Consider the following 45691-nt stretch of genomic DNA (forward strand, 5'->3'; position numbering starts at 1 on the left):
GTGCTGGTCTGCCACCCGGAACTGGTCGATGAAGCCCTGCACGCGGTGCAGGGACGCTCCCTCAATACCGCTGCGCTGCTGGGCCTGCTCGGCCGCGGCGCGCTTGGCTGGGATGGCCTGCTGGCCGATGCCCGCCATGGCGACACCCAATCCCGTCTGCTTCAAACCCTTGGAAGAACCGTCTGATGCCGAACCTCACCATTTCCCAGGCCCTGGCCCAAGCTGACCTGCTGGTCGACCGTCCCACCATCGACAAGGCCATTGCCGGCATCGCCGACGCCATCGCGCGCGATTACCAGGGCGAGGTGCCGCTGTTCCTGTCGATCATGCATGGTGCGCTGCCGTTCGCAGGCCAGCTGGCACTGGAACTGGGCGCACGTGGCCAGGACGTGCAGTTCGATTACCTGCACGCCACCCGTTACCGCGGCGAGACCACCGGCGGCGACCTGGTGTGGAAGCACAAGCCGGCCACCGCGCTGTTCGGCCGCCGCGTGCTGCTGGTCGATGACATCCTCGACGAGGGTTACACCCTGCAGGGCGTGCGCACCTGGTGCCTGGAGCAGGGCGCGACCGACGTGCGCATTGCCGCGATGACCGTGAAGAAGCACGACCGCGCACTGCCGGACGTCACCGCCGACTACGCAGGTATCGAACTGCCGGATCGCTACGTGTTCGGTTTCGGCATGGACGTCAACGAAACCCTGCGCTGCGTGCCGGCCATCTACGCGATGAAGGAATAACAACGCGGCCGCCTGCGGCCTGCGTTTCCTGCCGCCGGCATCCTCGGGTGCCGGCGTTCTTTTTTCTCTGGAGTGCTTTTCATGCAACAGATCGCCCTGGCCGTGATTGGCGGCACCGGTGTCTACAACCTGGCCAAGCTTGACGACGTGCAGACCCACGAAGTCTCGACCCGATTCGGGCAGCCGTCCGGCCCGGTGCGGGTCGGGACATTGCTCGGTCATCGCGTGGCTTTCCTGGCGCGCCACGGTGAAGGTCATTCGCTGCCGCCGCACAAGATCAACTACCGCGCCAACCTGGCCGCGCTGCAGCAGATCGGTGCACAACGGGTGCTGGCACTGAATACCGTGGGCGGTATCGGTGACGATTTCGGTCCGCGCGTGCTGGCCTGCCCGGATCAGGTAATCGATTACACCTGGGGCCGGATCAGCACGATCTGCGAAGAAGAAGGCACCGACGTGGTGCATGTGGACTTCGGCCATCCATATACGCCGATGCTGCGCAGCAAGATCCTGGCGGCAGCGAAGGTGACCGGAGTGAAGGTCCACGATGGCGGTTGCTACGGCGCAACGCAGGGCCCGCGGCTGGAAACCATCGCTGAAATCGCGCGTATGCGCCGCGATGGTTGCGACCTGGTAGGCATGACCGGCATGCCCGAAGCGGCGCTGGCACGCGAGCTGGGGCTGGATTATGCCTGCCTGGCGATCGTTGCCAACTGGGCCGCCGGGTGCGGTGACGGCGAGGAAATCACCATGGCCGAAGTACTGGCCAATGTGCAGGCCGCCAGCAACGGACTTCCGGAACTGGTCGGCGAATTGGCGCGGGGGTGATTGTCTTCGCGTAACAAGCTTTGCATACTCAGCTTGTGCGCGGGTTCAGCGTACACCACCCATTCATTGCATAAGGTCACGCATCACCATGCCGAACGGTACCGTCAAGTGGTTCAACGACGCCAAGGGATTTGGCTTCATCTCGCCGGAGGACGGCAGCGCCGACGTCTTCGCGCACTTCTCCGCGATCAACTCCAAGGGCTTCCGCAGTCTGCAGGAAGGCCAGAAGGTCACCTACGACGTGACCCAGGGCCCGAAGGGCGCCCAGGCCTCGAACATCGTTCCGGCCGAGTGATCCACTCGATAGTGCGTTGAAAACCCCGCTTCGGCGGGGTTTTTTTTTGCGGGCCGTGAAGATGCTCTTGCTGCGGGAGCGCCTGTCCTTGCGTGCGAATGTCCCCCGGCGCTGGCCTGCGGCCATCGCCTCCTCCTTTACTTCGCACGCAAGGACAGGCGCTCCCGTTGCGGAATCGCGCGCGCGCCAACATGGGCCATGAAAGCCGAGCGCCGCCACCACTGTCGGCTCTCCTGCGAAGTAAAGGGGGAGGCACCGCGTAGAGGCTGCCGGGGGACATTCGCAGGAGAGCCGGCAGTGGTGGCGGAGCCCGATGCACAGCTTCTGCTGGGAAGCCAGCTGATGTACCGCCCCTGCGCCGATGGCACAATGCGGGCATGACGGAACGACTGCGCATCGCCGTGATTGGATACGGCACCGCTGGCCAGGCATTGGCCATCCTGCTCACCCGCGATGGCCACGAGGTGGAGATCTTCGAACGCGTGCCGACGCCAGGGCCGGTGGGCGCAGGATTTCTGCTGCAGCCCAGCGGACTGCAGGTGTTGTGGCAGATGGGCCTGCTCGATGCCGTGCGTGGCTACGCGATGCCGGTGCGCCGCCTGTATGGCGATACTCCGTGCGAACGCGCGGTGATGGACATGGGCTATGACGGCCTGGACGCGCGCCTGCACGGCCTGGGCATGCAGCGCGGGGCGTTGTTCTCGGTGCTGGACAAAGCGCGTGAAGGCGCCGGCGAGCTGCACGTGGGCACGACCATCGTCGAGGTCGACCACCAGCAGGGGCGGCTGCGCGACAGCGACGGCCGCACGCACGGACCGTTCGATCTGGTAGTTGCCGCCGATGGCGCGGCATCCACGCTGCGCAACGGTATCGAGGGTGGCGCGGCGCTGGACCGGGTGTACCCGTGGGGCGCGCTGTGGTGCCTGTTGCCGGCCGAAGACTGGCCGCACATGCAGCAGCTGCGGCAGCGTTACGTCGCCGCGCGCAAGATGATCGGCCTGCTGCCGGTGGGTACCCGCCCGGGTGACGACACGCCTCGCCTGAGCTTCTTCTGGAGTCTGCCGCGTGCGGATTTCGAGCGCTGGCAGAGCGACGGCATGGCGCCCTGGCTGGAAGAACTGCATGCGCTGTGGCCACAGGCGACCGCGCGCTTCGCCCATCTGCAGGACGCAGGGCAACTGGCGCGCGCGGTGTACCGCGATGCCGTGATGAAGCGTTGGCATCAGGGCCGGCTGGTACTTGTCGGTGATGCAGCACACGCGATGAGCCCGCAGCTGGGGCAGGGCGTGAACATGGCGCTGCTGGATGCGCTGGCACTGCGCGACGCGTTGCGCACCCATGGTGGCGGTGAACCGGCATTGCAGGCCTATCAGGCGCAACGGCGTGCGCACGTGGCGGTCTATCAGCGCTGGAGCCGCTGGCTGACGCCGCTGTTCCAGTCCGACCGTGATGCGTGGGCGAAGGCGCGCGACGTGCTGCTGGGGCCGATGGGACGACTGCCTGGCGGGCGCGGGCACATGCTGCGCGTACTCAGCGGTACCCAGCACGGGTGGCTGGGCGCGTTGCCGCTCGATCCGGCATTCATCGAAGCGCTCGCCGCCGCGCCCTCGGCCGCACAGAGCGTGGCAATTCCGGCTGCCGCGTGAATCTTTCGTTACATCGATTAACGATTACCTCACCCCGTATATGCGACAAGAGATGAGCACGCGGCAGCCGCGTCGCCCGTTTTCCTTTTCGTGATCGTTCATCGCGTGGCCCGGGTGGCGCCGCCGTCGCTGCCTGCTGCGGCCCGGATGTGCCGCACGATGCACGAGGAGGACGCCATGTTGTTCGCGGTCGAGAAGCTGGAATCGGAAATCTGCAAGCTGCGCGGTCTGCTGCGGATGCTGCACGAGGACCAGCCCGACGTACTGGAAGATGTGTTCGAGTTCCATGTCGGCAGTTTGATCAGCCACGCATCACCGGAAAGCCACGACCATATCCGCGCCTGCGCCCATGAGATGCTGGCAGCGATACAGGCCCTGCCACGCCACGCTGACGAGGCGACGCCGGATTTCAGCCTGATGCCCGGGATCGTCGCGCGCCCCTCGTAATGCAGGGCAGGCCTCGACGAATCAGCGAACCGGAAGCGGCACCACGCTGTCTTCCACACAGGCGAGCAGCTGTTCGCCGGGTGCCAGTACAGGCACGACACCGGCGGTGAACGCCGAGAACGCTGGCAGGATGGTGATGCCCCGGCGCAGCCAGAACGCGGGGAAGCGTCGACGCAGTGCCGGCAACGCAACCTGCGGATGCACATGGCCCGCCAGCACGTGCGCGGAGGCATCAGCCAGCGGCTCGTGCCGCAGCAGGAACGGTCCCAAGCGCGCGTCGTCATGCATCTGCACCTGCAGCGCCGCCTTCGGCAGATCACGGTCGTGATTGCCGCGCACCACGTGGATGTCCAGCGCGGCGTGTTGTTCGCGCCAACCGAGCCATTGCTGATACCAGGCCGCGCGATGCGCCGGGCCATGCAGGACGTCGCCGAGGATCCATAGTTGCTGGCACTGGTGCATGGCCACCATGTCCTGCAGGCGCTGCAGGTCATTGCCGGTACCCCCGGCCGGCAAGGCGATTCCCGCACGGCGGAACACGTCCGCCTTGCCCAGGTGCAGGTCGGCGATCAACAACGCGCGACGCGCTGGCCACAGCAGCGCGCGTCCGCCCAGCAGCAGCATCGACTCACCGCCCAGCTGCAGCGGCAGATCAGCGGCCATGACGGCGCTCCAGCTGCTGCGCGGCACGCTGCACGCGCGTGCGCCAGTCTTCATTGCTGAACTGCCCACGCAGGCGTTCGGCCCACAGCGGAAACGCCAACGGGGTCAGCGACGATGGCTGCTGCAGCGACAACGAACGTGTGGCGATGCCTGCCAGCACCTGCTGCAGCCCGGGCAGATCCAGGCTGTCGTGCAGCACTTCATGCTCGGCCAGTGCCAGCAGCAGATGTTCCGGATCGTGCTCGCGCAGCACGTCATACAGCAAGCCGGCGGAAGCCTGCAGCTGGCGTAGCGAGCGCGGCATGCCGCCAGGCAGGCTGGGCACCAGCAGGCCCGCCACGCGCGCGATGCCGCGGAACTGACGGCGCGCCAGCTCGCCCAGGTTCACCGCTTCGCGCAGGTCCTGCAGCAGACCGTCAGCATCCAGCATCGCCCGCCAGTCCTGTTCCTGCAGTTCCACCGGTGTTGCCGGAGCGAGTACCAGGCCCTGGTCGTTCACCGCATAGCCGATGCTGTTGCGCTGCTGCCGCGTGCAGCGCAGCGCCAGCAGCGCGGCCAGCGCTTCATGTACATGGCGCCCAGCAAAGGGATAGACGAACAGGAACTGGCCCTCGCGCCGGCGCACGTCTTCCACCAGCAGGTGGTCGGGAGACGGCGGCGCAGACAGCTTCGACTGCAATGCCAGCAGCGGCGTGAGCCAGCGCGACTCCGGGCTCTGGTCGACGCCTGACAGCACCCTTTCCAGTTCGCGCCCCAGTGGCATCGACAATGGCAGCTGGCCGCCCTGCCAGCGCGGCACCACGCCATCACCACTGCCGCGCGCCACGCGCACGAAGGCGGTCATGTCGCGCAGCTGCACCAACTCCAGCAGACGCCCAGCAAACTGGAAGCGGTCGCCACGGCGCAGGCGGCTGGCGAACTGCTCTTCCACCGCGCCCAAGCTGCCGCCACGCAGGAACTGCACGCGCACGCTGCCGTCGCTGCTGATGGTGCCGATCGACAACCGATGGCGCAGCGCCTGGCGGCGATCGGGCATGCGGTAGATGCCCTCGGCATCGCGTACCACCTTGTGGAACTCCGGATACCGGGACAGTGCACGTCCGCCCTGCACGATGAAATCGATCACGGCATTCCATTGCGCGTCTTCCAGCGCGGCGAAGGCATGCGTGCCACGAACCTGCTGCAGCAGTGCATCGGCCTCGAAGCCGCCCGCCAGCGCGCGGCTGACCGCATGCTGGGCCAAGACATCCAGCGACAACGTGGGAGGACGACGCGCTTCGATCACCCCGTCATGCAACGCGCGTCGGGCCGCCGCGTATTCGGCCAGTTCCAGCGCATGGCTGGGAATGCACAGTATTTCGCCGCTGGCACCGGGCCGATGGCGCGCACGCCCGGCCCGCTGGCGCAGGCGGGCCACACCCTTTGGGCTGCCCAGTTGCAGCACCTGATCCACTTCCGGAAAGTCCACGCCCAGATCCAGGCTGGACGTGGCCACTACGCACCGCAGCGCTCCCGCACGTAGTCCGTCTTCAACCTGCTGTCGCAGCGTGGGATCCAATGAGCCGTGGTGCAGGGCGAGCGTGCCGGCATCCTCCGGCCACACCGCCGCGAGGGCCTGGTGCCACAGTTCCGCCTGCGCACGCGTATTGGTGAAGAGCAGGCTGCTGCGTGCGCGGAACAGTGCATCGAGCACGCGCGGAAGCTGCGCCAGGCCAAGATGACCGGCCCATGGAAAGCGTTCGCCGGGTTCGGGCAGCAGGCTGCGGATCGTCACCGGCCGCTGTCGTGCGCCCTCTACGATGGGTGCCTGTGGCCGGTGCGGCAGCAGTACATCGCGCGCCTGCGGCAGGTTGCCCAAGGTGGCCGACAGCCCCCACAGTTGCATCGCGGGCGCCGTCTCACGCAGCAGCGCCAGGTTCAACTGCAGCAGCACGCCGCGCTTGTTGCCCAGCAGTTCGTGCCATTCGTCCACCACCACGCAGCGCAGTTGGCGCATGCGCTCAAGGGTATCGGGATAACTGAGCAGCAGCGCCAGCGACTCCGGTGTGGTCACCAGCACGTCGATGCGACCTTCGCGGGCCAGACGCCTGTCGCGGTTGCTGGCATCGCCGCTGCGCAACCCCACCCGCCAACCCAGGCCAAGGCCGTCGATCGGTGCCTGCAACGCGCGCGCGGTATCGCTGGCCAGCGCCCGCAGCGGTGTCACCCACAGCACCTGCAGCGGGCGTACCGCGCTGGCGCGACGCGGGGTGGGGGGCGGGTCGAGCATAGCCTGCAGCAAGGGGCCACCGAACATGGCAAGGGTCTTGCCGCTGCCGGTGGGGGTGTGCAGCAGGCCCGATCCGCCGGCCAGGTAATGGCGCCACATCGCACGCTGGAAGGGCAGGGGGCGCCAACCGCGGCTGCCGAACCAGTCGTTCAGGCGCTGCAGCGCATCACTGCGCTTCATCGTGCCAGCGCCTGCAACTGGGCCAGATGGTCGGCTTCGGCAGCCGGCTTGTCATGGCGCCAGCGCAGGATGCGTGGAAAGCGCACGGCGATGCCGGACTTGTGGCGCGCGCTGCGGTTGACTGCTTCGAAACCGAGTTCGAACACCTGCTCGGCACTGACGCTGCGCACCGGACCGAAGCGCTCGCGGGTATGCGCGCGGATCCAGCGATCGAGGGCCAGGATTTCCTTGTCGTCCAGCCCGGAATAGGCCTTGGCCACTGGAACCAGCGTGTCGCCGTCCCAGACCCCGAAGGTGTAGTCGGTGTACAGCGTGCTGCGTCGGCCATGACCCGCCTGTGCATACAGCAGTACGGCATCGATGGTGAGCGGCTCGACCTTCCACTTCCACCAGTCGCCACGACGACGCCCGGACTGGTAGATCGAATCGCGGCGCTTCAGCATCAGCCCTTCCACGCCGCGCTCGCGCGATGCTTCGCGCAGCTGCGCGGCTTGCTGCCAATCGTCGGCGGGCACCTCGGGCGACAGCTGGATGCGCGGATCGTCGAGCGCACCGACCACCTCGGCCAACTGCGCGCGTCGGTGCTGCAGCGGCAGCGCACGCAGGTCCTTGCCATCGCGTTCAAGCAGATCGTAGGCAAGCACGCGCACCGGCGTGTTGCGCAGGGTGGCGGCGCCGGGTTTGCGGCGCTGGATGCGGGTCTGCAGCGCGGTGAATGCACGCGGAAGATTGTCAGCCTCGTCCCATGCCAGCAGCTCTCCATCCAGCACGCAGCCATCGGGCAGCAATGCGGCGGCCTGTTCGATCTCCGGGAAGCGACCGTCCAGCCGTTCTTCGCCGCGCGACCACAACGCCACTTCGCCCTGGCGCCGCAGCAACTGCAGGCGGATGCCGTCCCACTTCCATTCCAGCAGCCAGTTGCTGATCTCGCCCAGCCGCTCGGTGGGCTCACCTTCCAGCGGCGAGGCCAGAAAGAACGGATAGGGCTGCTGGCGATCGGTCGGCAGTTCTTCGACAGACAGCAAGGTGGCCAGCAGGCCGGGAGAGGGCACCCAGTCGCCGAGCATGCGCTGGGCGATGCGGGCGATGTCCAGCCCGGACCACTCAGCCAATGCCTGCTGCACTACGCGCTGCGATACGCCAACGCGCAGTGCGCCGGTCAGCAGCTTGTTGAAGACCAGGCGTTCGGCCGATGCAAGCTGTTGCCAGCCCTCGACTACAGCGGTACGACGCACGGGCTCTGGCTGGTTGGCGACGGCAAGCAGGTGCTGTTCGATCCAGTCGGCCAGAGGGCGATCCTCGCCTTCGCTGACAGGATCATCCAGCAGCAGCGTGAGCGTTTCCGCGAGGTCGCCGACCTGCGCGTAGCTGTCCTCCACCAACCATGGCGGCAGGCCGGATTCTTCCGCGATCCACGCCCGCAGCTCGCCGCTGCCTGCAATCTTGCGCCGCGCGCCGCCCACCTTGCCGCCGCTGAGCAGGTACAGCGCCCACGCTGCGTCGTGCGGACGTGCGTGCTGGAAGTAGTCGATCAATGCCGCGCGCTTGTCCAGCGTCGCGGTGCTGCGGTCCAGTTGCTGGTACAGCGCGGCGAAGGCCTTCATTCCTCACCTCCGAAATCGGTGCGGAAGGCTTCGGCGGCAACGCCGCGTTCGCGCAGGTACGGAATCAGCGCATCGGTGTTGCCGTGCGTGGCGATGACCCTCTGCGCGCCAGTCTGTGCGATGGTCTGCAGCAGCGCGGGCCAGTCGGCATGGTCGGAGATCACGAAGCCGCGGTCGACGTTGCGGCGGCGACGATTGCCGCGCAACTGCATCCAGCCCGAGGCGAAACCAAGCTGGTGGCGACCGAAGCGCCGCAGCCAGGGCGTGCCGGCGGCCGAGGGCGGCGCCAGGATCAGTTGGCCGGCGGCATCGGGCTGACGTCCCTGTTCGGCCACGGTGAGGGTGTCGAGCATCGGCACACCGGCCTGGCGATAGACGGCGACGCCGTTGGCGATGGCGCCATGCAGCCAGGCAGGCTGGTCGTCCACCGCACGCAGTTCGGCAAGCACGCGTTGCGCCTTGCCCAGCGCGTAGCAGAGCAGTACCGCAGCCTCGCCCCGTTGTGCGCATTCGCGACGCCAGGCGGCGATCTCGGCCGCCACTGCGCGGGTATCGGGCCAGCGATAGATCGGCAGCGCGAATGTGGCTTCAGTGATGAAGGTATCGCAGGGCACCACTTCAAACGGGGTGCAGGTGGGATCGGGCTGGCGCTTGTAGTCGCCCGATGCGACCCAGACCTGCTCACCGTCGTCGATACGCACCTGTGACGAGCCGAGCACGTGGCCGGCCGGATGCAGCGATACCTGCACCCGGCCCAGCGCGAACGGCACGCCCTCGGCATGCGCGTGCAGCGGCACATCGCCCAGGCGCCAGCGCAGGATCGGCACGCTGCCGGTGCTGCAGTGGTATTCGCCCATGCCAGGGCGCGCATGGTCGCCATGGCCATGGGTGATGACCGCACGCGGCACCGGCCGCCAGGGATCGATATGGAAATCGCCTGCCGCGCAGTACAGCCCTTCCGGCCGCAGTACCACCAGATCGTCATTGCCTGCCATGCCATCACTGTGGCGTGCCGGTCGTGCACGCGGCGAGAATCGGCCTGAACGCGGGGTTGCCGGGCGATACGGCACAATCGGGCCGCACACCTCTTGCCGGCGGGGAAAGAACCGATGAGTGGACCGAGCTTCAACAGCAGCGCTCCCTACGAAACCCACGTGGTGCTCAACCAGCCGCCACCGTTCGCGGGTCGCCAGTTGTGGACCGACGACATCGCACTGATGGAGGCCGTGCAGCGCGAGTCTGCGGCAGCGTTCGCGCCACGCCTGGCGGTGTATGGAGGACTGGCCGGGGACGAGCTGTACCGCATCGGCTTCGAGGCCAACCGCGACCGCCCACGCCTGCGCACCCATGATGCGCAGGGCCATCGCATCGATACCGTGGAATTCCATCCGGCGTATCACCAGCTGATGCAGACGGCGAAGGAGCACGGCGTTGCAGGGCTGTCCTGGCATGAGCCGCAGCCCGGCGCCCATGTTGCGCGCGCTGCACTGAGCTACCTGCACCACCAGGCCGAGGCGGGCACCAGCTGCCCGTTGACCATGACCCATGCAGCCGTAGCCGTGCTGCGCGGGCAGCCGCATCTGGCCGAGTGGTCGCGCAAGGCTGCCGCACCGGTATACGACCCACGTGATGTGCCGGTGTCCGACAAGGCCGGCATCACCCTGGGCATGGGCATGACCGAGAAGCAGGGCGGCTCGGACGTGCGCGCCAACACCACCCGCGCCGAACCCATCGATGGCGAGCGCTATCGGCTGATCGGACACAAATGGTTCTTCTCCGCACCGATGTGCGATGGCTTCCTGGTACTGGCGCAGGCGCCGGCCGGATTGACCTGCCTGCTGATGCCTCGACGCCTGGCCGATGGCGATCGCAATGCGTTCCGCCTGATGCGCCTGAAAGACAAGCTGGGCGACTGGGCCAACGCCTCCAGTGAGGTTGAGTTCTGCGGTGCACAGGCTTGGCGGGTGGGCGAGGAGGGACGCGGCGTCGCTACCATCATCGGCATGGTGATGATGACCCGGCTGGACTGCATGCTGGGCGCTGCGGCGGAAATGCGCATGGCGCTGGCACAGGCGCTGCACCACGCGCGGCATCGGCGCACCTTTGGAAAGCCACTGATGGACCACCCGTTGATGGCCAACGTGCTGGCCGATCTGGCGCTGGAATCGGAAGCCGCCACGGTGCTGGCGATGCGTATCGCACGCGCGGTCGATCACGCCGGCAGCGATCCGGCCGAGGCCGCGCTTGCGCGGCTGGGTACGGCATTGGGCAAGTACTGGATATGCAAGCGTGCGCCTGCGTTCGTCAACGAAGCACAGGAGTGCCTGGGCGGTGCCGGCTACGTGGAGGAATCGATGTTGCCGCGGCTGTACCGGCAGGCGCCGTTGAATTCGATCTGGGAGGGCAGCGGCAACATCCAGTGCCTGGATGTGCTGCGCGCGCTGGCGCGCGAACCTGAGGTGCTGGCGGCACTGCACGGTGAACTGGAGGCGGTGGCCGACCGTGATGCGCGCTATGCGGCGGCGCTGCAGCATTGGCGCGATGCGGCGGCACCGGAGGAGGCACAGGCGCGGGTGTTCTGCGAACGCACTGCGTTGCTGCTGCAGGCGGCGTTGTTGCTGCGTGCGCGCAGTCCGATGGCCGAAGCATTCATCCGCAGCCGGCTGCAGGGCGAACATGGGTTGGCATTCGGCACGCTGCCGGCGGGGGTGGATGTGGCGGGGATGCTGGCGCGCGCGTTGCCGTAGTGGTGGCCAGCGGCGGAGCCCCTCGTGGTGGGCCGCGCGGAGTCTGCATCGTGAGCGGGCCGTGCGGATGGGCTGCGCAGGGGACGCCGTGAACCCGTCCCTGGGGGCTTGGCCGCGGCATCCATGCCGCGGACACCCCTGCGCAGCCCACCCGCGCGGCCTTGGACGGTTTCCGTGCGCGTCCACCGCGGAATCAACAGAAGAAGCGGAAAGCAGAAAGCAGAAAAGCCGCGGGCGTGCCGCGGCTTTTCCTGTAGAGCCGAGCCCGTGCTCGGCTTTTCCGGTAGCGCCGGGCCATGCCCGGCGAACGCGAAGGCCTTAGTGCTTGGCTTCTTCCTTGGCGGCGTTGGCCTTGGCGTCGTTGGCGACGTCGCGGGCCTTGTCGGCGACCTTCTGCGCGGCATCGGCAGTGGCGTCGCTGGCGTGGGCGGCGGCATCGGTGGCGGCGGCCTTGGCTTCACCGGCTGCGGTGGCCGTGGCGTCGGCGGCCTTGTCCAGCGCGTGCTGGGTGTCGGCGGCAGCCTGCTCGGAGGCAGCGGCGGTCTTGTCGGCGGCGTTGCGGGTTGCTTCTGCGGCCTTGTCGACGGCATCGCGTGCGGCAACACCGGCACTGTCGGCGGCCTGCGCGGCATCCTGCTTGGCCTGTTCGGCTTCCGGGCCCTTGCAGGCAGCCAGTGCGAGCAGCAGGGAGGCGGCCAGCAGGGTAGTGGTCAGCGGGCGAATCTTCATGGCGGTCTCCGGTACTGCAATGGATGGGGACGCCAGCCTATTCATACCGTTGTGAAGACGTAGTGGTGACCTGCGCACGGAACTGCGCGCAAAGAAAAAGCCGCTGGCGAACCAGCGGCTTCTTCAGAACAGCTTGAAGAAAGAAGTTATTACTTCTTGGCTTCTTCAGCAGCGTCCTTGGCCTTCTCGGCGGTGCCTTCAGCAGCCTTGGCAGCGTCGGCAGCAGCGCCGGCAGCAGCGTCGGTGGCAGCGCCAGCAGCCTGGGCAGCGGCGTCAACCGAAGCGTCAGCAGCGGTGGCGGCGGTGTCAGCGGCCTGCTGGGCAGCGTCGGCGGTCTGGGCGCCAGCAGCGGCGGCCTGGTCGGCAGCAGCCTGGGCTTCGGTGGCGGCCTGGTTGGCCGAAGCAGCGGCGTCCTGGGCAGCTTCCTGCTTCGAGCAGGCGGCCAGGGCCAGAGCCAGGGACATCGCGACCAGCAGCTTGTTGATGCTCATTGTGTAAATCCTCGTCGTTAGAATTAGGCAACGCGCATGCTGCGCGCCGACAACATGATGACAAGCCAAGATTGGGTGTCAAGCGATCCCGCATTCATTTTTGCGAAATAGACGTTAAACCCTTTCAGATCAACTCGATGGCGATAGCCGTCGCTTCGCCGCCGCCGATGCACAGGGTGGCAATGCCGCGCTTGCCGCCGCGCGTGCGCAATGCGTTGACCAGGGTGACGACCAGGCGTGCGCCGGAGGCACCGATCGGATGGCCCAGCGCGCAGGCGCCGCCATTCACGTTGAGCTTGTCGTGCGGGATGCCCAGTTCGCGCATCGGCGCCATCGCCACCACGGCAAAGGCCTCGTTGATTTCGAACAGATCGACCTGGTCCAGCGACCAGCCGGTCTTCGCCAGCAGGGTGTGGATGGCGCCGATCGGGGCGGTGGTGAACCACTCCGGCTCCTGCGAATGGGTGGCATGGCCGACGATGCGCGCCAGCGGCTGCAGGCCGCGTGCGGCAGCATCTTCTTCGCTCAGCAGGACGACGGCGGCAGCGCCGTCGGAAATGCTGGAGGAACTGGCGGCGGTCACGCTGCCGTCCTTCTTGAAGGCCGGGCGCAGGGTCGGAATCTTGGCGATGTCCGAACGGCCGGGCTGCTCGTCGCTGGCGACCTCGACGTCACCCTTGCGGGTGGCGACCTTCACCGCAACGATTTCGTCGGCGAAGGCGCCGTTGGCCTGGGCCGCCTGTGCGCGCTTGACCGATTCGATGGAGTAGGCGTCCTGCTCTTCGCGGGTGAACTGGTACTTGTCCACGGCACACTCGGCGAATTCGCCCATGGCCTTGCCGTCATAGGCATTGACCAGGCCGTCGTGGGCCATGTGGTCCACGGCCTGGAAGTTGCCGAAACGGTTGCCGGTGCGCGAATTGGGCAACAGGTGCGGGGCGTTGGACATCGATTCCATGCCGCCGGCGACCACGACCTTGGCCGAGCCGGCCTTGATCAGGTCATGACCGAGCATGATGGCCTTCATGCCCGAACCGCAGACCTTGTTGAGGGTGGTCGCGCCGACCGACAGCGGGATGCCGGCGGCGATCGCCGCCTGGCGGGCAGGGGCCTGGCCGAGGTTGGCCGGCAGCACGCAGCCCATCAGGACTTCGGAGACGTCGCTGGCAGGAACGCCCGACTGTTCCAGCGCGGCGGCAATGGCGGCCGCGCCGAGGGTCGGGGTCGGAACGCCGTTGAACTGGCCGAGGAAGGAGCCGATGGCGGTGCGCTTGGCGGCGGCGATGACGATGTTGGACATGGCAATCTCGTTGATGCGTGAGCAATGTTCGGAAAGGAGACGACGGGCGTTGGAAGCGGCGCCGTTTCCCGGCAGACTGCGTGGGGGTCGGCTCAGTATAGAGGGTCGGCGAAGACTGCCGCTGGGCAGTACTGGATGCCTGCCCGGATGGCGGCAGGCCAACGTTCATGGGAAGGAAACGATGGAACGTAAGACGATGGGAAGGTCGGTCCTGGCATCGGCGCTGGCGGTGGCGCTGTCGGCGTGTGGCGGTGGAGGGGGCGGCAGCAACGTGCGCATCGACCCGCCACCGGTCACGCCTCCGGTCACGCCCCCGGTCACTCCGCCTCCCGCTTCCAAGCCGCTGGAGCCGGCTGTGGATGCGCATCTGGCACAGACCAACGCGCGTGCCGCACAGACCACTGGCGCGACCGGCCGCGGCGTCCGCATCGGCATCGTCGATTCGGGCGTGTTGCGCAACGCCGAGGCACTGAACGGACGGGTGGTGGCCAACCTCAACTATATCGACCCGAGTCGCAACAATCTCAACGTCGATGACGTGCTTGGCCATGGCACGGCCGTAGCCAGCCTGGCCGCCGGTGTATCGGTGGGCGTATGGCCCGGGGGCATCGCACCGGGTGCGGAGATTGTCTCGGCGCGGATCATTTCCGACACCGCGCCCAAGGACGACGGCAGCGGCAAGGGCAATTCCTTCAGCGGCACGCTGGGCGTGGCCGGGGTCCACCAGGACCTGATCAACTACGGCGTGAAGGTGATGAACAACTCCTGGGGCGGCCTGTACTGGACCGACCTCGGTACCACCGCGCAGGTCGCGGCCGAATACCGCCCCTTCATCATCAACCACGGCGGCCTGGTGGTGTTCGCCGCCGGCAACGAGGGCCGCGACCAGCCCAGCAGCGTGGCCGCGCTGCCGAGCCAGCGTGGCTTCGGCGGATCGCTGCCGGCCGCTGATCTGGAGAAGGGCTGGCTGGTGGCCACCGCGATCGATCCGAACAAGCCCGGTGAACGTGCCTCTTGGGCGAATGCCTGTGGCGACTCCGCGCGTTACTGCCTGACCGCTCCCGGCAGCGCGGTGTTCCCGGAGCCGGGTACCGGCAAATACCTGTGGAACTACGGCACGTCCTTTGCCGCGCCGCTGATCTCCGGTGCTGCTGCGCTGGTCTGGCAGCGCTACCCGTACTTCGACAACGACCTGGTGCGGCAGACCCTGCTGGGCACCGCCACCGACATCGGTGCACCTGGCGTCGACCCGATCTATGGCTACGGCATGCTCAACGTCGGCAAGGCGGTGAACGGTCCCGGCCGCTTCGACTGGGGTGATGTCACGGTCAATGTCGATGCACCTTCCTCGGGCTCGAGCTGGAGCAACGACATCGCCGGCGCTGGCGGCCTGGTCAAGCGCGGCGATGGCCGGCTGGAGCTGAGCGGCAACAACAGTTACAGCGGTGCGACCCGCATCGAGCGCGGCAGCCTGGCCCTGCGCGGCGGCGCCGTGATCCGTTCCAACGTCAGCATCTCTGGTGCCGGCGGTGCCTCGATGGCCGGCCTGCAGTTCATGCCCGGCACGCCGCGGGTGATCGGCAACGTCGACAACGGCGCCAGCGTGGTGCTGATCAACGCCAACACCACTGCGACCATCGAAGGCAATTACAGCCAGCGGCCGGATGCGCAGCTGATCGTCGCGCTGGGCGTGAACCCGCTGCAGGTGACCGGCACCGCACGTCTGGCCGGTGGCGTGGTGGTCAATGGCATCGTTGCGGGTTACGTGCCGCAGGTCGGCAGCCGCCAGGGGCTGATCCATGCCAACGGCGGCATCAACGGTACGTTCACCACGCCGGTGAACAACACCGGGGCCAACGGCCTGACCCTGCTGCAGGCGCAGTACGGCTACAGCAGCAACGACGCGTGGATGGACTTGACCCAGGTCAACGTTTCCGCCGCTGCGTCCGGCCTGGGCGCCAATGCACAGACATCGGCACTGCGTGTGGCGTCGGCATTCACCGCGCTGGACCGCAATGCCAACCTGCAGGGTTCAGCGTTTGGTGCGGCCGCCGGCGCGCTGCAGCGCACGGCTGGCGGGACCGATGGCCTGTCGGCGAGCCTGGAGAGTCTGTCCGGACAGGCGCATGCGCGTGCTGAAGCGTCGACCTTCGACAGCGTGGACATGTCGCGCCGTGCGGTTGCCGAGCGCTTCGACCGCGTGCAGGCAGCACCGAAGCTGCGCGGTGCCTGGCAGAGTGCGCTGGGCGAAGCCGGGCAGGGCAGCTTTGCCGGCAACGGCGCCGACAGCCAGGGCTGGATGGCCGGCCAGGACGTAGCACTGGGCAGTAATGGTCTGCTGGGCATGGCCTTCGGCGAAACCCGCAGCAATGGCGGCAGCAACTTCAGCGGCGATCGTGGCCGCGACCGCCAGGCGCAGGCGCAGTTGTATGCCGGCTGGAACCTGGGGCGTGGCTATGCGCTGGCCCAGTTCGGCACCGGCCAGTTCACCCGTGAGCTGGACCGCCAGTTGCTGCTGGGCGCCGGTGCCTACGGCGTGTCCGCGCGCTACGGCGGGCGTTTCAGCAGTGCCAGCGTCGAAGGTGGCTATCGTTTCGGCCGCATCGGTGCGTCGCTGACCCCCTACCTGGGGGCCAGCAGCACGCGGCTGGATACCGATGGCTTCAGCGAGCAGGGCGGCTTTGGCTTCGGCCTGCGCGGTGAGGCGTCACGTGCACAGCGCAGCCAGATGCTGGCGGGCCTGCGAGGCGAGCGGCAGTGGGGGCGTTGGACCCTGCGCGGCCATGCCGAATGGCAACAACGGCTGGATGGCAACGAGCAGGCCTGGCAGGCAAGTTTCGTCGGCGTTGATGCCTGGGCGCCGTTGGCCGGGGTTGACGCACCGCGTGGCAGTGCCCTGTTTGGCCTGGCGCTGGAATCGTGGTGGGGCCGCAATGGCCGCCTGAGCCTGGGCATCGACCAGCGCGTGGGTGGCAATGATGCACGGCAGGCGGCGCTGCGCTACAGCACAGGCTTCTGATCGTAGCGCCGGGCTTGCCCGGCGCATTCATCCGGCGGTGCCGACCACGGTCGGCACCCGCCTGGTTCGTGAGGGCGGCGATCAGCCGCCGCGCAGATTGCCCAGACGCGGTGTGCTGCGGCCCAGCGGCATCTTCAGCTTGCCGATCGACAGGATGCGCGCTTCGGCAATCCGGTCGGCCGCGCGCTGCGGGGCGATGTTCTCGCGCTGCGACAGCTCGAAGATGCGTGTCAGGTTGTGGTAGATGCTGCGGATCAGCCGCATCGCGCGCTCGCGGTTGTAACCGTCGATTTCCAGCGACACGTTCATCACGCCACCCGCGTTGACCGCGTAGTCAGGCGCATACAGGATGCCGCGCGCATGCAGCTCGTCGCCGATCTCCAGGCTGGACAGCTGGTTGTTGGCGGTGCCACAGATGATCTTCGCCTTGATCCGCGGCAGGGTGTCGGCGTTGATCGCGCCTTCCAGCGCGCACGGCGCGAACACATCGGCGTTCACTTCGTGGATCTCATCCGGCTTGACGGCCTCGGCGCCGAAATCGCTGACCGCCCGATCCACCAGGGTGGTGTCCAGATCGGTCACGTACAGCTTGGCGCCACGGTCGCGCAGCAGCTTCACCAGTTCCATGCCGATATGGCCCAGGCCCTGCACCGCGATGCTGGTCTTGCCCACTTCCTCATGGCCGAACTTGAAGCGCATCGAGGCCATCAGCGCCTGCAGCGCGCCATAGGCGGTGAACGGGGCCGGATCTCCCGAGCCGCCATGGACCTGGTGTACGCCGGTGACGAACTGGCTCTCCAGGTAGATGTTCTCCATGTCGTTGACGTCGGTACCGACATCCTCGGCCGTGATGTAGCGACCGCCCAGCGAATCGACGTAGCGGCCGAAGGCGCGGAACAGCACTTCGGTCTTGTCGACCTTGGGGTCGCCGATGATCACCGCCTTGCCGCCACCGACATTGAGACCGGCCAGCGCGTTCTTGTAGGTCATCGTGCGGCTCAGCCGCAGCACATCGGCCAGCGCATCGTCGGTGCTGGCGTAAGGGCGCATGCGCACCCCGCCCAGGGCAGGGCCCAGGGTGGTGTTGTGGATGGCGATGATCGCCCGCAGACCGGCATCCTGGTTGTGGCAGAACACCACCTGTTCGTGGCCGGTGGTTGCGAGGGTTTCGAATAGCATGGGGTCTCCGATGGCGCGATCTGCGGTGAACTGCGGCGAACTGCCAATGAACGGTAGGGTCCGAAAACAAAAAAAGCGACGTCGTCGGTACGGGGGGACGGGTCGCGCGGCGCCATTCTAGTCCATTCGCCCGGGATATGCCGTCGACGCCTGAGGCGTCCGGATTAAAGAAGATGAAAGTGCGGCCGATGCTGCGACGACGGCAGGTGGCCGGATGTGATGAAGGTGCAGGCAGGCCGTGGCAGCAGCAGGACAACGACAGGGTGGGCGGCGATGACCGCAGCGTGGTGGCGATCCGTGCTCCGTCGGCTGTCGCAGCTGACCGGGCGGGCCCCGGCACGTCTGGCCGCAGCCCCCCGCCAGGCCGTGGCCGCGGCGGCGGCCAGCCTGCAGGGTGATGCGTTGCCGGCGGCCGAGGTCGCCGCTCACCTGCAGCGCGGACTGCATGCGCTGGCACTGTATCCGCGCTTGGCAGGTGAACCGACGGCGGTCAGTGCATCGGGTCTGGCCGAGGCGGTGGACCGTGCACTGCAGGACCGCGACTGGGCCACCCGGCAGCTGCCGCGTCGCCCGCAACTGCTGCCGCAGCTGATTCAGACGGTCAATGACGACGTCGCATCGGCGCGGGTGATGGCCGCGATCATCGGCCAGGATCCGGTGCTGACCGGCAACCTGCTGCGCATCGCCAACAGCCCGGTCTACAAGGTGCACGAGCGGCCTGTGGAAAGCCTGCAGCGGGCGGTGACCCTGGTCGGCACCGAAGGGGTGCGGCAGATCATCAGTGCCGTGCTGGTGCAGCCGGTGATGCAGGTGCAGTGCGAGGTGTTCCCGCAGTTCAGTTCGATCATCTGGGAGCACGCGCTGCTGGCTTCACGCGCGGCCGCCGACCACGCACGCACGGTCACCTTCGGCGATGCCTTCGCGGCGCAATGGCTGGGCCTGGTGCAGGGCCTGGGCGCGGCGCTGGTCATGCGCCAACTGCTGCAGGAAGCGCAGGCGCGCGGCGAAGAGGTGGAGCCCGCGCTGGCCCTGCAGTTGCTGCAGCAGTGGTCACTACCGCTGGCACAGCGGGTGGCTGCCGCCTGGGAACTGCCCGAACCGGTGCATCAGGCCCTGTCGCCTGACGCCGACGGTCCGCTGGCTGACAGCCTGCGACTGGCCAGCGCCGCTGCGGCGGCCAGCCTGCTGTGCCGGCACGGGCATGCCAGCCAGGGCCGCATGCTGGCCTTGCTGGAGCAGTTGCCGGCAGCGCCGCCGCACGCGCTGCGCTGGATCTGGCGGCGCCTGCATGGGCGCAATGTGGAAACCCTGGACGAGAGCCTGCACGGCGATGGCGAAGGGCCCGCTCCCTGATCGTTACAGCTGCGATTCCAGCGGCAACCAGCTGATCACCCGTGCCGTCCAGCGTTTGCCAAGGCTGCTGCCGGGCTCGGCATCGACCCAGTGTGGCGGCGGCTCGCGCTGCAGCCAGCGCAGTTGGTCATCAGTGCCCAGTGCCAGCCACCAGCTGTGTTCCGGGCTGGCCAGGCGCAGGTATTCCGCGCGCAGCTGACCGCCCAGTACCGGGTCGTCGAACAGCACGCCCATCTCGGTGTTGAGATAGGCCGAACGCGGATCGAGGTTGAACGATCCGACGAATCCGCGCTGGTCGTCGACCAGCAATGCCTTGGTGTGCAGGCTGGCGCCACTGCTGCCGAACAGGCTGCCGTCACCGCTCTGGCCGCTCGCCTTCAGTTCGTACAGCTGCACGCCGGCCTTCAGCAGCGGCACCCGGTAGCCCATGTAGCCACCGTGTACGGCAGCCACATCGTTGGCCGCCAGTGAGTTGGTCACCACGCCGACCTGGGCGCCACGCCCGGCCATCGCCGAAAGGCCGTCCAGCCCTTCGCTGCCGGGCACGAAGTACGGCGAGATCAACAGTGCCTTGTGGCGCGTCGACTGCAGCTGCCGGACCAGCGCGGAGACCAGCCAGTCGTCATGCGCATCGCCGTGATGCTTCATCGGTGGATCGGACACGATCCGTACCTGCGTGCTCCAGTGCAGCGGCTGCGGGCTGGCGCGCTGGCGCTGACGCGACTCGGCCACGCGCTGCAGGTACGGTTGGGCCTGGGCATGCAGCGCATCCAGATCGGACTGGCGCACCAACTGGCGCAGTTGCGCATCGGTGTAGGTCGCCAGCGCCGAGATCGGAATCGCCGCGTCGCTGTTCCAGTAGTCGTCGAAGATCTGGTTGGCCTGCTGCACGGCCGGGCCGGCCACCACCAGGTCCAGGTCCTGGAAATTCACGTCGCTGCGCGCGCTGAAATACTCCTCACCGATGTTGCGGCCACCGACGATGGCGATGCGCCCATCGGCGATCCAGCTCTTGTTGTGCATGCGGTGGTTCACGCTGAAGGCGCGTTGCACCAGCTCCAGCGTGCGGGCGATGCCGCTGCGGTTGCGGAACGGGTTGTACAGGCGAAGCTCGATGTTGGGATGCGCATCGAGCGCCATCATCAGCGCATCCTTGTCCTTGGCGTTCATGTCATCGAGCAGGATGCGCACGCGCACGCCACGTTCGGCGGCGTCGTACAGCGCCTTGGCCATCAGGTGGCCGATCAGGTCGTCGTGCCAGATGTAGTACTGCAGGTCCAGGCTGCGGCCGGCATGTTCGGTGATCATCGCGCGGGCGGCGAACGCATCCATACCATCGCTGAGGAACGCCACGCCAGACTGCCCCGGATGGGCGGCCTGCAGGGGCCTCATCTGTCGATCGATGGGCGTCTGCGCGGGCTGCAGTGGTAGTACCTGCGACGCTTCACCGCGCGCCTGCGGGGCCAGGTGGTCGGCCAGCAGCAGGCCGGACAGGGCCAGCAGAAGCAGGGCGGCGATGATGATCGCGGCGACGCGCAGCAGGCGTCGCCATAGGGGTTTGCGCAGACTCATGACGCCGATGGTAGATCCACGCCACGCCTGGAGGTAGATCCACGCCATGCGTGGATGAAGTGCGTGACTCAGAACCGCTCGTCGCTACCCAGATAGCGCCACTGGCCCACGGCCAGCGGGCCCAGCGCGACCCGGCCGATGCGCAGGCGGCGCACGGCCACAACCTGCAGGCCGGCAGCCGTCACCGCAGTCCTCAGTCCCCTCGCGGTCAGCCCCTTGCCTGCAAAACGCAGGCGCTGCTCGCTCTGCCAGCTGACCTTGGGGCCGCCGGCTTCATGCTGCAGCCGGGCCATCAGCCACGGGCCACGTTCCGGGCCGCCTTCAGCCACTTCCACCAGATACTCCTGTTCGGTACGGCCGAGGTTCCGCTGCAGGTGCGCGAGCACCGCCGGATCCTGGCTGACCACCACCAGCCCGTTGTCGTCGGCCGGCAGCGAGGAGGCCAGCTGCAGGCCGTGGAAGTGCCGCTGCAGCGGACGGATGTCACTGGCATCCAGTTCGCTGCGGGTTTCGGTGCGGATCAGCGCGCACAGGGCATCGGCCGGCACGCCTGCCGGCTTGTGCAGCAGCATGCTGGCGCGCTCGGCCTTGCTGTCGCTGGCCTGCTCGGCCACCACGATGCTGGCGCTCTCGTCCACCGGGCGCTGCGGCTGTTCCACCACCTCGCCATCGACGCTGACCCAGCCGCCCTCGATATAGCGCCGCGCTTCACCACGCGGGATGCCGAGCAGGGCGGACAGGCGTTTGTCGAGTCGGGTCGGTTCCATGGCGAAAGGTCGGGCAGGGGGCGCGCAGTGTAGCCGCTACGCCGTTTCAGCGCTGGCCACGGTTGGCCAGCTCGGTCAGGTACAGCCGGGTATCGAACTCCAGCTGCAGGTAATCGGGTTCCATGTGCTGGCACAGCTGGTAGAAGGCCTTGTTGTGGTCGGCCTCCTTCAGATGGGCCAGTTCGTGCACCACGATCATGCGCAGGAAGGCGGCTGGCGCCTGCCGGAATACGGTAGCGATGCGGATCTCGCGGCTGGCCTTGAGCCGGCCACCGTGCACCCGGGAAATAGCGGTGTGGGTGCCCAGGGCATGCTTGATGACCTCCAGCGTGTTGTCGTAGCAGACCTTGTTGAGCGGCACCGATTTGCGCAGGTAGCGGTCCTTCATGTCCTGGGTGTAGTCGTACAGCTGGCGATCGCTGCGCACCTCATGCGGGTCGGGGTAGCGCTGCTGCAGCCAGGGGCCGAGCTTGCCCTGTGCCAGCAGGTCGCTGACCTGGGCGACCAGGGGTTCGGGGTAGCCGGTGAGGTACTTCAGGACAGCCATGCAGGGGCGTCGGCGCGTCGGTAGAATGGGGCATCCAGATTACACGCGGTACGTATCGACCATGGCAAAGCCCAACGCGCTGCAGGAACAATTGCTCAAGGCCGGCCTGGCCAAGAAGTCGCAGGCCAGCGCCGCCGCGCGTGAACAGGCCAAGGCCCGCCAGGGCAAGGCCGAGTCGACGTCGGCGGAGGTCCAGCGTGAAGCTGAACGCGCCCGGGCCGAGAAGATCGAGCGTGACCGTGCGCTGGCTGCCGAGCGCAACGCGCAGGCCAAGCAGGCGGAGCGCAAGGCGCAGGCCAAGCAGATCATCAGCGCCCACGCCGTGCCGCACAAAGGCGAGGACGAGTACCGATTCAGCGATGGCGCGGTGATCCGCACCCTGCTGATCGATACCAAGCTGCGCAAGGCGCTGTCGGTGGGCGTGCTGGTCATCGTGGCCCACGGCGACAGCTACGCGGTGCTGCCGCGCGCGGCGGCTGAAAAAGTGCGTGAACGCGCCCCGGAAGCCATTGTCGTCGACCATGGCACGCCCGGCTCCAGTGTCGAGATCTCCACCGGCAACGCCGAGGACGACGCCTACTACGCGCAGTTCCAGGTTCCCGACGACCTGGTCTGGTAAGGCGGCGCTGAACCGGCCGCAGCGTCCGCCGGGCATGGCCCGGCGCTACCGATTGCGGCGGGGTGTATCGTCCCCATATCAGGTGACACCCCTGCGGAGGATGGCCATGGCTACCGGTTGGGCCGGAGATGGCGCGGTCCAGGACCAGATCGACGCCACCGTCGACGATGCGATTGCCCGCGCGCGGCGCCAGCTGCGCCAGGGCCCGGGTCTGGAACACTGTGAGGAATGCGACGCGCCGATTCCGTTGGCGCGGCGTCAGGCGGTGCCTGGGGTTCGGCTGTGCGTGAACTGCCAGCAGGCGCACGACGAAGAGGAACAGGCGCAGGGTGGCTACAACCGCCGCGGCAGCAAGGACAGCCAACTGCGGTGAAGGGTGTTCGGCAAGGCTGCGCCCTGCACCCGCCGAAGCAACATCAACTTCAACGTCAAAAGCGGGCCTTCCGTGGGTAGGCGGGACGGTGTGGGTAGGCAGGACACGCCGTAAACCCTTCCATGGGGGCTCGATGGCGCCATCCATGGCGCCAACGGTCCTGCCTACCCACACCGCCCCACCTCTGACAGATTTCCGCGATCGGGTAGATCCCACCGTGCGTGGATGAATTTCGATGGAAATCGAATATTTCGATATTTGATCGAAGAGCATCCACGCATGGCGTGGATCTACGTGTCGACCAAGGTCGACACCTACCAACAGCAGAGGGAATCTGTCGAAGGCGGGGCACTGTGGGTTTGCGGGGTGTCAGCCGCATGGATGCGGCTGCCAAGCCCCCATGGACGGGTTCACGGCGTCCCCGCAAACCCACAGTGCCCCGCCATCCCACTGGAACCCAGCTTTTGCTGTTGCCTTTGCTTTGGTTTGAAGCATCTGCAGGTGCAGGGCGCAGCCCTGCCGACCAACCCGACCTCAGCCGTCGCCCTGGATGCCGCCGGGCGCCTGCGTCGGGTCGCGCCAGCGGCGTACCGTGCGCTGGAAGAACAGGTTGTTCGGCAGCTGCAGCACCGTGCCCTCGTGGCCGTCACCGGTTTCCTGCAGCGTGGTGTAGATCAGGTTGACGTCGATCACCCGACCCTTCAGCCCGGGCTTTTCGCCGTTTTCCAGCACTTCGATGTAGTCATGCAGGCGGAACGGCCGCGTGGTGAAGATCAGCAGCGTGCAGAAGATGTTGGACAGCACGCTCCAGGCCGCGAAGAACGCCACCGCACCTACCGCAGCGAAGCCGGTGAAGGCCGTCCACAGCACCGACGGCGAGGCGCCGAGCAGGCTGAGGATGTACAGCACCGCGCTGAAATAGACCACGAAACTGGTGATCCGGCGCGCGCCCATCACCATTTCCGGTGGCAGCGTGTAGTGATCGGCGAAGCGGCGGATCAGGCGCCGGGCCAGGACCCGCAGCAGCCAGGCGGCCAGCAGGGTGATCAGGATCTGCAGGGCGATCCCGATGTCATGCAGCCAGGGGTGGGTCCAGGCGGGCAGGTGGTCCTTCAGCGACAACATCATGGGGCGACAACGTGTGACGGAAACGGGGCTTGATGTTACCCGGCGCGTGTCGACGTTTCGACCGCCTGTGTCCAGGCCAGGCAGACGAGGTCCTGTTTGTGCTGCTGCAGGCAGGCGCGACCGCTCTCGGCACGCCAGTGCAGGGAAACGCCGAACGCCTGCAGCAGCATGCAGGCCACGATCGCCAGCAGGGCGGCGCAGGAAGGACTGGACATGGGAGGCTCCTGGCCGGGAAGGCCTGCGGGGGACCTGTGATGGATGCAGCCAGCCGCGAAAAGGTTGCAAGCGGAAAACGCGTCGGCAGATCTAAACCTTTTTCCGGCTGGCCGCATCCAACGGATATGCTCGACACCACCATGCCCGCGCCGCCTGCCGCCACCGACGCCGTCGACGAAACCGCCTTGGTGCGTGCGGCGGCGGCCGGCGATGCCGCTGCCTATGAACTGCTGTATCGGCGGCATTCGCCGCGCGTGTTTGCCTCGTTGTGGCGGCTGTGTGGCGGCCAGCAGGCACGCGCCGAGGATGCACTGCAGGAGGCCTTCCTGCAGGCATGGAAGGCACTGCCGGGCTTCCGTTTCGAGAGCAGCCTGTCGACCTGGCTGCATCGGTTGGGGGTCAACGCTGCGCTGATGGAACTGCGTGGCCGCGGCGCCGGGCATGACCACGACAGCCTGGACGACGTTGACGGTGGGATACCGGAGATGGCAGTGCACGATGGTTGCGCCGGCACCGAACGCGATCTGGAACGCGCATTGGCGACCCTGCCGCCGCGCGCACGTGCGGTACTGGTGCTGCACGATATCGAAGGCTGGAAACACCATGAAATCGCCGGCCAGCTGCAGATGGCGGTCGGTAGTTCCAAAGCACAGCTGCATCGCGCGCGTGGCCTGCTGCGCGCGCGCCTGGGAGACATGACATGACTACGCACGACCCCGATCACGACCTGCTGGCGCGCCTGCGCGCCCTTCCCACTGAACGCAGCACACCGGCCGATGGCTGGGAACGCCTGTCCGCGCGGTTGCCACCCCGCGAGCCGGTTGCTGCGCAGGTGCCCACGGACAATGTGGTGGCGTTGCCACTGCGCAGCCGTCGACGCTGGTGGTTGCCGGTTGGCGCCGCACTGGCGGCCAGCCTCGCGCTCTACGCGGTGGCGCCGTGGCGGCATGCACCCGAGGCGCTGCCTGCGCCCAGTGGCCTGCAGCTGCAGGCCGATGCGATGACCGAACAGTACCGGCAGGCCGTGGCGTCACTGCCTGATGGCACTGCGCCGGAGTGGCAGCCCGCGCTGCACGAACTGGATCGCAGCGTGGAACAGATCCGCGCCGCGATGGCGCAGGACCCGCGCGCGCCGCACCTGCTTGGCCAGCTGAAGCGGACCTACGCGCTGCGGCTCGAACTGACCCGGCAGGCGGCCCAGGCCGCCACCGGTCTGACAACCTGAGGAGACCCCCCGATGCGAACCCTTTTCCCTTTCTGCGCGGCCCTGTTGCTGGTGCCCGCCATGGCGCTGGCCGATACACGTGTCGATGAACGCCACAATGTTGCTGCCGGCGGCCGCATCGAACTGAGCAACATCGCCGGCAAGGTGACCGTGCGCGGCTGGGACCGCAATGACGTGCAGCTCACCGGCACGCTCAGCGACGGTCTGCAGCTGCGCCAGGAAAAGAGTGCCAACCGGGTGCGCTGGGAAATCGAGTATCCGCGACGCGGCAACAGTGGTGGCGCCACCCTGACCCTCAACGTGCCGCGCTCGGTGGAGTTGTTGCTGAGCACGGTCAGTGCCGACCAGGACATCAGTGGCGTTGATGTGCGACGCCTGCAGGCCGATACGGTCAGCGGCAGCCTGAGTGCGTCCGGTCGCAGTGGCGACAGCAAGCTCAACACGGTCAGTGGCAATGTCACTGCGCGGTTGCAGACCCCACGGCTGGACGTGAACACGGTCAGTGGCCGGATCGAGGCCGGTGGCGGCGTTTCCGGCGAGATCGGGGCGCAGACGGTGTCTGGCCGGGTTGGCGTCGATGCCGGTCGCATCCAGCGCTTGGTGGTGGAGACGGTATCCGGCGGCATCGACCTGTCTGCGACCGCATTGGCGCCGGGCGGGCGCATCAACGTGGAGTCGGTCAGTGCGTCGGTCAGCCTGCGTCTGCCGCGCACGGTATCGGCGCAGCTGTCGGTGAACAGCTTCAGCGGGTCGATCAACAGCGACGCCGGCAAGGTCGAGCGGCCGCGCTATGGGCCAGGCAGCAGCCTGGATGCCCGCCTGGGCAGCGGCGACGGCGATATCCGCGTGCAGTCGCACTCGGGCAGTGTGCAGGTACGCCTGGACCGCTGAGCGCGGTCCGGCAGGCCGCGGCGGCAGCGCCGCCGCGGTCGGGGGTGGGTCAGCTGGCTTTCTTCAGCGCCCAGGTGGTACCGAGAACTTCAATCTTGCCACCGCTCTTGCGGAACGCGGCCAGGTCGGAGGCGATCGAGTCGCTGTTGACCACGGTGCTGGCGGATGCGCCCTTGCGTTCGCTGCGGATGCTGTTGCTGGCCTTCGCGGGGGTCTTTGCCTTGCGGGGCATGGTTGCTCCTGTCAGGTGGAAGGGGAGGAAAGCGCGCAGGATTCAGCCTGGCGCAGGTAGTCCTGCCGCTCGCGGCGGCAGTCGTCGCCGCCCATCGAGAACTGGCGGCAGATCGCCGGGCGCTGCGAATAGATCGTGCAGCGCAGGTGATACGGATCGATCGCCGCGCACCAGCCTTCCTCGTTGCGCGCCATCACGGCACGGCCGTGTGCGTCGCGCGACAGGAACTGGCCAGGCACGTGGTCGCCGGGCTGCAGCAGGACCGGCAACCGGCAACAGACCGCGTCACAACGGCGGCAGTCGATGGGTGCTGGTTCAGCGTCAGGTTGTACGGCCACAGGGGCCTGGCGGGTGCCCAAAGCGGGTCTCGATGGCGGCTCGGGTAGTACGCGGACCATGATCGAGCCAGAGGGCATGGTCGCCAGACCCGCTGGGCGGGGCAGGCTGCACCATGGGTACACACACCGGCGAGGCCAGCGGAAGGTGCAGCGGTTTTCTAGCCGGCCAAGGGTAGCGCAGACCGCGTAACGTTTTGTTAATCCCGGCTGGCTGCCGCCAGCGCGAGGCCTTGGACGACCCCCAGCGAGGGCTCGCCGTGGACCATCCGAGCGCCCGGGAACGCCTCGGCAGCGGCCTGCCGCAGGTAGCCGGCGCGGGACATGCCGCCGGTCAGGAACACCGCGTCCGGGTCACCACCGATGTCATTGCGGACCTGGGCGAGCAGTTCGCGGATCTGGGTCAGGTAGCCATGGGCGGCGGCGGCCAGACCGTCGGCGCTGTTGTCCACGTGCAGGTCGCGCGCGATGTAGTCCAGCGTGCTGCGGTGTTCGCTGGCGCCGCTGAGGGCGATCTTGGCGCGCTCGACATCGCGGTACAGGCGGGCGGTGTTGCCGGTGTCCTGCAGTGCCTGCAGGCGCGCCCCCCAGGGAGCGTCGACGTTGTCGTAGCTGTGCTGGCGGAACTCGCGCTGGCGGGTCATGTCCTGCACGGTGGCCGCTTCCACGTAGTGGTGGGTGGGCACGCGGGTGATGCCACGGCCGAACAGCGGCATGTAACCGGACAGGCTCAGGGCCAGGTCGATATCGGTACCGCCGCGGGCGATACCCCAGGCACGATGGATCCGTGGTGCTTCGCTGCCACCCACTTCGGCGTGCGCGATATCGGTGGTGCCGCCGCCGATATCGACGATCACCGCCTGATGGCGATCGCTGCTTTCAGCGTGGTAATGCATGGCCGCGGCAGCGGGTTCTTCAAGGAAGTCGATCTGGTCGAAGCCGGCCTGGCTGGCCGCTTCGCGCAGGATGTCCAGGGCCTGGTCGTTACCGGCCTCACCGATCGAACTGCGGAACTGCACCGGGCGGCCGAGCAGGGCGCTGCGCAGCGGTTGGCCGAGCTGCGCGCTGGCGGTCAAGCGGATGTGTTCGAGGATGTGCGCGGCGATGCCGGTGATGGTCTGCCGCGCACGCGGGTGCAGGTTGTAGCCGAGCATGGACTTCGGGCTCTGCACGAGGTTGCCTTCGTGCTCCTCGAAATATGCTTCCAGCGCGTCGTCGCCATAGACCGCGTTCTGCAGCAGGTCGCTGGCGCTGCGTTCCTTTCCAGCGCGAGCCTCCATCCACTCCCGGCGCAGGGCGCGCAATGCCTCGCGGCGCAGGGCCTGTGGCGTGCGTTCCTGGCCAGCGGCGCGGGCTGCACGGGCGGCGCTGTCGATCAGCTGCTGCAGTTCGTGTTCCTGCCCGGCGTCGAGCTGGAAATCGTCCGGGTCGGGCACCACGCCGGGGAAGTACACGCTGGTACGGAACTGTTCGGCCTCGCCGAAGCGGATCGGCAGCAGCTTCCCATCACGCACGATGGCGGCGGCGGAGTTGCTGGTACCGAAGTCGATGCCGAGGCGCATGGGGGAGGTCCGGGGACGATCAGGGGCCGCGCACTCTGCTGGAGTTTGCCGCGCGCTGCAAGTTCCGGCGCCTCCCTCGTGCGGGGACGGGCGAGCCCCCACCCGGACCGCCGCCGGAAAATGAACGAAAAGGTCGGGCGGTTACAATGGCGGCTGTTGATTCATTTTGAGGTACTTGCGATGTCTTCTGTTCCCGCCTGCCCGCAGTGCACCCTGGAAAACACCTATGCCGATGGCGCGCTGTGGATCTGCGCCGACTGCGGCTTCGAGTGGACGGCCGAAGAAGGTGCTGGCTCGACCCTGCTCGTGCGTGACAGCAACGGCAATACCCTGCAGACCGGCGACACCGTCACCGTGATCAAGGACCTGAAGGTCAAGGGTTCCTCGATCCCGCTCAAGCAGGGCACCGTGATCCGCAACATCCGTCTGGTCGAAGACGATGCCGAACACATCGAGGGCAACTCGGACAAGATCAAGGGGCTGGTGCTGAAGACCTGCTTCCTCAAGAAGGCCTGATCGCGCCTCAGCGCTTGGCCTGCTGCGCTCGCCAGCGGGCCAGACTGTCCAGTTTGGCCTGGTAGCGGGCCTGCTGCGTTGAACCGCCCAGTTCCTGCGCCCGCAGCAGCTCGCGGTCTGCACGCTGCAGCCGGCCCGTCAGGAAATACACCCGCGCCAGGCCGAAGTGGAACTGGTGCGCGGTGTCGTACAGGCGCACCGCCCGCCGGTAGTACGTGATCGCCTTGCCCAGGTCGCCAGCGCGTTCGGCCTGGGCGCCCTGCATGTACTGCGCGAACGGATCCTCGCGCTGCACCGACTGCAGTTTCTTCTGCATCGACTGCGCCTGCGCCGTCATGCCGAGCTTGCGATAGAGCGCACTGGCGTTGTTCAACGCGGCACTCTGGCGGCCGTCCAGGCGCAGGGCGGTATCCAGCGCCGTGCGAGCACCCTGGTCGTCACCCAGGCGGTTGTCGAGCACGCCGATGTTGTTCCACGTCGATGCGAATGTGGGGTCCTGTGCCAGCGCGGCATCGAAGAAGGCACGCGCCCCGCTCAGGTCGCCGTCGGCCAGATGCTCCGCGCCGCGGTTGTTGTAGTAGTGCGCCAGTGCCCGTTCACGGCCGATCGGCTGCGGCCCATGGCGGTCATACAGCACGTTGCGGTCCAGGTCGACGGTGCCGTAGCGGCCGCCGACATCCACGCCGGCGTTGACGTGGCCGACGTTGTAGACCACGCCCTGGTCCTGATCCTGGTACCACGACACCACCTGGCCAACTTCCTGCACGCGCGCCTGGATGCCGGCCTCACGGGCGAGCGTGACGAACAGCAGGGTGAAGGCGAGGCAGTTGGCGCGCTGGTGCTGCCAGATCTCGCTGACGGTGTAGGTCGCATCGGCGTCGTACTGCAGGTCCAGCCCATGCTGGCTGAAGATCATTTCCACCAGCGCCTGCAGGCGCTGGTCACGCGAGTAGCTGCGGCTGATCACCTGCTTCTGCAGCATCTCGCGCATCGCCGGCGGGATCGCGAACACCTGTTCGGGCGTCGGCACGCTGGCGGCGGTGACCTTTACGGTGGAGATGGTCGGGATGGCGGGCGCAGCGGCCGGAGCATCCTGGGCGGACAGGGCTGGCGCGCCGAGCGTAGCCAGTGACAGGAGAAAGCATCGAGCGGCAAGACGGCGCATGACGGTTTCCGGCAGCGGCGGGCGCTCCCGCCTGCGGCCAGTGTAGACCTGCAGGTGGCGGTCCGCATCCATCGGCAATCAGCGCGGCGCTCATCCACAGCCGATGTGGACCAGCACGCGACAAACCTGTGGACAACCGCCTCTGGCCCTTGCCCGGTGCGGGATGTGAGTGGCTGGTGAAAAAACAGCCAGCTTGCCCGGCGTTGCCAAGGGCGGGATCATCCACGCATGGACTTCGCCCCGCTGACCCTCGCCCCTGCGCATTGGCAGGCATTGCAGGATGCCTATGCGACGCCGCCGCGCGCCTACCACCACTTCGGCCATGTGCGCGCGGTCCTGCAGCATTGCCAGACGGTGGCCGAGGGGCCGGGCTGGCAACAGCCAGCCGAGGTCTATGTGGCTGCGCTGTACCACGATGCGATCTACCAGGCCGGGCGCAAGGACAACGAGGCAAAGTCGGCCGCGCTGGCCCTGCGGACCATTGCGGCCTCACCGGAGCTGGCATCGGTGGACGCCGGCCGGGTCGAGCAGTTGATCCTGCTTACCGCCCGCCATGGCGAGCTGGGCCCGACCGATGTCGATGCCGAAGCCGCGTTGTTCCTGGACTGCGACATGGCGATCCTGGCGGCGCCGGAAGCGGTGTTCTCCGCCTACGACCGCGGCGTGGCCGAAGAATACAAAGGCGTGGTGCCCGGCTTCCTGTACCGCGCCGGACGCCGCCGCTTCCTGCAGGGGCTGCTGCGCGCGCCGCGGATCTTCCTCAGCGACTTCTTCGACCAGCGGCTTGATGCTGCCGCGCGGGCCAATTTGCGCCGCCAACTGGGCGCCTGAGCGCGCCGCTACACTATCCACCTGCAACCGCGTGGTGTTGTTTCCAGCCGTGACCGTCTCCGATACCCCCGCCGATCCCCGTCCGCTGCCGCCGGAAGAACCCGGCCCCAACGAATGCTGCGGCAGTGGCTGCCCGTTGTGCGTGCTGGACCTGTACGCCGAGGAGCTGCAGCGTTACCGCAAGGCGCTGGCTGACTGGAAGGCACGGCATCCGGACGCCGATCCATGAGCCGTGCCCGTCCAGCCGCGATGCTGGCGCTGGTGGCACTGCTGTTGTTCGTGGCGACCGCGTTGTGGACGCAATTCGCGCGTGCGGATCTGGATTGGGTAAAGGCCACCCTGAGCCTGTACCTGCATGGGCCGTGGGGCCTGGCACTACGCACGGCCTATTGCCTGCTGGCACTGGCCATCGCCGTGCTCGGCATCGCGTTGTATCGGTACAGCGTGGGGCCGCGGCGCAGCGCAGCGGCACCGTTGCTGTTCTGCGTGGCTGCCGGCGGCTTGGCCACCGTTGCCATCGGTGACAGCTGGCTGCCCGCGGCAACGCCGTTGCTGGCGCCGCTGATCCATGGGCTGGCCGCCAATACCGCCTTCCTGTGCGCCAGCGTGGGCATGCTGCTGCAGGCCTGGTACCTGCGCCGCGAGCCGGGCTGGCGACGCAGTGCGGCGCTGTTGTGGGGCTGGGCATGGCTGGCCTTCGTGCTGCTGTGGATGCACGTGCTCTGGCGTGGTGGGCCACCGCGCGGGCTGGGGCAGAAACTGGTGATCGCGGTGATCGTCGGCTGGTTGATCTGGCTGGCGCTGGCGCTGTATCGCCGCGGGCGTGCCACCTGCACCCGCTGAATCGACCACCTGCTGTGTTGCGGGACGCCTGTACCGGTACGTGCCGTGCACGCAGCGGCGGCGTATCGTGTGCGCATTCCAACGGGATGCGAAACGATGCGTGCAGGGCTGGGCAGGGCGATGGGGCTGGTGTTGGCGTTGGCGGCGTTGCCAGCGATGGCCGCTGTGCAGCAGGTCAGCCACGGACGCTTCGATCAGGTGCCGGTGCATGTGCCGGCCGGGGCGCCACAACGGGTGGTGATCTGGTTCCATGACGGCGCTGATGCCGGCCGCACGCCGATCGAAGCGCTGCGTGCCGATGGTGCGCTGGTGGCCTCGGTGGATGTGGCCCACCTGCGCGGCGTGCTCAAGCGCGAAGGCAACAGCAGCTGCGCGTTCGGGGCGGGCGATGTCGAGAATTTCTCACGTTGGGTGCAGGCGTTCCTGCATCTGCCGGGCTATCACCTGCCGTTGGTCGGCGGCAGCGGCGAAGGCGCCGAGCTGGCCTATGCGCTGGCAGCGCAGGCCGACACCCAGGTCTTTGCCGGCCTGTTGACCTCGGGCTTCTGCCCGGCCCACACGCACGAGCGCATGGTCTGCGGCGATGGCGTGAAGCACGACCGCTTGCAGCCCAGTGAACTGAATTTCCCGTGGTTGAACGCGGCCGGTGCGGCGGGGTGTTCAACCAACAGTGCAGGCCCGTTTGTGCAGCAGGTTGCGATGGCCCGCGAATTCAAGCGCACCGTTGCCGGCGATGCGACACCGGGGCTGGTGGCAGCGGCCCGGGTGATCGGTGCGCAGGCCGGGATCGCGCTGGCACCGCCGCCGGATGCCCTGAAGGGGCTGCCGGTAGTGGAAGTGCCGGCGCAGGGCAGTGGTGACACACTGGCGGTGTTCGTTTCCGGCGATGGTGGCTGGGCCGGCCTGGACAAGGACGTAGCTGGTGCCCTGGCCGAACATGGCGTGGCGGTGGTTGGCCTCGATTCGCTGCGTTACTTCTGGAGCGAACGCACGCCGCAGGGATTCGCTGTCGATCTGCAGAAGATCATCGGCCACTACCGCCAGCAATGGCAGCGCGACAAGGTGATGTTGATCGGTTTCTCGCAGGGCGCCGATGTGCTGCCGGCCACCATCAACCAGCTGGATGCAGGCACCCGCGCCAGCCTCGAGCGCATCGTGCTGCTGTCGGTGGGCAAGAACGCCGACTTTGAATTCCATGTCAGCAACTGGCTGGGCGGCGGTGGCGGCGGTCTGCCGATCGCGCCGGAAGTAGCCAGGCTGCCGGCGGACAAGACCCTGTGCGTGTACGGCGACAAGGACGAGGACGCGCTGTGCCCCGGTCTGCCGGGCAACGATGGCGTGCACAAGGTCAAGCTGCCGGGCGACCATCACTTCGGAGGTGACTATGATCGCCTGGCCGAAGTAATTCTCAAGGGCGGCGCGTAAGCCCCTGGTAGACGCCGACCTTGGTCGGCGCTTGGGCTTGGAACTCCATGGCAGGGAGCGTGTCGACCAAGGTCGACACCTACCGGGCGGCAGGTAGCGCCGGGCCATACCCGGTGAGACGCAGGCGAGATGATTTCGGTAGCGCCGGGCCATGCCCGGCGGATCGTGACCTCAATTCCGCCGCGGGTCCAGCGAGATCAGCCGCGTGGCATCCAGCAGTGCGGCCGGCAGGTGCATGCCGCCGGGCGCGGCCAGGTAGCGCGGTCGCCATTGCGGATCGAACTTCGACTTGAACCTGCGCAGGCCGCTGAAGCCATAGAAGCGCTCGCCGTGTCGTGCGAGCAGGCCGGCCAGGCGGTTCCAGCGACCGGCCAGGCGATGCTGGGCCAGGCCGGACAATGGCGCCATGCCCAGCGAGAACCGTGCATACCCCTGCGCGCGGCCCCACAGGAACAGCTCGATGAACAGGAAATCCATCGTGCCCTTCGGTGCGTCGCTGACGTGGCGCATCAGATCCACTGACAACTCAGCGCCGGCCGGTGCCTGCCACAGGTTGGCGAAGGCCACGATCCGACCCTCGGCTTCGACCAGGGCGATCGGGAAACGCACCAGATAATCCGGGTCGTAGCTGCCCAGCGAGAAGCCCTTCTCGTCGCCGGACTTGTCGTCCAGCCACGCGTTGGAAATGGCATGCAGGCGTGGCAACAGGGCAGGGATCTCTTCCGCCGGTGCAACGCGGAAGGACAGCCCACCGCGCTTGCCGCGGTTCCAGGCTTGCCGCAGGTCGGCACGCTCACGGCCTTCCAGGCCGAAGTCGTGCAGCGGCACCATGGCCTCTTCACCCAGCTTGACCAGACCCAGCCCGAGATCGAGATAGGTCTGCCAATACGCTTCACCCACCTGGTAGAACACCGGGCGCAGTCCGAGCCGGTCGGCCTCTTCGCGGAAGCGCCAGATCAGTGCGCGCGCCACCTCGGGTGGCCCGACCGGGTCGCCCATCGCGATCAGCGAGCCGCCGTAGCGCTGCATCATCACAAAGCCCTTGTGTTCCGCATCGCGCAGCACCGCCTTGTCGGCGGTCAGCACCAGACAGGCCTGGGTATCGGTAGCGCCTGCCAGCACCGGTGCCAGCGCCTGCAGGGTTGCGTCGTCGGCAGGTGGCAGTGGGCTGCGCGTGCTGTGCAGCAACCGCGCCAGCCCGAACATCACCAGTGCCATCGCCACCAGCAGCAGCGCACGCAGCGCGCGTGGCGCATTGCCGGACACTGCGAACTGCCACCACAGCTCGTTCTGGTATTCGACATGGCTGTAGGTGAAGAACAGCAGCCAGGTCACTGCCACCAGCACCAGGCCGAGGTTGCGCAGCCATGGCCACGACCAGGCTTCGTCCAGCAGCGCGCCCTGACGATAGAACTCGCGCCGCGCCGCCCACAGCGCCATCGCCACCAGCAGCGCCGACAACGCGATCAGCGGTTGGCCACCGCGAAGCCAGATCGGCAGCGGCGCGATCACGCAGATCGCCATCGCCAGCATCCAGGCCGCGTGGCTGCGGCGGGCCAGGCCCTGGCCGATCAACAGCAGGGCGACACCGCCGAGGCTGCCGATCAGGTGCGAGGTTTCCAGGATCGGCAGCGAGGCATTGATCAAGTGCCGGCGTGGGGTGGGCAAGGTGCCGTCGATGACCAGCGCGGCGCCGACACTGAAGGCGGCCAGCGCGATGATCTGCGGCAACCACGGACGCAGCGCGTACCAACCGGCGCGGGTTGCACCTGCGCTGGCCTGCAGCGGTTGCCGCAGCGCGGGCGCCAGTGCCAGCACGGTTGCCAGCAGCAGCGGCAGCACGTAGTAACTGACGCGGTAGATCAACGCCGCTGCCAGCACCGCAGCAGGCGCCACTTGCGGCAGCAGCTTCAGCAGGCTCCACTCGAACACGCCCAGGCCGGCCGGCACGGTGGAGATCAGGCCGGCCAGCACGGCTACCAGGTACAGGCCGACGAAACCGGGCAGGCCGGTTGGCGTGGAATCCGGCAGCAGCACGTAGAACGCGGCGCTGGCCAGCACCAGCTCGACCACGCTGAGCACGGTGACACCCAGCATGGTGCGTCGGTCGGGCAGCCACAGGCCATGGCCGAAGATGCGGAACTGGCGACCGTCGCGGCCGACCAGGATGAAGGTGGCGGCAAAGGCGATCAGCGCGATGATGCCGACCACGCGCACTGCAGCGGGGTCCAGCGGCAGCGCAAGCGCGGCAGCGGCCGGCTCCATGCACAGCGCCACGCCGATCAGCAGCCATGCGCCGAAGATGAAGCCCAGCGTGCTCATCAGCACCACCTGGCCGATCTGCGCCAGATCCAGGCCGGCACTGCGATAGCCGCGCAGGCGCACGGCACCACCGGTGAGTGCGGCAAAGCCCACGGTCTGGCCCAGGGTGTGGGCGAGGAAGGCGGTGATGCCGATCCGTGCCGGATGCACGCGGACGCCGCTGCGGCGCAGGCCGATTGCATCGAAGCCGATCAGGCACGCATAGCTGGCCAGACCGAGCAGCACGGTCAGCGCGATCTGGGCACCGCTGAGCTGGCGGAAGGCCTGGCGGATGGCACGATAGCCGTGCTCATCGAATTCACCGGCCAGCCCGTGCAGGGCCAGCGCCAGGATCAGCAATGGAACGACGATGGTGACGACCCGCTTCCAGGTCGGGGCAGGGGCGGCAGGGACGGAATCGGTAGGGGCGGTCATCGGCGCAAGGGTGCGGCAGTAAGGGCGAGGGCGGTGTCAACGCAGGGCGTCGCGCATCGTGCGCCTGTCAGCGCGGTTTGACCAGCGGCGCGGCTGTGCCGCCGGTGGCGGTATTCAGTGGCCGCACCGCGCACACACTTCCAACGCCGGCTGGGTGAGAATGCAGTTCAGACCACCCGCAGGAGCCACGCCCATGATGGAGCGTTACGACGTCGGACCGCGCATGTCCGAGATGACCGTGTACAACAAGGTCGCCTACCTTTCCGGCCAGATTCCGGAAGACACCAGCCAGGACATCACCGGGCAGACCCGGCAGGTGCTGGCCGAGATCGACAAGCTGCTGGCGCTGGTGGCCAGTGACCGCCAGCATGTGCTGCGTGCGGAGATCTTCCTGGCAGACATGGCTGACTTCGAGGGCATGAACAAAGCGTGGGACGAGTGGGTGGTGGATGGCGCGACCCCGGCCCGCGCCACCGTCGAAGCCAAGCTTGCGCATGCCGAATGGAAGGTCGAGATCATCGTTACGGCGGCCGTGCCGTAATGACCGGGCAGGGGGCAGATCCGTTTTCCACTGGGAAAGGGATCTGACCCCATTCGCCGGTGAGGCGACGCTGCGACGCCTGTTACGGCTGCGGTTGTAACCGTGTGCTTGCCTGCGCGCTCAAGGCCACGCAGGCCAGCATCAAGCCTTCCATGACGCGGTCGCCGACGTATTCCTCCGGCGCCCCATTCTGCCGGGCGCGTTCGGCGGCCAGCATGACCTCCTGCACCACGCGCAGCCCTGCCAGCGCGCAGTCGGCATCGGCCAGTGCCATGCACCGGCTGGGAAGTTGATGCCGTTCCGGCCACGCTTGGCCATCGGCCGCCGCGCCAGTACCGATACGCCGCAAGGTCGCAACCAGCGTGGTGGGATCACAGGCTGGTGCCTGTTGCGTGTCCTCGTCGGCGTCTGCCGGGCCGAGGTAAGGGTGCAGATGGGGGAAATCCGATGCGTTCATGGCAAGGCTCCGTGCAGGACAGACGGTAGCCGCCACTCAAAGGTGGCGGACGGAGACGTGGCTCGAAAACCGGGACGCAAGACGAAACCGGTGGACCCGAAAGCCCCCACGCTCCGCCCGCCATGACCGGCAGACGGATTGCCAGCCGGCGCCACGCAAAGTGACGCCGGCTGGCAAGCGTAAACAACATCTTGCGTCGCGGGTTTTCGACACCCGGCCACCCTTTTGCGGTGGCTCACCATCTGTAAACCCGCTGTGGCGGAATGCCAATCAGACGAGTTGCATTGCTCGCACCATCAAGACGCTTTCAGCATTTTTGCATGCTGTTGAACAGCCTCAAGCACAGGTGGCGCAAGGGCCGCGAATGATCGAGCAATCTGCGACATGCATCGTGATTCGATAGTTGCCAGTGCACACAGGGCAGGTCGTTTGCGACGAAGGTCCATGACGTCGGACAGATGGTGCGGACCAAGATCCGCACCTACCAACACCCAAGCCATGGCATTGCACTTGCTCGACCGTCCGCCGCGGATATCTGTCAGGGGCTGGTGGGCGGGGGCAAGCGGGACCGTTGGCGCCATGGGCCAGGCGCATGCCGCCTGGCGGGTTGGGCAGGACGCCCAACCCCGGTCTTGCCGCGTGCGCAGGATAGCGCACACGAGCAAGGCGCCATCGAGCCCCCATGGATGGGTTCACGGCGTGTCCCGCTTGCCCCCGCCCACCCGCCCAGACCATGAAACCCAGCCAGCCGACGGCTCTTGCCGTTGCCGTTGCCGTTGCTGTTGCTGTTGCTGTTGCTGTTGCTGTTGCTCTCAGCGCAAAGCGACGCCGCCGCGTCGCAAAAAAACCTACACCAACACCAGCTCGATGCAATCCACCGGACACGGCGGAATACACAACTCGCATCCCGTGCACAGATCCGCAATCACCGTATGCATGTACTTCGCCCCGCCGACGATCGCATCCACCGGACACGCCTGTATGCACTTCGTACACCCGATGCAGTCAGCCTCCACGATCAACGCCACCTGCGGCGCCTTGTGCTCGCCCCGGCTGCGGTCAAACGGCAGCGCCGGCACACCCAGTACCTGCGCCAACGCCCGCGCCCCGGCATCGCCACCCGGCGGACAACGATCCACACCCACCTCGCCACGGGCCATCGCCTGCGCATACGGGCGACAGCCGTCGTAGCCGCATTGCCCGCATTGGGTCTGCGGCAGCAAGCGGTCCAGGCGTTCGGTCAGGGGCGGAATCAGGCTCATGCGTGGCGAAGGCTGCGCGTGTGGTTACTTCAGGGGTTTGCCGCGGTACCAGCGCTCGTGCGCCAGGGCCAGCATCGGACGATCCTCGGCGCTGTCACCGTAGGCATGGATGCGTGTGTAGCGTGACAGATCGAACTGGCGACGGATGTGCTCGACCTTGCGCGGACCACAATCGCCACCGGCGTAGCGGCCGGTCAGGCGTCCGCTTTCGCTTTCCAGCCGATTGCAGATCAGCTGCAGGCCCAGTTGTTCGCACCACGGCCGCAGGTACAGGTCCAGTGAGCCGGACACCACCACCACGGTGTGCTGCTGCGCCTTGTGCCAGCGGATCTGCTCCAGCATTTCCGGACGCACGACATCAGGCAGGAACTCGCGGGAAAAGCCTGCCGCCAGCGTCTCGATGTCATCGGCATGGCGCTCGCTGAAGGTCAATCGGGTCACCCGTGCGCGGATGCGCTCGGCGGAGATCAGCTTCAGCTTGTAGGCCAGCAGCCATGGGCCGACTTTCCACCACGCCTGTGCCAGCTGTTCAGCGGTGGCGACCCGGCGCAGGAAGCGGCCGTAGGTGTCGCAGGTGGTGACAGTGTGGTCGAAGTCGAACAGCGCCAGTTCCAACGCAGCATCTCCCATCACGGTACCTCCCTTCGCGGTGCTCATGACCGGGCGCGGCCGGGGCCGCGCCCGTGTTGCATCAACGCACCGGCATGCCCGGCTGCGCGCTGCTGTCGGCGTCCAGCAGCGCCAGCGCGCCGCCATCGAAACCGGCCGACAGGATCATGCCTTCGCTCAGGCCGAAGCGCATCTTGCGCGGGGCCAGGTTGGCGATGAACACCACGCTGCGGCCGACCAGCGCTTCCGGCTCGCCGTAGCTGGCGCGGATGCCGGAGAAGATCTGGCGCTTGCCGAGTTCGCCGGCATCCAGTTCGAAACGCAGCAGCTTGTCCGAGCCTTCCACGAACTCGCACACCAGCACCTTGCCGATGCGCAGGTCGAGCTTGGCGAAGTCGTCGATGCCGATGTAGGCCGGCGCGTCAGCGCTGTTTGCTTCGTCCTTGGCCACCACCGGTGCGGCAGGCTTTGCGGCTTCCACCTTGGCTGCGGGGGCAGCAGCGGCAGCGGTCAGGGTGTCCTTGGAGGCGTCGATCATGGCGTCAATCTTCTTCGGGTCGATACGGGTGAACAGCGGGGTGTATTCGGTGATGCGGTGGTCCAGCAGCGGCTGTGCCAGCTCGGTCCAGTCATTCACCGGCGCGGCCAGGAAGGCCTCGGCCTGCGCAGCGGTGGCCGGCAGCACCGGCTTCAAGGCGGTGACCAGCACGCGGAACAGGTTCAGGCCCTGGCTGCAGACCGCCTGCAGCTGCGCGTCGGCGCCTTCCTGCTTGGCGATCACCCACGGCTTGACGTCATCGATGTAGCGGTTGGCTTCATCGGCCAGGGTCATGGTCAGGCGGATCGCTGCGGCCGGGTCGTTGCGCTCGTACGCCTCACGGATCGGCGCCAGGCCATCGACGAAGCGCTGGTACTGCGCCGCGTCGGGCAGCTGCGCGGCCAGCTGGCCATCGAAGCGCTTGCTGATGAAACCGGCGCAGCGGCTGGCGAGGTTGACGAACTTGCCGACCAGATCGGCGTTGACGCGGGCGATGAAGTCGCCCAGGTTCAGGTCGAGGTCGTCGACGCCGCCACCGGACTTGGCGGCGAAGTAGTAACGCAGCGCCTCCGGTTCCAGGCCGGCATCCAGGAACGTACGCGCCATCACGAAGGTGCCGCGCGACTTGCTCATCTTCGCGCCATCGACGGTCAGGTAGCCGTTGACGTGCAGGCGGGTCGGCGCGCGGTGGCCGGTGCCGTGCAGCACCGCCGGCCAGAACAGGCCGTGGAAATTGACGATGTCCTTGCCGAGGAAATGATGCAGCTCGGTGCTGGTGCCGGCGCGCAGGTGCGCTTCGAAGTCCTCGCCGATCTTGCCGCACAAGGTCTGGAAGCTGGACAGGTAGCCGATGGGCGCGTCCAGCCAGACGTAGAAGTACTTGCCCGGCTGGCCGGGGATCTCGAAACCGAAGTACGGCGCATCGCGCGAGATGTCCCACGCACGCAGGCCACCTTCGGCGTTGAGCCATTCACCGAGCTTGGCCTTCACGCCGGGCAGGGCGACATCGCCGGCCAGCCAGTCGCGCAGGAAGCCGTCGAAGTGGCCGACCTCGAAGAAGAAGTGCTCGGAATCGCGCATTTCCGGGGTGGCCCCGGAGATCACCGAGCGCGGTTCCTTCAGGTCGGTCGGCGCATAGGTGGCACCGCAGACTTCGCAGTTGTCGCCGTACTGGTCGGCGCTGCCGCAGTTCGGGCAGATGCCCTTGACGTAGCGGTCGGGCAGGAACATGCCCTTGGCCGGGTCGTAGAACTGCGCCACCGAACGGCGGCTGATGTGGCCGGCCGCTTCCAGCTTCAGGTAGAACGCCTCGGTCAGCGCCTTGTTGGCCGCCGAATTGGTCGAGTCGTAATGGTCGAAGGCGACGCCAAAGGCAGCGAAATCGCGTTCGTGACTGGCCTGGATGTTGGCGATGAAGGCTTCCGGGGTGACCCCTGCCTTCTCCGCAGCCAGCATGATCGGCGTGCCGTGGGTGTCGTCGGCGCACACGAACCAGGCCTTGCCGCCGCTCATTCGACGCGCACGCACCCAGATGTCAGCCTGGATGTAGCCGACCAGGTGGCCCAGGTGCAGCGGGCCGTTGGCGTAGGGCAGGGCGGTGGTGACGAGCGCGGTACGGGTCATGGTCACGGGGTGCAGCCAGGGGGAACCGGGGATTATCGCATGCCCGCAACGCAGTGACCCGGCCGGAGCCGGGTCACTGGGGGCCGTGCAGGACCGGTGCGCTTACTCGCGCACCCAGGTCTGCGTGCGGCAGATGAAGGCGATGCAGCCGGCCACATCCAGCTTGGTGCCGCCGGACTGGAGTTCCAGCTTGGACTTGTAGGTCTTGCCGTTGCCCGGGTCGAGGATGGTGCCGCCGGACCACTTGCTGGTGCTGCCCTTGTCCTGGGCCAGGTTCCAGAGGATCGTCATGCCGCGCACCGGCTTGTTCTTGTTGGCGCCTTCACAACCGTCGCAGACCGGGTTCGGGCCCTTGTCCGAATGCAGGATCTCGACCACCCGGCCGGTCAGCGTGCCGTTGGCGGCCTGGCTGATCTCGACGATCGACTTCACCTTGCCGGTCTTGTCGTCGATGGTCTTCCAGCGGCCGGCAGCACTGTCGGCGGCCTGCGCGGAGAGCGCGGCCAGGCACAGCGGCAGCGCCAGCAACAGGGTCTTGAAGGTCTTGCGCATGGTCCCCTCCCAGGGTTCATTCCGGCACGATGCCGGTACGGGTCGACTGTATACCCATTCGGCGGGGTATGGGGAAGGGGGGGGGCTCGGCCGGGTGGCGCCCGGCACCCGCAACGGCAACGGCAACGTCAAAAGCAACGGCAACAGCCGGCGTTCCGTGGGATGGCGGGGTGGGTCCGGTGGCGGGGGACGCCGTGAACCCATCCCTGGGGGCTTGGCCGCGGCATCCATGCCGCGGACACCCCCGCAACCGGACCCACCCCGCCTTCGACAGGTTCCTGCAATCTGCCGGAATGGCATGGCCTGCTGTTGGTAGGTGTCGACCTTGGTCGACACACAGCATGGATGAACATCTGTCGGTGGATGAATCTCTGTCGATTGAGAGTAGATCCACGCCATGCGTGGATGAATCTCCTCGATTGAAAAATGCTCAACCGATTTCGTACAGCTCCAGCGGCAGGTCGTCGGGGTCGGCGAAGAAGGTGAAGCGGCGGCCGGTGTATTCGTCTACGCGGATCGGTTCGCAGGCTACGCCGTGGCTGGCCAGGCGTTCGATGAAGGGTTCCAGTGCGGTTACGCGGAACGCGAGGTGGCGCAGGCCCTGGGCTTCCGGGCGGCTGGGCCGTGTGGGCGGGGAGGGGAAGGAGAACAGCTCCAGTTGGCCGCCATCGGGCAGGGCGAGGTCCAGCTTCCACGAGTCGCGTGCGGTGCGGTGGTTCTCGGCCAGTATGCGCAGGCCCAGCACGCGCACGTAGAAGTCTTTCGAACGGGCGTAGTCGCTGCAGATCAGTGCGGCATGGTGGATGCCCAGCAGGCCGGTGGTATCGGGGGTCATTGCAGGGTGTCCAGCCAGCGCTGGGCGATCTTCAGCGCCAGCGGATAGGGTTCGGGGGCGTTGCGGTTGCTCAGCACGATCACGGTCAGGTGTTTGTCCGGGTAGCGCAGGATCACGTTGCGGAAGCCGATGCTTTCGCCGCTGTGCCACTGCATGCGGCCGTTCAAGCGCCAGCCGAAACCGTAGTGCGGTACGTCCGCTTCGGTGGTGGCGGTGGCTGGGCTGAACATCGCCTTGCGTGATGCGGCTGACAGCAGGCGGTCGTCGTAGAGGGCTGCATCCCAGTGGGCGAGGTCGTCCAGCGAGGAATAGATGCCACCGTCGCCGAGTACGGCGCTGGTGGTGCTCTGGTCGGTGCGTTGCCAGTGGCCGTCAATCTCGCTGTAGCCATAGGCACGCTGCGCGACCACGTCGACACCGTCCTGGTGGGCGACGGTGTGCGCCATGCCCAGCGGCTGGAAGATGCGCTGCTGCAGGAAGCTGGCAAAACCGGTGCCGGCGGCGCGGCCGACGATCAGCGCCAGCAATGCGTAGCCGCTGTTGCTGTAGCGGTACTGCGTACCGGGTGCGAAGGCGAGCCGATCTTCGCGGGCCAGAAGGGCCAGCACATCGGCATCGTGCACCTGCCGAGTATCGGCAGGGTCCATCAGGTCTTCGTAGTCCAGCAGACCGCTGGTGTGCGACAGCAACTGTCGCAGGGTGATGGCGGCAGCGGCGGGCGGCAGTTCCGGCAGCCAGCGCCGCGCCGGCTGGTCCAGCGCGAGGCGGCCATCTTCGACCAGCAGCAGTACGGCGGCGGCAGTGAACTGCTTGCTGACCGAAGCAAGGCGGAAGTTGCTGGCCGGCGTCACGGCGCTGCCATCTTCGACCACGGCCAACCCGTAGCCGCGGCGGAATACCGGCTGGCCGTCGTGCAGCACCAGCACCGCCGCGCCCGGCACTTGGCCGTCATAGGCCTGCATCAGGCCATCAACGCCTGCATCCGGCGGCGCCACCGGTACCGCCGCCATAGTCAGCGACGGCAGCAGGGCGAGGGCGGTGGCGCACAGCAGGGCGGCAGGGCGCATGGCAGCTCCGTTACGGTCAGGGCGCGGGTGCTGGTGTTGCGGTGGCCGGCTGGGCCAGCCAGCGTTCGATCTTGTGGTCCAGCACATCCAGTGGCATCGAACCGTCCTTCAGCACTTCGGCATGGAAGCGACGCAGGTCGAATGCTGCACCCTGGCGTGCCTTGGCCTTGTCGCGCAGGGCGATGATCGTGGTCAGGCCCGCCACGTTGGACAGCGCCTGACCAGGCTGGGCCATGATCCGTTCCACTTCCGCATTGGCATCGTCAGCGCTCATGTCCACGGTCTTCTGCAGATAGGTCACGGCCTGCTGCTTGCTCCAGCCCTGCGCATGCACGCCGGTGTCGGCGACCACGCGCGCGGCGCGCAGCAGGCGCGAGTACAGATAGCCGATGCGGTCGTACGGATCGCTGTACGCGCCGAGGTCTTCGCCCAGGGTCTCCGCATACAGGCCCCAGCCTTCGACGAAGGCGAGGTCACCGCCGAGGCGGCGGAAGCGCGGCAGCTTGGTCAGTTCCTGCTGCAGGCCCAGCTGCACGTGGTGGCCGGGAATGGCTTCATGCAGATACTGCACCGGCACGTTCCAGCGCTTGCGGCTGGGCAGGTCACGGGTGTTGACGAACAGCACGCCGGGTTGCCCCGGGGGTGACGGCTGGTAGGAGGCTGCGGCGGCGGTCATGGCGCGCTCCGGCTCCACTGCATGGATCTGCAGCGGCGCCTTCGGCAGGGTGTCCAGCACCTGCGGCAGGCGTGCATCGACCTGCTGCTGCACCTGCCGGTAGCGGTTGAGCAGCGCGTTGGCATCGCTGTACTGGAACTGGCGGTCGTTGCGCATGCTGCGCAGCAGCTTGGCCTGCGAACTGCGCAGCTTGCCGTCGCGCATCACCGTGGTGATCTGCGCCTGCAGCTCCTGCACGCGCTGTTCGCCCAGCGCATGCAACTGCGCGGCGGTCTGCTGGCTGGCGGTGGTCTGCACGATCAGATTGGCGTACCAGGCCTGCCCGTCGGGCAGTGCGCCCAGGCCGCTGCTGCTGCGCGTGGCAGGTAGGTATTCGGTGGCGATGAAGCCACGCAGGGCGCGGTAGGCCGGCATGATGCGCAGTTCGATCATGCGCTTGTACTCGGCGCTGATGCGCGCCTTGTCTTCGGCGGAGATGGACTCCGGCATGGTCCGGATCGGCGACCAGAAGATGCTCTCTTCGGCGGTCGGCTTGATCACTGCATCCAGTTGCGGCAGCACCTTTTCCATCAGGTCGCGCGGTTGCACCACGCCGGCCTTCATGCCCTGGCGCATGTTGGCGATGGCCTGGTCGAACAGATCGGGAATGCCCAGCGAGCGGCGCGACCAGGTGTCGTAGTCCTTGGCCGTGTTGAACGGCTGCGCGCCAGCACCGGCGCCGAGGATGGCCATGATGCTGCCGACGTTGTAGTACTGGCTGATCGGCATCATCCAGCTCGGATAGCGTTCGGCGGCCAGCGAGGCGCGGGCGTCGCGCACGAAGATCTCGTAGCTGAGCAGGTCCTGTCCCTGCAGGCCGTCGCTGCCGATCTTCTCGACCTTGCCCAGCCATTCGGTGGTGAAGTCGTGCGATTGCTGGCGCCAGGCGGCGGACAGGATATTGGGCAACTGGTCGTTGTAGCGTGGTTCGCCCTGGAAGGTGGCCTGCAGCGGGTTCAACCGCATGGAGGCATCCCAGTATTCGTCGTACAAGCGCTCCAGCTGCACCTGCTTGGGTA

The 45691-nt window shown here is 67.3% G+C and carries 46 protein-coding genes (1 of these 46 cut by a window edge); 20 read left to right on the top strand and 26 right to left on the bottom strand.

Going from position 1 to position 45691, the window contains the following annotated elements:
• The 6 genes from nagZ to ACQ5SA_RS12440 form a co-directional block, all read left to right on the top strand.
• Positions 1-186, top strand: partial view of a beta-N-acetylhexosaminidase gene (gene nagZ, locus ACQ5SA_RS12415; protein ID WP_230112488.1) — the 3' end only. 822 nt of this gene lie to the left of the window's left edge; the window shows 186 of its 1008 coding nt (coding positions 823-1008); its start codon lies beyond the left edge, outside the window; it ends in the stop codon at positions 184-186.
• Entirely contained in the window at positions 186-740 is a 555-nt protein-coding gene (locus ACQ5SA_RS12420) for a hypoxanthine-guanine phosphoribosyltransferase (protein WP_025879180.1), read from the top strand. Before nagZ ends, ACQ5SA_RS12420 begins: the two co-directional genes overlap by 1 nt.
• An 81-nt stretch (positions 741-821) precedes the next feature.
• Entirely contained in the window at positions 822-1568 is a 747-nt protein-coding gene (locus ACQ5SA_RS12425; protein WP_099818943.1) for an S-methyl-5'-thioinosine phosphorylase, read from the top strand.
• An 88-nt stretch (positions 1569-1656) separates the two neighbouring features.
• Positions 1657-1863, top strand: a complete 207-nt coding sequence (cspE, locus tag ACQ5SA_RS12430; protein ID WP_019183439.1) for a transcription antiterminator/RNA stability regulator CspE — start codon at positions 1657-1659, stop codon at positions 1861-1863.
• Positions 1864-2240: 377 nt separating this feature from the next.
• Complete coding sequence (locus ACQ5SA_RS12435) at positions 2241-3509, top strand: FAD-dependent oxidoreductase (protein ID WP_499314384.1); 1269 nt, start codon at positions 2241-2243, stop codon at positions 3507-3509.
• A gap of 177 nt (positions 3510-3686) precedes the next feature.
• Complete coding sequence (locus ACQ5SA_RS12440) at positions 3687-3956, top strand: hypothetical protein (protein WP_343245366.1); 270 nt, start codon at positions 3687-3689, stop codon at positions 3954-3956.
• A gap of 21 nt (positions 3957-3977) precedes the next feature.
• On the opposite strand, the gene pdeM is transcribed toward ACQ5SA_RS12440, so the two are convergent.
• The 4 genes from pdeM to ACQ5SA_RS12460 are packed head-to-tail and all read right to left on the bottom strand — an operon-like array spanning position 3978 to position 9667.
• Entirely contained in the window at positions 3978-4619 is a 642-nt protein-coding gene (gene pdeM, locus ACQ5SA_RS12445; RefSeq protein ID WP_353101192.1) for a ligase-associated DNA damage response endonuclease PdeM, read from the bottom strand.
• On the bottom strand, positions 4609-7068 hold the full coding sequence (locus tag ACQ5SA_RS12450) for a ligase-associated DNA damage response DEXH box helicase (protein ID WP_499314385.1): 2460 nt from the start codon (positions 7066-7068) through the stop codon (positions 4609-4611). The genes pdeM and ACQ5SA_RS12450 overlap by 11 nt, the downstream gene beginning before the upstream one ends.
• On the bottom strand, positions 7065-8672 hold the full coding sequence (locus tag ACQ5SA_RS12455; RefSeq protein ID WP_353101195.1) for an ATP-dependent DNA ligase: 1608 nt from the start codon (positions 8670-8672) through the stop codon (positions 7065-7067). The genes ACQ5SA_RS12450 and ACQ5SA_RS12455 overlap by 4 nt, the downstream gene beginning before the upstream one ends.
• Positions 8669-9667 (bottom strand): ligase-associated DNA damage response exonuclease, encoded by a 999-nt coding sequence (locus ACQ5SA_RS12460; RefSeq protein WP_230112482.1) that lies wholly within the window; start codon positions 9665-9667, stop codon positions 8669-8671. The genes ACQ5SA_RS12455 and ACQ5SA_RS12460 overlap by 4 nt, the downstream gene beginning before the upstream one ends.
• 114 nt (positions 9668-9781) lie before the next feature.
• Here ACQ5SA_RS12460 and ACQ5SA_RS12465 point away from each other — a divergent pair, with 114 nt between their 5' ends.
• A complete protein-coding gene (locus ACQ5SA_RS12465; RefSeq protein ID WP_499314386.1) occupies positions 9782-11419 on the top strand; it encodes an acyl-CoA dehydrogenase family protein in 1638 nt (545 codons plus the stop codon).
• Positions 11420-11737: 318 nt separating this feature from the next.
• On the opposite strand, the gene ACQ5SA_RS12470 is transcribed toward ACQ5SA_RS12465, so the two are convergent.
• The 3 genes from ACQ5SA_RS12470 to ACQ5SA_RS12480 all read right to left on the bottom strand — a co-directional run bounded on the left by ACQ5SA_RS12470 (position 11738) and on the right by ACQ5SA_RS12480 (position 13939).
• Positions 11738-12148 carry a hypothetical protein gene (locus ACQ5SA_RS12470; RefSeq protein WP_230112480.1) on the bottom strand — a complete coding sequence of 137 codons (411 nt, stop codon included), beginning with the start codon at positions 12146-12148 and terminating at the stop codon, positions 11738-11740.
• A 149-nt stretch (positions 12149-12297) separates the two neighbouring features.
• The gene (locus tag ACQ5SA_RS12475; RefSeq protein ID WP_089236409.1) at positions 12298-12639 is read right to left on the bottom strand and encodes a hypothetical protein; all 342 of its coding nucleotides are present in this window, start codon (positions 12637-12639) and stop codon (positions 12298-12300) included.
• Positions 12640-12763: 124 nt separating this feature from the next.
• Positions 12764-13939, bottom strand: a complete 1176-nt coding sequence (locus ACQ5SA_RS12480; RefSeq protein ID WP_340572104.1) for a thiolase family protein — start codon at positions 13937-13939, stop codon at positions 12764-12766.
• Positions 13940-14120: 181 nt separating this feature from the next.
• Between ACQ5SA_RS12480 and ACQ5SA_RS12485 the strand changes: the two genes are divergently transcribed.
• Positions 14121-16958 (top strand): S8 family serine peptidase, encoded by a 2838-nt coding sequence (locus ACQ5SA_RS12485; protein ID WP_499314387.1) that lies wholly within the window; start codon positions 14121-14123, stop codon positions 16956-16958.
• 81 nt (positions 16959-17039) lie between these two features.
• Here the strand turns inward: ACQ5SA_RS12485 and ACQ5SA_RS12490 are convergent, their stop codons facing one another.
• Entirely contained in the window at positions 17040-18137 is a 1098-nt protein-coding gene (locus tag ACQ5SA_RS12490) for a Glu/Leu/Phe/Val dehydrogenase dimerization domain-containing protein (RefSeq protein WP_230112477.1), read from the bottom strand.
• Positions 18138-18410: 273 nt separating this feature from the next.
• Here ACQ5SA_RS12490 and ACQ5SA_RS12495 point away from each other — a divergent pair, with 273 nt between their 5' ends.
• A complete protein-coding gene (locus ACQ5SA_RS12495; RefSeq protein ID WP_499314397.1) occupies positions 18411-19490 on the top strand; it encodes an HDOD domain-containing protein in 1080 nt (359 codons plus the stop codon).
• Between the two features lie 3 nt (positions 19491-19493).
• Here ACQ5SA_RS12495 and ACQ5SA_RS12500 read toward each other — a convergent pair whose 3' ends face one another.
• The 3 genes from ACQ5SA_RS12500 to ACQ5SA_RS12510 all read right to left on the bottom strand — a co-directional run bounded on the left by ACQ5SA_RS12500 (position 19494) and on the right by ACQ5SA_RS12510 (position 22376).
• Positions 19494-21062 (bottom strand): phospholipase D family protein, encoded by a 1569-nt coding sequence (locus ACQ5SA_RS12500; protein ID WP_499314388.1) that lies wholly within the window; start codon positions 21060-21062, stop codon positions 19494-19496.
• A gap of 68 nt (positions 21063-21130) precedes the next feature.
• Positions 21131-21829, bottom strand: a complete 699-nt coding sequence (locus ACQ5SA_RS12505) for an RNA pseudouridine synthase (protein WP_100461343.1) — start codon at positions 21827-21829, stop codon at positions 21131-21133.
• 46 nt (positions 21830-21875) lie between these two features.
• On the bottom strand, positions 21876-22376 hold the full coding sequence (locus ACQ5SA_RS12510) for a M48 family metallopeptidase (protein ID WP_059064772.1): 501 nt from the start codon (positions 22374-22376) through the stop codon (positions 21876-21878).
• A 61-nt stretch (positions 22377-22437) separates the two neighbouring features.
• On the opposite strand from ACQ5SA_RS12510, the gene ACQ5SA_RS12515 reads away from it, so the two are divergent.
• Entirely contained in the window at positions 22438-22995 is a 558-nt protein-coding gene (locus ACQ5SA_RS12515) for a DUF2058 domain-containing protein (protein ID WP_363732259.1), read from the top strand.
• Positions 22996-23101: 106 nt separating this feature from the next.
• Complete coding sequence (locus ACQ5SA_RS12520; RefSeq protein WP_230112474.1) at positions 23102-23368, top strand: DksA/TraR family C4-type zinc finger protein; 267 nt, start codon at positions 23102-23104, stop codon at positions 23366-23368.
• A 534-nt stretch (positions 23369-23902) separates the two neighbouring features.
• Here ACQ5SA_RS12520 and ACQ5SA_RS12525 read toward each other — a convergent pair.
• Together ACQ5SA_RS12525 and ACQ5SA_RS12530 are read right to left on the bottom strand one after the other, a co-directional pair.
• Positions 23903-24496: a mechanosensitive ion channel family protein gene (locus ACQ5SA_RS12525; protein ID WP_080353823.1), complete on the bottom strand. Its 594-nt coding sequence runs from the start codon at positions 24494-24496 to the stop codon at positions 23903-23905.
• 35 nt (positions 24497-24531) lie between these two features.
• Positions 24532-24711, bottom strand: coding sequence for a hypothetical protein (locus ACQ5SA_RS12530; protein WP_108267758.1), 180 nt, complete (start codon positions 24709-24711; stop codon positions 24532-24534).
• Positions 24712-24837: 126 nt separating this feature from the next.
• Between ACQ5SA_RS12530 and ACQ5SA_RS12535 the strand changes: the two genes are divergently transcribed.
• The 3 genes from ACQ5SA_RS12535 to ACQ5SA_RS12545 are packed head-to-tail and all read left to right on the top strand — an operon-like array spanning position 24838 to position 26828.
• Positions 24838-25416 (top strand): RNA polymerase sigma factor, encoded by a 579-nt coding sequence (locus ACQ5SA_RS12535; protein ID WP_394198081.1) that lies wholly within the window; start codon positions 24838-24840, stop codon positions 25414-25416.
• Positions 25413-25937: a hypothetical protein gene (locus ACQ5SA_RS12540; RefSeq protein WP_230112472.1), complete on the top strand. Its 525-nt coding sequence runs from the start codon at positions 25413-25415 to the stop codon at positions 25935-25937. Before ACQ5SA_RS12535 ends, ACQ5SA_RS12540 begins: the two co-directional genes overlap by 4 nt.
• A gap of 12 nt (positions 25938-25949) precedes the next feature.
• The gene (locus ACQ5SA_RS12545; RefSeq protein WP_230112471.1) at positions 25950-26828 is read left to right on the top strand and encodes a DUF4097 family beta strand repeat-containing protein; all 879 of its coding nucleotides are present in this window, start codon (positions 25950-25952) and stop codon (positions 26826-26828) included.
• 49 nt (positions 26829-26877) lie between these two features.
• Here ACQ5SA_RS12545 and ACQ5SA_RS12550 read toward each other — a convergent pair whose 3' ends face one another.
• The 3 genes from ACQ5SA_RS12550 to ACQ5SA_RS12560 form a co-directional block, all read right to left on the bottom strand.
• Positions 26878-27060: a hypothetical protein gene (locus tag ACQ5SA_RS12550; RefSeq protein ID WP_025879072.1), complete on the bottom strand. Its 183-nt coding sequence runs from the start codon at positions 27058-27060 to the stop codon at positions 26878-26880.
• Between the two features lie 11 nt (positions 27061-27071).
• Positions 27072-27365: a YkgJ family cysteine cluster protein gene (locus tag ACQ5SA_RS12555; protein WP_051501656.1), complete on the bottom strand. Its 294-nt coding sequence runs from the start codon at positions 27363-27365 to the stop codon at positions 27072-27074.
• Between the two features lie 230 nt (positions 27366-27595).
• Entirely contained in the window at positions 27596-28957 is a 1362-nt protein-coding gene (locus ACQ5SA_RS12560; protein ID WP_165377788.1) for an Hsp70 family protein, read from the bottom strand.
• A 180-nt stretch (positions 28958-29137) separates the two neighbouring features.
• Here ACQ5SA_RS12560 and ACQ5SA_RS12565 point away from each other — a divergent pair, with 180 nt between their 5' ends.
• Positions 29138-29473: a zinc ribbon domain-containing protein YjdM gene (locus ACQ5SA_RS12565; protein WP_230112470.1), complete on the top strand. Its 336-nt coding sequence runs from the start codon at positions 29138-29140 to the stop codon at positions 29471-29473.
• 7 nt (positions 29474-29480) lie between these two features.
• On the opposite strand, the gene ACQ5SA_RS12570 is transcribed toward ACQ5SA_RS12565, so the two are convergent.
• Positions 29481-30638: a transglutaminase domain-containing protein gene (locus tag ACQ5SA_RS12570; RefSeq protein WP_230112469.1), complete on the bottom strand. Its 1158-nt coding sequence runs from the start codon at positions 30636-30638 to the stop codon at positions 29481-29483.
• 228 nt (positions 30639-30866) lie between these two features.
• Between ACQ5SA_RS12570 and ACQ5SA_RS12575 the strand changes: the two genes are divergently transcribed.
• The 4 genes from ACQ5SA_RS12575 (at position 30867) to ACQ5SA_RS12590 (ending at position 33737) form a co-directional block, all read left to right on the top strand.
• On the top strand, positions 30867-31469 hold the full coding sequence (locus ACQ5SA_RS12575; RefSeq protein WP_230112468.1) for an HD domain-containing protein: 603 nt from the start codon (positions 30867-30869) through the stop codon (positions 31467-31469).
• A 49-nt stretch (positions 31470-31518) separates the two neighbouring features.
• A complete protein-coding gene (locus ACQ5SA_RS12580) occupies positions 31519-31698 on the top strand; it encodes an oxidoreductase-like domain-containing protein (RefSeq protein ID WP_230112494.1) in 180 nt (59 codons plus the stop codon).
• On the top strand, positions 31695-32312 hold the full coding sequence (locus tag ACQ5SA_RS12585) for a DUF998 domain-containing protein (RefSeq protein WP_499314389.1): 618 nt from the start codon (positions 31695-31697) through the stop codon (positions 32310-32312). Before ACQ5SA_RS12580 ends, ACQ5SA_RS12585 begins: the two co-directional genes overlap by 4 nt.
• A 96-nt stretch (positions 32313-32408) precedes the next feature.
• The gene (locus ACQ5SA_RS12590) at positions 32409-33737 is read left to right on the top strand and encodes a virulence factor family protein (RefSeq protein ID WP_499314390.1); all 1329 of its coding nucleotides are present in this window, start codon (positions 32409-32411) and stop codon (positions 33735-33737) included.
• 171 nt (positions 33738-33908) lie between these two features.
• Here the strand turns inward: ACQ5SA_RS12590 and mprF are convergent, their stop codons facing one another.
• On the bottom strand, positions 33909-36473 hold the full coding sequence (mprF, locus tag ACQ5SA_RS12595) for a bifunctional lysylphosphatidylglycerol flippase/synthetase MprF (RefSeq protein WP_499314391.1): 2565 nt from the start codon (positions 36471-36473) through the stop codon (positions 33909-33911).
• A 193-nt stretch (positions 36474-36666) separates the two neighbouring features.
• Here mprF and ACQ5SA_RS12600 point away from each other — a divergent pair, with 193 nt between their 5' ends.
• Positions 36667-37014, top strand: coding sequence for a RidA family protein (locus ACQ5SA_RS12600; RefSeq protein WP_223496073.1), 348 nt, complete (start codon positions 36667-36669; stop codon positions 37012-37014).
• A gap of 82 nt (positions 37015-37096) precedes the next feature.
• Here the strand turns inward: ACQ5SA_RS12600 and ACQ5SA_RS12605 are convergent, their stop codons facing one another.
• The 8 genes from ACQ5SA_RS12605 to ACQ5SA_RS12640 form a co-directional block, all read right to left on the bottom strand.
• Positions 37097-37471 (bottom strand): hypothetical protein, encoded by a 375-nt coding sequence (locus ACQ5SA_RS12605; protein ID WP_499314392.1) that lies wholly within the window; start codon positions 37469-37471, stop codon positions 37097-37099.
• 848 nt (positions 37472-38319) lie between these two features.
• The gene (rnfB, locus tag ACQ5SA_RS12610) at positions 38320-38733 is read right to left on the bottom strand and encodes an Rnf electron transport complex subunit RnfB (protein ID WP_100461287.1); all 414 of its coding nucleotides are present in this window, start codon (positions 38731-38733) and stop codon (positions 38320-38322) included.
• 24 nt (positions 38734-38757) lie between these two features.
• Positions 38758-39348 carry an HAD family hydrolase gene (locus tag ACQ5SA_RS12615; protein WP_165787242.1) on the bottom strand — a complete coding sequence of 197 codons (591 nt, stop codon included), beginning with the start codon at positions 39346-39348 and terminating at the stop codon, positions 38758-38760.
• Between the two features lie 76 nt (positions 39349-39424).
• On the bottom strand, positions 39425-41503 hold the full coding sequence (gene metG, locus ACQ5SA_RS12620) for a methionine--tRNA ligase (protein WP_499314398.1): 2079 nt from the start codon (positions 41501-41503) through the stop codon (positions 39425-39427).
• A 102-nt stretch (positions 41504-41605) separates the two neighbouring features.
• Positions 41606-42055: a DUF2147 domain-containing protein gene (locus ACQ5SA_RS12625; protein WP_100553177.1), complete on the bottom strand. Its 450-nt coding sequence runs from the start codon at positions 42053-42055 to the stop codon at positions 41606-41608.
• Positions 42056-42485: 430 nt separating this feature from the next.
• The gene (gene gloA2 / locus ACQ5SA_RS12630) at positions 42486-42890 is read right to left on the bottom strand and encodes an SMU1112c/YaeR family gloxylase I-like metalloprotein (RefSeq protein ID WP_499314393.1); all 405 of its coding nucleotides are present in this window, start codon (positions 42888-42890) and stop codon (positions 42486-42488) included.
• The gene (locus ACQ5SA_RS12635) at positions 42887-43957 is read right to left on the bottom strand and encodes a serine hydrolase domain-containing protein (RefSeq protein WP_363732292.1); all 1071 of its coding nucleotides are present in this window, start codon (positions 43955-43957) and stop codon (positions 42887-42889) included. Before ACQ5SA_RS12635 ends, gloA2 begins: the two co-directional genes overlap by 4 nt.
• A gap of 16 nt (positions 43958-43973) precedes the next feature.
• Positions 43974-45691: DUF885 domain-containing protein (locus ACQ5SA_RS12640; RefSeq protein WP_499314394.1), on the bottom strand; the 1718-nt coding region annotated here is incomplete at its 5' end.

The organism is Stenotrophomonas indicatrix (genome assembly GCF_050573115.1).
Lineage (GTDB): Bacteria > Pseudomonadota > Gammaproteobacteria > Xanthomonadales > Xanthomonadaceae > Stenotrophomonas > Stenotrophomonas lactitubi_A.

Excerpts from the sequence above, each read along its gene's own strand:
- ACQ5SA_RS12600 (WP_223496073.1), top strand. The coding sequence starts at position 36,667 with ATGATGGAGCGTTACGACGTCGGACCGCGCATGTCCGAGATGACCGTG.
- ACQ5SA_RS12535 (WP_394198081.1), top strand. The coding sequence starts at position 24,838 with ATGCTCGACACCACCATGCCCGCGCCGCCTGCCGCCACCGACGCCGTC.
- ACQ5SA_RS12505 (WP_100461343.1), bottom strand. The coding sequence starts at position 21,829 with ATGGAACCGACCCGACTCGACAAACGCCTGTCCGCCCTGCTCGGCATC.
- ACQ5SA_RS12540 (WP_230112472.1), top strand. The coding sequence starts at position 25,413 with ATGACTACGCACGACCCCGATCACGACCTGCTGGCGCGCCTGCGCGCC.
- ACQ5SA_RS12490 (WP_230112477.1), bottom strand. The coding sequence starts at position 18,137 with ATGCTATTCGAAACCCTCGCAACCACCGGCCACGAACAGGTGGTGTTC.
- ACQ5SA_RS12475 (WP_089236409.1), bottom strand. The coding sequence starts at position 12,639 with ATGAGCATCAACAAGCTGCTGGTCGCGATGTCCCTGGCTCTGGCCCTG.
- ACQ5SA_RS12625 (WP_100553177.1), bottom strand. The coding sequence starts at position 42,055 with ATGCGCAAGACCTTCAAGACCCTGTTGCTGGCGCTGCCGCTGTGCCTG.
- rnfB (WP_100461287.1), bottom strand. The coding sequence starts at position 38,733 with ATGAGCCTGATTCCGCCCCTGACCGAACGCCTGGACCGCTTGCTGCCG.
- ACQ5SA_RS12480 (WP_340572104.1), bottom strand. The coding sequence starts at position 13,939 with ATGTCCAACATCGTCATCGCCGCCGCCAAGCGCACCGCCATCGGCTCC.
- ACQ5SA_RS12545 (WP_230112471.1), top strand. The coding sequence starts at position 25,950 with ATGCGAACCCTTTTCCCTTTCTGCGCGGCCCTGTTGCTGGTGCCCGCC.
- ACQ5SA_RS12485 (WP_499314387.1), top strand. The coding sequence starts at position 14,121 with ATGGAACGTAAGACGATGGGAAGGTCGGTCCTGGCATCGGCGCTGGCG.
- ACQ5SA_RS12570 (WP_230112469.1), bottom strand. The coding sequence starts at position 30,638 with ATGCGCCGTCTTGCCGCTCGATGCTTTCTCCTGTCACTGGCTACGCTC.
- ACQ5SA_RS12420 (WP_025879180.1), top strand. The coding sequence starts at position 186 with ATGCCGAACCTCACCATTTCCCAGGCCCTGGCCCAAGCTGACCTGCTG.
- ACQ5SA_RS12550 (WP_025879072.1), bottom strand. The coding sequence starts at position 27,060 with ATGCCCCGCAAGGCAAAGACCCCCGCGAAGGCCAGCAACAGCATCCGC.
- gloA2 (WP_499314393.1), bottom strand. The coding sequence starts at position 42,890 with ATGACCCCCGATACCACCGGCCTGCTGGGCATCCACCATGCCGCACTG.
- ACQ5SA_RS12575 (WP_230112468.1), top strand. The coding sequence starts at position 30,867 with ATGGACTTCGCCCCGCTGACCCTCGCCCCTGCGCATTGGCAGGCATTG.
- ACQ5SA_RS12435 (WP_499314384.1), top strand. The coding sequence starts at position 2,241 with ATGACGGAACGACTGCGCATCGCCGTGATTGGATACGGCACCGCTGGC.
- ACQ5SA_RS12450 (WP_499314385.1), bottom strand. The coding sequence starts at position 7,068 with ATGAAGCGCAGTGATGCGCTGCAGCGCCTGAACGACTGGTTCGGCAGC.
- ACQ5SA_RS12560 (WP_165377788.1), bottom strand. The coding sequence starts at position 28,957 with ATGCGCCTCGGCATCGACTTCGGTACCAGCAACTCCGCCGCCGCCATC.
- ACQ5SA_RS12425 (WP_099818943.1), top strand. The coding sequence starts at position 822 with ATGCAACAGATCGCCCTGGCCGTGATTGGCGGCACCGGTGTCTACAAC.
- ACQ5SA_RS12460 (WP_230112482.1), bottom strand. The coding sequence starts at position 9,667 with ATGGCAGGCAATGACGATCTGGTGGTACTGCGGCCGGAAGGGCTGTAC.
- ACQ5SA_RS12635 (WP_363732292.1), bottom strand. The coding sequence starts at position 43,957 with ATGCGCCCTGCCGCCCTGCTGTGCGCCACCGCCCTCGCCCTGCTGCCG.
- cspE (WP_019183439.1), top strand. The coding sequence starts at position 1,657 with ATGCCGAACGGTACCGTCAAGTGGTTCAACGACGCCAAGGGATTTGGC.
- ACQ5SA_RS12590 (WP_499314390.1), top strand. The coding sequence starts at position 32,409 with ATGCGTGCAGGGCTGGGCAGGGCGATGGGGCTGGTGTTGGCGTTGGCG.
- ACQ5SA_RS12440 (WP_343245366.1), top strand. The coding sequence starts at position 3,687 with ATGTTGTTCGCGGTCGAGAAGCTGGAATCGGAAATCTGCAAGCTGCGC.
- ACQ5SA_RS12565 (WP_230112470.1), top strand. The coding sequence starts at position 29,138 with ATGTCTTCTGTTCCCGCCTGCCCGCAGTGCACCCTGGAAAACACCTAT.
- ACQ5SA_RS12605 (WP_499314392.1), bottom strand. The coding sequence starts at position 37,471 with ATGAACGCATCGGATTTCCCCCATCTGCACCCTTACCTCGGCCCGGCA.
- metG (WP_499314398.1), bottom strand. The coding sequence starts at position 41,503 with ATGACCCGTACCGCGCTCGTCACCACCGCCCTGCCCTACGCCAACGGC.
- ACQ5SA_RS12455 (WP_353101195.1), bottom strand. The coding sequence starts at position 8,672 with ATGAAGGCCTTCGCCGCGCTGTACCAGCAACTGGACCGCAGCACCGCG.
- mprF (WP_499314391.1), bottom strand. The coding sequence starts at position 36,473 with ATGACCGCCCCTACCGATTCCGTCCCTGCCGCCCCTGCCCCGACCTGG.
- pdeM (WP_353101192.1), bottom strand. The coding sequence starts at position 4,619 with ATGGCCGCTGATCTGCCGCTGCAGCTGGGCGGTGAGTCGATGCTGCTG.
- ACQ5SA_RS12495 (WP_499314397.1), top strand. The coding sequence starts at position 18,411 with ATGACCGCAGCGTGGTGGCGATCCGTGCTCCGTCGGCTGTCGCAGCTG.
- ACQ5SA_RS12520 (WP_230112474.1), top strand. The coding sequence starts at position 23,102 with ATGGCTACCGGTTGGGCCGGAGATGGCGCGGTCCAGGACCAGATCGAC.
- ACQ5SA_RS12585 (WP_499314389.1), top strand. The coding sequence starts at position 31,695 with ATGAGCCGTGCCCGTCCAGCCGCGATGCTGGCGCTGGTGGCACTGCTG.
- ACQ5SA_RS12510 (WP_059064772.1), bottom strand. The coding sequence starts at position 22,376 with ATGGCTGTCCTGAAGTACCTCACCGGCTACCCCGAACCCCTGGTCGCC.
- ACQ5SA_RS12465 (WP_499314386.1), top strand. The coding sequence starts at position 9,782 with ATGAGTGGACCGAGCTTCAACAGCAGCGCTCCCTACGAAACCCACGTG.
- ACQ5SA_RS12500 (WP_499314388.1), bottom strand. The coding sequence starts at position 21,062 with ATGAGTCTGCGCAAACCCCTATGGCGACGCCTGCTGCGCGTCGCCGCG.
- ACQ5SA_RS12530 (WP_108267758.1), bottom strand. The coding sequence starts at position 24,711 with ATGTCCAGTCCTTCCTGCGCCGCCCTGCTGGCGATCGTGGCCTGCATG.
- ACQ5SA_RS12470 (WP_230112480.1), bottom strand. The coding sequence starts at position 12,148 with ATGAAGATTCGCCCGCTGACCACTACCCTGCTGGCCGCCTCCCTGCTG.
- ACQ5SA_RS12525 (WP_080353823.1), bottom strand. The coding sequence starts at position 24,496 with ATGATGTTGTCGCTGAAGGACCACCTGCCCGCCTGGACCCACCCCTGG.
- ACQ5SA_RS12515 (WP_363732259.1), top strand. The coding sequence starts at position 22,438 with ATGGCAAAGCCCAACGCGCTGCAGGAACAATTGCTCAAGGCCGGCCTG.